Below are 57,671 nucleotides of genomic sequence, written 5' to 3' on the forward strand. Positions count from 1 at the left end.
CGAAAGCCTTGTAAACATTATAAATAGTCTGTTTTGAACGTTTTAGATGTTTAGCAACGACTATCACTTTTTGATGTTGATGATAATAAGATTCTATTAAAACTAGTTCCTCTGTAGTAAGATGTGTATAGATCATTTGTGATCACTCTCCTTGTTTTCTTTGGTAGGAAATACAATTTGAGTGTATCACAAATGATTTTTTAGTTGTCTAGCTTAATTTTACAATCGACGGATTAAGAAATTAACAATTTAAATACTCATTGAATTCATAATTTTGCCCTTTATTTGAACTAACAGTTATGTTATATTATAAAAGGATTTAAATACCTAGGAGGGGATTTAGATGATTTATCAAAAATTGACGAGTATAACGAATGAGTTGTGTATTGAGAATATTTCGTATAATGATAATAAATTTTTGATTGAATTAAGACCATTAGCAGATGAAAACTATGTTCAAAAAGAGAAAGCTGACAATTGTTTAACTGGGTTACTAACAATTTGTATAGAATTCGACGAAATAACAGCGATTAATGTTATCGATAGTTCTTTTTATAATTATCAACAAGATAAAGATGTAAAGCACGGTTTCAGACGTTATTCAAAATCTAATTATCTTGATTATGTATTAAAGGAAACAATGTTAAAAGAATTTATGGAGGTGACGCACGAACAAGCATATCATTACGAAATCGTCACAATAACTAATGTTATTTCAATTATAACTTCCGTAAGACCTTTGATAAAGTTTAAATATCAAGTGAATAAAAAAAATAACCGTTAATTTATGATTGACGGTTATTTTTATTCTTAATTAATTTTTTACGGTAAACGAAAGGATAAGTTTAACTTGAAGAAAAAACAAATTTATAAATGGTTTATAGTCTTTCTTTTCAGCACTTTTCTCACTGCGTGTGTAAATTTAGAGAAAACACAAAAGGCTGACACTACGGATTCAAAACCAGCAGTTTATCACAAAATTGATAATCAAGGACGTGTTCTAAAAGAATTTCCGCAGTTTTATCAAGCAAGTTATTTTGGGAATAATAAAATAAACCGGGATAGGGGGACTTATGTTGTCCCAGGGTTAATTGCAACAGAATCGTTATCATTAAATAATAGTAACCATTTGAGTGAAAGTTATCAGATGGATCCTCAAGGGGTTACAGTGGTTGAGAACTATTTAGTTATCAGCGCCTATAGTCATGATGAACGTCATGCCTCAGTTTTGTACGTACTAGATCGTCTAACTCATAATTACATAAAAACGATAGTTTTAGAAGGAAACCCTCATGTTGGCGGTATCGCCTATGATGACCAATCAAAGAATCTCTGGGTTTGCGCTAAAACAGATACTTCAGAAGCGGCAATTGTATCAATTCCATTGGTAAGGATCAGAGACTATCAGATTGATATTAATAAAGCGCCAATCAAATATGATCAAGTAGTAGTGTTAGACGATATCAAACGAGCATCATTTATCGCATATAAAAACGGCAGTCTGTTTGTTGGGTATTTCTCAATTAATCATGAAGGAATACTAGACGAATATGCCTTGAATAAACACGGGAATTTAAAACGAACGGTAAAAAATCGTGTTGTACTGACAACAAAAACAGATCAATTATCGGCTGAAACAACGTTTAAGGTAGAACATGGCATTCAAGGGATTACTTTTTATAAAGATTTTGTATTGCTTTCCCAATCATATGGTCCCGAGGATTCTGCAATTTTGGTATACAGACATAAACAAGGGCGCGAGAAGGTACGTTATCTTGACGAGGAGGTTCTTATGAAAATAGAAGCACCACCTTATCTGGAACAAATCAGCGTTAAAGATAATATATTGTACACAATTTTTGAATCAGGAACACAGCGTTTTAGAACTAATCCATCAGTAACTGTGGTTGATCGGATAATCGAACTGGATCTGCCGATATTATTAAAAGATTTAGATAAATAGAGGTTATTTTCTTTTTTAAAATAACCTTTCTTCTTTATTGACATATATAAACAATCTATGCGATAATATAAATCGTAACAATTACTATTTAAGCCCAGGAGTGATTAGATGGCAGTTCCAGCAAGAAGAAGTTCTAAAACAAAGAGGTTAAAAAGACAGTCAGGCAAAGGCTTAACCGCACCAAAGCTGTCCTTCAGCAATAAATTTAACGAATATCATAGAAGTCATCATATGACTGAACAAGAATATCTAGAAAGAAAAGGTAAAAAATAATGAGAGTGAATATTATTTTAGAATGTAAAGAAACAGGGGAGAGGTTATATATAACAACTAAAAACAAAAGAAATACCCCAGAACGATTAGAATTAAAGAAGTATTCACCAAAATTGCGTCGTCGTGCAACATTTATTGAAGTAAAATAATAGATAGGGGTTGGAAATGTTGAATATTATTTACCCGCCAATTGTTGAAGATACCTACCGATCCCTAAAAACATTTGATCGCGATATAACAATTCAACAGGTATATCATATCTTATTAAAGAGTAAAATTATTGATGAGTGCGGTCAACCTACTTCCTACGCATTAAATCGAGGATTAGTCTATGAATACACCGAAACTGCAGATATGATGTTTGAGGATTTTCTAAAAGTTTATCCTGTATTTAATAAACTCTCTGCTGAAAAATTTAAATTAATCGATGGTTTTTGGGAAATGCCAGTATCGGAAAAGGTAAAATTGCAGACATCTATTGATAATTTTCAATTGACTTATGATGAACTGGCACAATTAGATGCATTTTTTGAGAATAGATAAAAAAGGCTGAGGCTTTTTTTATTGACTAATCTTAATACTTTTTTTAATTTTATGAAAAAAGTATAGGGTGATGGAAAAGGTGAAATTTTTAATTTCAGGATAGGTGTTAAGGAAACGTTACCGACTATATCTGTATACATAAAAATCGGGATAGCTTTTGGTATTGTTGCAAATCTGTTGGCTTTAATATTTGGTTGATATTATTAATGTCTTGCGTTTGTATATGCAGGATTAGCACAGTTTATTACGGTGAGCCTTCTAGCGACTCAAAGTTCCATCTTAAGTATTATTTTTTCAACATTTCTAGTTAAACGAGAATTAAATGATGGGTCTGAGGTTAGCATCGTATTTTAAGCAAGAAAATAAGTTGGATCCTATTATTATTGTATCCCTGTTGACAGATGAAAGCTATGTGTCAGGCGTAAATCAATTAAATTATACCGGAAACCGGCTAAATTTTTCATGGTTTAATACTGCTAATATCCTTTCTTACGTTATTTGGGTTACTTCATCTATTTGAGCTGCAATGGGAGGGTCTTTTATTGCAGAACCAGAAAAATTAAGTCTCGACTTTATTATTGTTGCGATGTTTATCGGTCTAATATATTTACAATTAGTTTCAGACAAAAATCTGTATCTCAATCCGCAGCTGATTATGATTGAGACTACCTTAATCATTGTGTTTGTTGGTTTGTTTTTTATATCAAACAGTATTCTGGTATTAGCAGCAACACTAATCGGCTGTATTGTGGAAATGGTGATTAAACATGTTTTTTTCTGATTGTAATTTATTAACAATTTCGGGGGTGTGGGGTCGTAACTTGGTTATCGCGAATAATTCCTTTTGTTTTGTTAAAACGCATCGACTTGCCAAAACCTTTAGAAAAAATTTTAGATTTTGTCCTGATTGTAATTATGTCTTCACTGTGGTTCTCTAGTTTCTTTGAACAAAACCTAGGTATTTGCCTACAAAATTCATATGGGTAACTTCATTGCTTCTATTCTGACGGTTCTTTCAGCAATTTTGTCACGTAATTTATTGGTTTTCGTTATTATTGATATGGTATCTTGGCACTATTAAGATTATTGTGATGAAAAAGCGTGTCCACTTATCTATTATTAAAGATAGGAGGACACGCCTTTTATTTATATGTCGCTTTTTGTGCGCCAGATTCCAGAATTCCATCTTCGTATCATAAAAACGGCACGCAGGCCTTCATCAATTGTATAAGCAAGCCAAACACCGACTAATCCAAGACCCACAGGAATCGCCAAAGCATATGAGAAAGGTAGACTGATGACCCACAATACTAAAAGACTACAAAATAACGGAAATTTAACATCGCCAGCAGCATTTAATGATCCGACCATTACCATATTTACTGCCCGGCCTGACTCTAAAAAGATATCGATTAAAAAGATAATTTTAGCAATTTGAATAATTTCATCATTGGTAGTAAATACCGTCATAATTGGTTCAATTGCTAACCATGTCACTAGCGAAATGATTCCTGAACAAAGAATTGCAATGACAATTGTTCGTTTGCCACGCATAAAGGCACGATCAAATTCTTTTGCTCCAACATTGCGTCCAATCATAATTTGATTTCCTTGACTTAATGATGCTGCAATCAAGTATACAAATTGGGTAATCGCGGTGACATAAGATTTTGCAATCAGCATGTTCTGACCTAATGAAGCGACAATCATTGTTACGACAACCTGAGATGCCGTATAAGACAGGTTTTCTCCAGATGAAGGCAGACCTAAAGTTAAAATCCGCTTCAGCATATCTAGAGACAGATTCTTTATCTTTATTTTCAAGATGTTAAAACCTATTACTTTGTAAAGAATAATAAAAGCAAAAATTAGTGCGATAAAATTACTGACAACCGCGGAGATGGCTAGTCCTTCTACACCTAAATGAGGCAGACCGAAGGGACCGTATAAGGCAGCGTAATTACCGATAAGCGCAAAACAAATAGCGATTGTTGGAATTATTAGTGCTGCTTTAGTTTGTCCGTGGCTTCTTAAAGCCGCTATGATTGTAGCGATAATGGAACTGATAAATAAGCTGGCACCATAGATTCGCAAATAATTGACACCTAGAGCAATAATTTGTAGTGGTAAATTCATAACGTGAAGCAATTGCTCCGGAAATAGCATAAAAACAGCGCTGATTAATAAGCCGAGTATTAGAGAACCCATCAGTGCGGTAGTGATAACGCGATCTATCTGATGATGTTTTTTTGCACCAATAAGTTGTGCAATAATAATCTGTGAACCAACAGTAATAAATCCATAGATAAAAACAGATAAGTTAAGTAATTGATTAGCTGAACCGACAGCTGCAACAGCAGGTTCAGAATACTGAGAAATCATCCATACGTTAACATTTCCAATAAACACACGTAAAAACAATTCAACAAAAATCGGCCAACTTAAAAATATAAGTTCTTTATCAGAAATTGTGTGATTGGTAAAAAAATGCTTAGCCTTATAAAACATGTGTCACCTTCCCCTAAAAATGTACTTGCTCATTGTATTTTAGCGATTTTCAGTCATAAGTCAATTGATTTTTCAGTAAAATTTAAAACAAAAAGATAGACAATTAAATTACCGGGTTGTAAAGTAAGGACAGTAATGAATTGGAGGAAAAACTATGTACGATGTAATTATAATCGGTTCAGGTCCGGCAGGTATGACTGCAGCACTTTATGCATCACGTTCTGGATTATCTGTTCTTGTCATTGAAAGAGGAGCTCCTGGAGGCCAAATGATGAATACCAGTGAAGTGGAAAACTATCCCGGATTTGATATGATTCAAGGTCCTGATTTAGCAATAAAAATGTATGACAATGCTATTAAGTTTGGCACTGAAAATGCTTATGGCAACGTTCAGCGAATTGAAGATAAAGGTGATTACAAAGTAGTTGTTTGTGAAGATGCTTCTTATGAAGCAAAAACAGTTATTATTGCCACAGGAAGTGAACATCGTAAAATCGGGATTCCAGGTGAGGAAGGATTCTCTGGTCGAGGTGTGTCCTACTGTGCGGTTTGTGACGGCGCATTTTTTAGAGACAAACACCTAGTCGTTGTCGGAGGCGGAGATTCAGCCGTTGAAGAAGGCTTGTATCTAACCCAGTTTGCGAGTAAAGTAACTATTGTTCATCGTCGAGACCAGCTACGTGCACAAAATATTTTGCAAGATAGAGCATTTAAAAACGAAAGAGTCGATTTTATTTGGAATCACGTTCCGATTGAGATTAAAGGTGATGATACGAAAGTTACATCGATTCGTTTAGAAAATGTCGTGACAAAGGAACAAGCTGATTTTGAAGCTGACGGTGTCTTTATTTATATTGGACTTGATCCACTGACAGAACCATTTAAAAATATGGGTATTACTGATTCAGAAGGTTGGATTCTGACAAATGAACGTATGGAAACAGCCATCCCAGGGGTTTTTGCTGTTGGTGACGTAAGAAAGACAGTTTTACGCCAGATTGCGACGGCAGTTGGTGACGGCAGTATTGCGGGACAAGAGGTCTATAACTATCTACAAAATTTATAATATGAATCGAGCAGTCAAGTTGATTTGTCATTCGGCGGACTGCTTGTTTTTTATTCAATTTAGTACAATAAAATGATATACTTGATATGAATTTTTTAGATTTTAATAATGAGGTGACAATATGGCTTGGAAGGCTGTTTATGAACAATGGAGACAAACAGATAATTTAGGTGAACTGGTTTTAAACGATTTAAAAATTATAGAAAATAATGAAGATCTCATCAAAGATGCTTTTTATGCGCCATTAGAATTTGGAACTGCGGGAATGCGTGGAATTATCGGTGCGGGTATCAATCGAATGAACATTTACACAGTAAGACAAGCAGCTGAAGGTTTGGCATTATTTATTGACTCTCAGAATGAAACCGCTAAGAAACGCGGTGTTGCAATTGCTTATGATTGTCGTCATCAATCACCTGAATTTGCAATGGCGGCAGCAGAAACTTTGGCGGCGCATGGCATACGTTCCTTTGTTTTTGAGAGTTTGCGTCCAACACCTGAGTTGTCTTTCGCAGTGAGGGAATTGAATTGTGCAGCAGGTATTATGATTACCGCAAGTCACAATCCATCAGATTATAATGGCTTCAAAGTGTATGGAGAAGATGGCGGACAAATGCCACCTGAAGCAGCAGATGCTGTTACAGCTTATGTTCGCAGTATTGAAAATCCTTTAGAAATTGAAGTGGTTTCACAAGAAAAAGCACCTGATTATATTACAATAATCGGTGAAGATTTGGATAAAAAGTATTTAGAGCAGATTAAGACAGTGACAATTAATAAACGTTTAATAAGTGATTACGGGAAAAATTTAAAATTAATTTTTACACCGCTTCATGGAACAGGCAAAATGCTTGGAGAGAGAGCTCTAAGGCAGGCAGGTTTTGATAGTTTTGAATTCGTTGAAGCCCAGGCTATCGCTGATCCGAATTTTTCTACAGTTGTTTCACCGAATCCGGAGGAACATGCGGCTTTTGAGTATGCAATAAAGCAGGGAAAAGAAACAGGTGCAGATGTTTTGATTGCAACTGATCCTGACGCAGATCGACTTGGTGCAGCCGTTAGATTACCCAATGGTGAATATCAAGTGTTAACTGGTAATCAATTGGGAAGCATAATGCTTCATTATATTTTATCTGCTAAAAATGAATCCGGTCAATTAGCACAAAATACAGTTGCACTTAAATCAATTGTTTCGAGTGAGTTGCCTGCTAAAATCTGTCAGAAATTTGATGTTGATATGATTGACGTTCTAACAGGTTTTAAATTTATTGCTGAAAAAATTAAGGAATATGAACAAACTGGTGAAAAAGAATTTGTTTTTGGTTTTGAAGAAAGTTATGGCTATTTAATTAAGCCCTTTGCTCGTGATAAAGATGCGATTCAAGCGTTGGTCTTATTAGCAGAAATTGCAACTTTTTATAAATCAAAGGGTCAGAGCTTATTTGACGGATTGCAAGAAATCTATAAAGAGTTTGGTTTTTACATCGAAAAGACAATTTCTAAAACATTTAAGGGAATTGAGGGAATTCAAAAAATTAAAGATCTGATGTCAGCTGTTAGAGAAAATAAACCGGTTGAATTTGGTGGTATACCGGTAGCTGCAGTTGAAGATTATTCACTAGATCAAGTGACGTATAGTAGTGGTCATGTGAATAATATTGGTTTACCTAAAGCAAATGTTTTAAAATTCAAGCTAACGAATGGCAGTTGGATTGCAATTAGACCGTCTGGAACAGAACCCAAAATAAAATTTTACATTGGTGTTAATGCAGATTCTGAAATACGAGCTCAAGAAATTTTCGACGCTATTTTATTGAGTGTAAATGAATTAAGCGATTAGTCGAACATGCTTTGAAGGGAAGATGATGTAATGGTATTTGAAAGAGTGTCTGCGGAAGAAATTAATAAAATAAGCCGATTCTATAAAACGCTGAGTGATGCGACGAGATTAAAGATATTGTTGGCATTAGATAATCAAGAGATGAATGTGTCAACTTTAGTCGTACACCTTGATATGGAGCAATCAGCTGTTTCGCACCAGCTGCGTCTTTTGAGAGAAAACCGTTTAGTTAAAACCAGACGAGAAGGGAAGACAGTTTTTTATTCAATTGATGATCAGCACGTAATCGACATTCTTAAAGAGACAATGGATCATTTATCACATGTATAAGTTGAGCCGAACAGTCAGTGTTCGGTTTTTTTATATATTTTTTAAAATTTATGATAATATGAACTATTGAAATAGCATAAAAACTACGGGAGGTTTTTATTTATGGAAAAAAAGATCAAGGTAGGAATGTTCGGTCTTGGAACTGTTGGAATGGGAGTTGCTGAACTGTTCCAGTCGGAAAAAAATAAAGTCAAAGAAATGACTGCTGTTGAAGCAGAATTGGTAAAAGTATATGTGAGAAATGTTTCAGTGAAACAAGATTCAGCTGACAAGTATCATTTGTCGTTAGTAACAACACCAGAAGATATTATTAATGATCCGGATATTCAAATAGTGATTGAAGTTATCGGAGGAATTGAAACTGCCAAAATGCTGGTTGAAAGTTCATTGAATACTGGCAAGCATGTGATTACTGCAAATAAAGATTTGATGGCTCAATATGGCGATGAATTGACACAATTAGCAGAACATAATGGTGTTAGTTTATTTTATGAAGCAAGTGTTGCTGGTGGTATTCCAATTTTGCGTACTGTTGCTAATAGTTTTTCTGCTGAAAAAATCAACAGTATATACGGTATAGTAAATGGAACGACTAATTTTATGTTAAATAAAATGTCAGAGGAAAATAAAACGTATGCAGAAGTATTAAAAGAAGCTCAAACATTGGGATTTGCAGAACAAAATCCAAAGAACGATGTTGAAGGAATCGATGCCGCATTTAAGATGGCTATTTTGACCAAATTTGCTTATGGGATGACTATACCGATGACTGATATTCAGCGCCAAGGTATTACCGATGTCACACCTGAGGATATTCAATCTGCTCAAGGATTAGGATATGTGCTGAAATTAATCGGTTCGGCTAAAAAAATGACAACGGGGATTTATGTTGATGTAGCTCCGGTAATGGTTCCCCATGATCACCCATTAGCAAATGTCAAAGGTGCAATGAATGCGGTTTTCATCAATAGTACAGGAATCGGAGAATCAATGTTCTACGGCCCTGGTGCAGGATCGCTGCCAACAGCTGCAAGCATTTTGAGCGATGTTGCTACGGTTATTCGGAATATTAAAATAAATGAGGCTGGTTTAGCATTTAATACATATGCAACTGAATTAAAGATTGCTGCTGCTGATGATGTGTCTGATAAATACTATTTTTCGATGACTGTTCCAGATACTGCCGGCGTTTTTAAAGAATTGGCTGATTTAATGGCGAAAAATGGTATTAGTTTTAAACAGATTCAGCAAAAACCTATCAGCCACTGTAAAGCACAAGTAATTTTAACAACTCATGATATAACTATGACACAGCGTGATACGATTTTAGCTGTTTTTAAATCGACTCCTAGTATCGAATTACAATCAGTCTATAAAGTTCTTTAGTAAAGGAGAAAATAATGAAAATAAGAGTACCTGCAACAACAGCAAATTTAGGATCAGGTTTTGACTCCTTTGGTTTAGCACTGTCTATGTATTTAGAAGTTGAGGTTTGCGCAAAAGTTGAAAATTGGCATGTGGAGCATCAAATTGCAGGCTTGCCGAGTGACGAAAATAATCTTATCGTTAAGAGTTTATTATACACAGCACCTGAAACACCACCGCATCACCTTAAAGTAATAACTGATATTCCGACAGCTAGAGGATTAGGTAGCAGTTCTTCAGCAATTGTTGCCGGAATAGAATTAGCAGATAAATTGAATCATTTGGAATTATCAGATTCTGAAAAGTTAGAATTGGCTAATTCAATCGAGGGTCATCCGGATAATGTGGCCCCAGCAATTCTTGGTGGGTTTGTTGTTTCTGGAATAACATCTGAGAAAGTTTTTGCAGTATCGCATCAATTTATTGACGCTGATATTGTTGTAATCATACCTAACTATACTTTGTTAACTTCGTCAAGCCGTCAGGTTTTACCTCAAGAGATGTCTTATAGACAAGCTGTTGCTGCGAGTTCAACGGCCAATGGTTTATTGGCAGGATTTTTGACAAATAATCTTAAGTTAGTTGAGTTATTATTAGAAAAAGACCGTTGGCATGAACCATTTCGTGAGCATTTAGTACCTGAATTAACTCATGTCAGAGCGTTAAAGCAAGAATTGAACTTACCGATTATTGGCTCTGTCCTCAGTGGGGCTGGACCGACTGTTTTAGTTTTGGCTCAGCAAGGAAGTGGACAAACTGTATGCCGTGAATTAAGTAAGCATATAAAAGATTGTCGTATTACAGTGTTAACTGTGGACATGAATGGGATAATGATTATTTAGATTATGTTATTTCAGTTTAAATTCATGTTGATTTATAGTAGACTGTAGATGATTTACATTGTTCAAAGAAGAGAGGGACCGCGTCCGATGGAAAAGGAAAATAAAATTATCGATATCTTTTGGCATTGGGTTAAAATGACAATTTTAGCATTTATGATAGTCATGTTTATTCGCGGATTTATTCTAGTTCCTTTAGAAATTACAGGGAATTCAATGGAACCGACACTGCAACAGAATGATTTTGTCGTTACTGAACAATTTTCTAAAATTAAACGTTTTGACATTGTTGTTTTTGATGCACCGGACGGTAGTACTTATGTTAAGCGTGTCATTGGTTTACCGGGAGATCATCTGGTCTATGATAATGATCAATTATATGTAAATGGTAAAAAAGTTCCTGAAAAATTTTTAAAGAATGTTAAGAAACGGAAAAATGAAATGGTTTATACAACCGATTTAGATACTTCAGAGCTTTTGGGTTTTAAAAAGATACCTAAAAATCGTTATTTTGTTTTAGGTGATAATCGTCGGTTAAGTAAAGACAGCCGTTCTTTTGGTACTATTTCATCCGAGGATATTATCGGTAAAGTTAGATTTGTTTATTATCCGATAACACATGTAAAAATTTTTTATTAAAAATGTACAACAATTTCACAAAAAAGCGGAATAGCATAGTTCGGCTTTTTTGTTGTGCTGAAGGAAAATAGAACCTAGCACTAAAGTTGCGAAAAATATGGTATAGTTTAAAATTGTTAGAAGTTGTTGAAAAAAATAATGATAATTTATAAAGTGATTGTAAACAAATAATCATTTATAAATTTTTAGGGGGAATAAATATGACAATCCAATGGTTTCCTGGTCATATGGCCAAGGCACGAAGAGAAGTTTCAGAAAAATTAAAGCTAGTCGATATTGTATACGAAATAGTTGATGCACGTTTGCCAATTTCTAGTCGGAACCCAATGATGGATAATGTTATTCAGCAAAAACCATGTTTAGTTTTATTAAATAAAGAAGATTTAGCGGATCCTATTCAATCAAAAGAATGGCAGGTGTATTTTGAATCAAGAGGACTATACTGTCTTTCAATCAATGCGAATCAAGGAAAAGGTATAAAAAAAATTATCGCTAAATCAAAAGAAATTTTAAGTGAAAAAATTGAAAGACAACGTCAACGCGGAATGAAACCTCGTCCAATACGAGCAATGTGTATCGGCATTCCAAACGTAGGTAAATCAACATTGTTAAATAGATTAGCGAAAAAAAATATGGCAAAGACAGGTAATATGCCAGGCGTTACTAAAGGACAACAGTGGCTTAAATCTGGGAATGACTTGGAGTTGCTGGATACGCCTGGTATTTTATGGCCGAAGTTTGACGATCAGTTGATTGGAAAAAAATTGGCTTTAACCGGAGCAATCAAGGATACATTACTGCATATGGATGATTTGGCAATTTTTGGAATTGATTTTTTTAAAGAGTTTTATCCCAAACAGTTATCAGAAAGGTACCAACTTTCTTCAGAGGATATAAAATTAACTTCTCCTGAATTATTGATGTTAATTACTGAAAAGCGTGGTTTTCAGGAGGACTATGAAAGAGGTAGTAAAATGGTAGTGAATGAAATTCGAGATGGACGATTAGGTCGTTTTACACTAGACAGAATTAGTGAATTTGAGGACTAAGTGATGACAAAAGAAACAATTAAGTCGATAAAAAATAAGCTTCAAAGCATTACTCAACTTGATGATGATCTTTTAGTTTTTTTTCAAAAAGATGAGAGAAGAGGAGTGCAGGCGGCAGTCACTCAACGTATGAAACAAATTGAAAAACAGGAAAAATTAAAAAGTCATTTTTATGATATGATGATTTTTGAAAATCAAGCAGCAGCAGACGGCTTTAAATATATTGCTGGAATTGATGAAGTGGGTCGTGGTCCTTTAGCCGGTCCAGTCGTAGCGTCGGCTGTTATTTTACCTAGAAATTTTAAATTATTTGATGTAAACGACTCAAAAAAATTATCAGAAAAAACTCGCGATAGATTATTCGAGGAGATAATGAGGTCAGCAATATCAGTGGGTGTTGGTGTAGTTAGTGAGACAATCATAGATGATGTTAATATTTATGAAGCAACAAAGATTGCTATGCTTGAGGCAGTTAATAATCTTGAAATTTCACCAGATAAGCTGCTGATCGATGCGATGAACTTAGATTATCCTGTAAGTCAGGAAAAAATTATTAAAGGTGATGCTCGCAGCGTTTCAATTGCTTGTGCCAGTATTATTGCAAAAGTAACTCGAGATCGAATGATGATTGACTATGACAGACAATTTCCAGGATATGGGTTTGCAAAAAATATGGGCTATGGCACAAAAGAGCATCTTCTTGGATTAGATCGGCAAGGTTATTGTATGATACATAGAAAAAGTTTTGCCCCTATTAAAGATATGGTGTAATAATGCTTAACTCCTTTATTTGCGTATATTGTTTGTATAATATACTTATGAAGGAGTTTTTTTATGTATGATCCAGATTTCTTTGTTTTTCGATTAAAGCATTTAAAAGGTATCGGCAATATCGGCTTATTAAAAATACTTCAATATTATTTAAATCATCCGCACGGCCCTTTTTATTGTAAAGACTTTATAAAAATTTCCGGGGTAAAAAAGCAGTATATTCAGTTATTTAAAACTTCTTATTTTTTGGCATTTGAAGAGTTAACTTATGATAATTATTTATTGTTTCAGAAAAAATACAAATTAATTTCTATTTTATCTGACGATTATCCAGTAGCCTTATCTAATATTTATAATCCGCCGATTGCTTTATTTTGTGCAGGAAATTCATCTATTTTAAATTCACAGAAATTAGCTGTTATTGGTACACGTAAAAATACCGAATATGGTAGAGATGTGATTGATAATTTACTGCCGGAATTAATAGAGAAACAGATTACTATTGTTAGTGGTCTAGCAAGAGGTAATGATACCTATGCACATAAGGCAGCAATTCGTTTTAAAGGAAAAACAATAGGTGTTATCGGTTGTGGACTAGATACCTATTATCCAAAAGAAAATCAGCGATTGCAGGATTATATGATGAAAAATCATCTAGTCATTTCAGAGTATATGCCCGGTACAGCACCATTACCTTACCATTTTCCTCAAAGAAATCGGATTATTGCAGGTTTATCACGAGGGATTTGTGTCATTGAGGCTAAAAAGAATAGTGGCACTTGGATTACTGCTAAATTAGGATTAGATGAAGGGAGAGATATTTTTGCTGTACCAGGTCCGTTATTCTTTGATAATTCAGAAGGTTGCCTAAGACTCATACAGGAAGGGGCTAAATGTGTTATAAAAGCATCCGATATTTTGGATGAATGGCAAGATATTAAATAACTTTCTTGACAAACGCCTATTTTATAGACTAAGATTGTTTACGATTGTTGAACAAAAAGAATTTAACTATTAAATAGCAGAAAAGAAAGGGATTATCCTATGAGTTATAAATACTTAGTTATTGTTGAATCCCCTGCCAAAGCTAAAACTATTGAAAAATATTTAGGAAGAAATTATAAAGTAGTGGCTAGTGTAGGTCATATCCGCGACTTGCCTAAAAGTAAAATGGGTATTGATTTTGAGAATAATTATGATCCGCAATATATTAATATCCGCGGAAAAGGTCCAGTAATTAAAGAATTAAAGAAATACGCTAAAAAAGCTGATAAAGTTTACCTTGCAGCCGATCCGGATAGGGAAGGGGAAGCTATTGCTTGGCATCTTGCCCATATTTTAGATTTAGATTTAAATGATAAAAATCGTGTGGTGTTTAATGAAATAACAAAAGATGCTGTGAAACAAGCATTTAAAGAACCACGTACGATTAATGTTGATTTAGTTGATGCTCAACAAGCCCGGCGGATACTAGATCGGTTGGTCGGGTATTCAATTAGTCCATTATTATGGAAGAAAGTAAAAAAAGGGTTGAGTGCTGGACGCGTTCAATCGGTTGCTTTAAAAATAATCATCGATAGAGAAAATGAAATACGTGAGTTTAAACCAGAAGAGTATTGGAGTATCGCAGGTAATTTTGTTAAAGGACGCAAAAAATTTAAAGCTAATTTTTACGGCCTTGATGGTAAAAAGATGAAGTTGCAAACAGCTGCGGATGTTAAAGTAGTTACGGATCGAATCAATGACCGTGACTATGATGTGACTAAAATCACAAAAAAAGAACGTAAACGGAACCCTTCCGTACCATTTACGACAAGCAGTATGCAACAAGAAGCTGCTAGAAAATTAAATTTTCGAACACGAAAAACAATGATGGTCGCCCAACAGTTATACGAAGGTATAAAATTAGGCAAGGGTCAGGGAACTGTCGGTTTAATTACATACATGCGTACAGATTCAACTCGTCTCTCGGAAACAGCTACAACAGAGGCGCATGATTTTATTATTGATACTTATGGATCTGAATATGCAGCTGGAAAACCAAAAAAAGGAAAGAATGCTAAGGGGGCGCAAGACGCTCATGAGGCGATTCGACCATCTAGTATTTTAAGAACTCCTGAATCAGTGAAAGAATTCTTAGATAAAGATCAGATGAAATTATACACGTTAATTTGGTCACGTACGGTTGCTAGTCAGATGTCACCAGCTGTCCTGGATACAATGCGAGTAGATTTAGAACAAAGTGGTGTGAAATTCATCGCTAATGGATCAAAAATTAAATTTCCTGGGTTCATGAAAGTTTATACTGAAGGCAATGATGACGGAAAAGATGAAAAAGAGAATATCTTGCCTGATTTAGCTGAAGGAGAAATAGTTAAGTCTGCTGATATTGAACCTAAACAGCATTTTACTCAACCGCCAGCAAGATTTAGCGAAGCGACGTTAATTAAGACATTAGAAGAAAATGGCGTAGGACGCCCGTCTACTTATGCACCCACACTTGAAACGATTCAAAGACGGTACTATGTCAAATTGAATGCCCGTCGTTTTGAGCCGACAGAACTTGGTGAAATTGTTAATAATTTAATGTGTGAATTTTTCCCCCAAATTGTTGATGTGAACTTTACAGCCGATATGGAAAAAGATCTCGATCATATTGCAGAAGCAAAAGAAGATTGGGTCGATGTGATTGATCGCTTCTACAAACCGTTTGAAAAGGTAATGTCCGACGCAGAAGTGAATATGGAAAAAATCCAAATAAAAGATGAACCAGCTGGTTTTGATTGCGAATTATGCGGTCACCCGATGGTTATTAAATTGGGACGGTACGGAAAATTCTATGCATGCAGTAATTTCCCAGAATGTCGCAATACAAAGGCAATTGTTAAAAAAATCGGAGTAACATGTCCTGAATGTAAAAAAGGTGATGTTATCGAGAAAAAAACCAAGAAAAACCGTATCTTCTATGGGTGTGATCGCTATCCTGAGTGCGAGTTTACATCGTGGGATAAACCAATTGGCCGAGACTGTCCTAAGTGCCATCATTATCTTGTTGAGAAGAAAGCAAAAGGTAGTATTCAAATTCAATGTAGCAATTGCGACTACAAAGAAACTGCTCAAAAATAAATATGTAGCAATTCTTTAGAAATTCTGTATAATCAATATTTGTTAAGGACTTAAATTAAAAGTATTTAAGTCCTTTTTCATTCATATCATAAATTGAGAAAGAGGTTTATAATTAATGACTGAACAAAAAGTTACTGTTATTGGTGCTGGGCTAGCAGGGAGCGAAGCTGCTTGGCAAGCTGCTGAACAAGGAGTAAAAGTTGATTTGTATGAAATGCGCGCAATAAAAAAAACGCCAGCACACCATACAGATAAATTTGCAGAGTTAGTTTGTACTAATTCTCTACGAGCAAACGGCATTACGAATGCCGCAGGTTTATTAAAAGAAGAAATGCGTCAATATAAGTCAATAATTATTGAAGCTGCTGATGCCACACAAGTACCGGCTGGAGGAGCACTAGCTGTTGACCGTGAAACATTTTCTCAGTATGTCACGGATAGGGTCAGTCAACATCCTAATATTACTGTTCATCATGAAGAAATCACAGAGATACCTGAAGAGGGAATTACAGTAATTGCAACTGGTCCACTGACAAGTGAACCTTTAGCTGAAAGTATCAGAGAATTTACTGAGTCAGAAGGGTTATATTTTTATGATGCTGCAGCACCCATAATTGAAAAATCGTCAATTGATATGGATATAGTATATTTAAAATCACGATATGATAAAGGTGAAGCAGCATATTTGAATTGCCCAATGACTAAGGATGAATTTTATGCTTTTCGTGAAGAATTAGTTAATGCAGAAGTGGCACCATTAAAATCGTTTGAAAAAGAAAAGTTTTTTGAAGGTTGTATGCCGATTGAAGTTATGGCTGGTCGGGGTGAAAAGACGATGACGTTTGGTCCGCTAAAACCTGTCGGGTTGGAAGATCCGAAAACTGGTAAGCGTCCATATGCAGTTGTTCAGTTACGCCAAGACAATGCGGCAGCTTCTTTATACAATATCGTCGGCTTTCAAACACATCTGAAGTGGGGCGAACAAAAACGGATTATTCGAATGATACCTGGACTGGAAAATGCAGATATTGTGCGCTATGGTGTTATGCATCGCAATACATTTATGAATTCACCTGAATTACTCAATGCTACTTATCAATCTCGTAAAAATGACCACTTGTTTTTTGCAGGACAAATGACTGGTGTCGAAGGATATATTGAGAGCGCAGCAAGCGGTTTGCTGGCTGGAACGAACGCTGCACTTTTAGCAAAAGGCAAAGAACCGGTTGTTTTACCAGTTGAAACGGCGATTGGCGGCATGGCTAATTATATTACGCATACATCGGGTAAACATTTTCAACCGATGAATGTTAACTTTGGCTTATTTCCAGATTTACCGGAACGAATTCGTGATAAAAAGGAACGGTATACAGCGATTGCTGAACGGGCCTTGGCAGCAGCAAAGATTTCAGCAAAAAAAATTAATGCCTAATACAAACGGCAAACTTTCCCATAAAGGAAAAGTTTGCCGTTTTTTAAGTGTTTTCTTCTAAGACTATTGCGCGCGTTGGACAATGTTTGTAAGCTTCTAGTAAGTCATGCGACAAGTTATCTTTGGTGGTGGAAATTATATGGATTTTTTCATCAGTATCTTTGAATTTAACGATACCGTTATCGTAATAATCAAAAACTGCAGGGGCTTTAATTTGGCATAAACCACAAGCAATACATTTTTCTGGTATAATTTTACATATCATCATGAAAACTCCTTTAAAGAGGTGATTATTTAATGGATTTATTTATTTTATCTTGTTTTAAACATCAACGCCTATCAAGATATTCTACATTGTACCATTTACTGGTTGGAAAAAAAACGGCTTCTGTCTTGATTTACGGCTATTTCAACAATATTTTGCCCTTTTTCAAACTTTTTCCAGATTTAAACGAAAATGACTTTAAACGAATAATCAGCAAATTAATTAAGGAAAAATTGCTAGTCAGCAGTGACAACAATTTAATAAAAATCAGTCCAAAAGGTTTGGATGCATTGCACCAAGCTTATTTACCAACCGTTAGTTCACTTTCAGGTCTTACCTATGGCAAAATTGATCAGACGTTTTGGACAAGTTTATTATTAGCTGTTCAAGTTTTTTCTGAAAAACGCTATGATCAATCAAACTATCTTCCGATAGAAACAAATGCATTCAAATTATATTCTTTTAAAAAGTGGTATAGGAAACAACCGGCTAACAGCGCAATTTTATTTGGGAAAGAATGGTTAAAATTATCTGAACACATGGAAGCATCAGAATTAACCATTTTGGTCAACCAATTAAGCGGTCATCAGCATATTGGCTATACCCTTGAACAAATTGCCTATAAACAACAAACATCAGTATTATTTATGTATATCGAATTTAAGAACAGTCTCCATAAATTGATTGAAATTATCCAAATGCATCCTCAGAAATTCTTAATATTTAATAGCTTATTGTCTAATGAGTTAATATATCGTCGCTCAGATACAGCTAGTTCCACGTATCAAACCTTTCTAAAGAATGCATCGATAGCTGAAACAGCAAAAGAACGTCGTTTGAAGGTAAGTACGGTGACGGACCATTTACTAGAATCTGTGTTGCAAAACCATGATAAACAATTTTTCTTAAATACCGTTTATCAGTGGGATTGTTTAAAAAAATTAAATTTATTTAGAGAATCACAGAATACTAGCTTTTATTCATGGAGATATAGCGATGTAAAAGAAGCTATACCTGAGCTTTCTTTTTTTGAATTTAGATTATTCCAGATTAAGCTGAAAGAGGATGAGATAAATGGAAACTGAGCTTTCGCTAACTACAATATTAAAAGAAAATTATGGGTTTGATGAATTTCGTCCTGGACAGGAAGAAGTCATCAGTAACTCATTGAGTGGATTGGATACTTTAGCGGTTCTACCGACTGGATCTGGGAAATCCTTAATTTATCAATTTGTTTCAGATGAATCCACCGGGCAGACATTAATTATCTCGCCCTTAATTTCCTTGATGGCTGATCAGGTCGCTCAATTAAGAGGAAAAGGCGAAAAGTCGATTGTCGCATTGAATTCACAACTTTCGTTTAATGAAAAAAAATTTGTCATAGGTCGGTTAAGTGAATTTAAATATATTTTTATGAGCCCTGAAATGCTTAATAAACCGGAAGTCTTAAAAAAATTAATATCATGTCAGATCTCACTCTTTGTTGTGGATGAGGCTCATTGTATCTCACAATGGGGTAACGATTTTCGACCAGATTATTTGCAATTAAAACATATTTTGCAGGAATTAGGCTATCCAAAAGTAATGGCATTAACAGCAACAGCAGCAGAGGATGTGATTGAGGACATAAAACAACAGATTTTTTCTTTTCGAGATGTTGCAAGCACAATATTATCAGTAGATCGTCCTAATATTTATTATTCAGTTAGAAACGTCGAGAGTAAAATTGATTACCTGATTGATTTTATCAGGGATTATCAAACAACAGGTATAATTTATTTTTCCAGTAAGAAAGAAGCTGATCGAATAGCCGAAATTTTAAACCAGCATACAGAGCAACAAGTAGCTGCTTATCATGGAGGAATGACAAATGAAGAACGTTTTGTGATCCAACAGCAGTTTATCCGAGGTGATATTGCAATCCTGTGTGCAACCAATGCCTTTGGTATGGGGGTAAATAAAACAGATATCCGTTTCGTCATTCACTATCATTTACCTGATAGTTTAGAAAATTATGCACAAGAAGTCGGAAGAGCTGGCCGCGATGGACAGCAAAGTATTGCTGTTTTACTTTATGATGAAGGAGATGAGCGAATCCATCAATTTCTTCAAGAAGATTCGTATCAGCAAAAGGCTGATTTATTGTTTTTGAAAGATAAAAAGTCAGCAGAATTAAAAAAATTACTGCCAATTTTGACAGATTTTCAATTGAAATGGTATCAATTATTAATAAAAAGTGATTGGGATTGGGAGAAATTTTCGAATCAAATAGAGGTTAGAAGACAGCAACAACAGTTCAGGTTGTTTGATATTAAAGACTTTGTTAAATCAACCCATTGTCGTAGAGGTGAGTTACTCCACTACTTTAACCAAGACCCACCTGAGAATCTCAATCAAACGACATGCTGTGATAACTGTTATCATACTTTTCCAAAAATCAGAAAAAATGAGAATGTAACATATAACCACCGATTAGTTAGTTATAAGGACATTGTAAAAAAACTATTTTTATTATAAAAAAAATGAGGAATTTATTTTAAAAATATGATAGAATAACTAAAGATGTGTCAAGGAGGTAAAACAGTGGATAAAAATAATAAAGATACAGAAAAGAAAAATGAAACAAATAATGAGCAAGAACCTTGGGAACAACCAATTTATGATGACAATGGAGATGAGTCTTCTCGTACAAATCGTCGTGGTAACGGTGAGGGTCGCAATTGGTATATGATTACGTTAATCACATTGTTATTCTTAGTTGTTATTGTGACGACATTTGCCATTTTATATTGGAATGTTAGTGCAAAAATGAATCCTAAGAAACCGGCAGAGAGTACTATTGCATTACAGTCTTCTTCTAGTACAGTTGAAGAAACTTCAACAAGCATCAGTGAAACATCAACAAACACTGAAGCATCGACATCATCGACAGCATCTTCGACTATGCCAACTTCAACAGTAACCTCTGTACCACAACAAACTACTGCTAGCACTTTTGCAGATGTAGAAAAACCCGTTGATCAAGGCGATGCGCAGGTCAATAATAATGTACAAGATCAACAGCGTCCGGCAACAGGAAATGATGCGATAGTTGGTCAGGGTGGTAATGTCAACTTGTACCGAATTGCAAAAAATAATGGTCTAACAGTAGATGAGTTATTACAAATGAATCCTGGTGTGGATCCTCAAAATTTACAAAATGGACAAGCAATTCGAGTGAAATAGATAAAAGTCGTCTTCCAGGCGACTTTTTAATTTAAAAAAAAGGTGTTAAACAATGACAAATAGAAAACAAATTGCGATTGATGGTCCTGCATCTGCGGGAAAGAGTACAGTTGCCAAAATATTAGCTGAAAAATTAGGTTTCGTATACTGTGATACAGGAGCTATGTATCGATCTTTAACTTTGGTTGCATTAAATAACAAGGTAGAAACAAATCAGGAAGAAGCTTTGTTAGATCTACTAAATGGCATATCGATTACATTTAAACAAATGGCTGATGGTCAACACGTCTTTATAGATGATCAAGATGTGACTACTCAGATACGGGGTGAAAGAGTAACAAGTTATGTATCTGAAGTATCGTCTTTTAAATCAGTTAGAGAAGAAATGGTTAGACGCCAACAAAAATTGGCTGATAAAGAGAGTATTATTATGGATGGTCGCGATGTGGGTACGGTTATTTTACCGGATGCCGACTTAAAAGTGTTCTTAGTTGCTAGTGTTGATGAACGAGCTGAACGCCGATTTAAGGAAAATAAATCAAAAGGAATGACAGTTGATTTTTCTGGAATTAAAGCAGATATTATAAGACGGGACGAGTATGATATGACGCGGAAAAACTCTCCGTTAACCCAGGCTAATGACGCAATATTAGTTGATACAACAGGTTTATCAATTGCTGAAGTTGTCTTAGAAATCGAGAAATTAGCTAAGCGTAATTTCTAAAATGTATGAACTAGTAGTTTTTGCTAGTAAAGTGTGTATATTTTCGGTAAAATAAATATAGAAGTACAAGTAACTGTTGTCTAGGAGGATGGAAAATGACTGAACAAATGAATGATATGTTAAACGCAATGGAAAGTGTACAAGATGTTGAAATAGGTAATCTTGTACAGGGCGAAGTTCTAACAATTGATGATAATAAACAAGTAGTCGTTGGAATTATTGGTGCTGGCGTAGAGGGTGTTGTACCAATGAAGGAACTTTCAACAGTACCGATTGATGACATTACTGAATTAGTCAATATTGGTGATGTGATGGATTTAGTTGTTATTTCTAAAATTGGTAAGGACAAAGAGAATGGTAGCTATTTACTATCAAAACGTCGCGTTGATGCAAGAAAAGTTTGGGAAGAAATTGAACAAGCGTATAAAAACGGTGAACTAATCAAAGGAACTGTTACCGACATTGTTAAAGGTGGTTTAGTAGTTGATACCGGTGTGCGAGGATTTATTCCAGCATCGATGGTGTCTGATCATTTTATTTCAGATTTTTCTGAATATAAGGGTCAAGAGATTGTCTGTAAAATAATTGAAATAGAGCCTTCTGAAAATCGTTTGATTTTATCAAGACGTGCAGTATTGGAAGAAGAAAACAAACGAGCTAAAGAGGAATTATTCTCTAAAATCGCAGCTGGTGACATTATTGAAGGTAAAGTAGCAAGATTAACTAATTTTGGTGCATTTGTCGATTTAGGTGGGGTTGACGGTTTAGTTCATGTTTCAGAAATTGCTCATCAACATATCTCTAAACCAGAAGATATCCTTACTGTAGGAGAAGATGTGAGCGTAAAAGTTTTATCTGTGGATCCAGAAGCTGGACGTGTGTCACTATCAATTAAGGATACACAACCTGGACCTTGGGATAATATTGCATCAAAAATAGCAGTGGGTGAAGTCTTAACTGGAATTGTTAAGCGACTAACAACATTCGGTGCGTTTGTTGAAGTGTTACCTGGTGTAGAAGGCTTAGTGCATATTTCACAAATTTCACATAAACATATTGCAACGCCTCATGAAGCATTGGATGAAGGGCAAACTGTCGAAGTAAAAGTACTGGATATTGACGAAGACAGCAGACGTATCGGCTTAAGCATCAAAGCTTTAGAAGAAAAAGAAGAACCAGAAATTACAGAAAACGAGTATGTTATTCCTGAAGAATCAACAGGTTTTACTTTAGGTGATGTGATTGGTGATGAATTAAATCAATAATAAAAAAATCTTTAGAAGAGACACTTATTTTGAATAGGTGTCTCTTTTTTTATTTCACCTTTAAAGAGACTTGAATTATTTTTGTGAATAATTTATAGTGAATAAATGAGCGACAATGAAAAGAGGAATTGAAAATGAAACCATCTATATATAATCTAACACAACAAGAATTGCAAGAGTGGTTAAAACAAATTGGAGAAAAAAAATTTAGAGCAATTCAAATTTGGGACTGGCTATATATTAAGCGAGTGACAAAATTTGACGAAATGACAAATTTATCTAAAGCGACAATTCAAGCACTGCAAGATGAATTTGTCATCAATCCATTAAATGAGATGGTTGTACAGGAATCAGCCGATGGGACTGTTAAATATTTATTTGAATTAGAAGATAAACATATGATAGAGACGGTTTTGATGCGTCAGAAATATGGATTGTCAGTGTGTGTGACAACTCAAATTGGCTGTAATATAGGTTGTACTTTTTGTGCTAGCGGTTTATTGAAGAAACAGCGAAACTTGACTACAGGTGAGATTGTTGCACAAATTATGCAAGTACAGCATTATTTTGATGCGAAACAAAAGGGTGAACGTGTTAGTCATATTGTTGTAATGGGTATCGGTGAGCCATTTGATAATTATAAAAATGTGATGAGCTTTCTGCGAATTGTTAATGATCCAAAGGGACTAGCGATTGGATCTCGCCATATGACGGTTTCAACTAGTGGAATTATTCCCAAAATACGCGAATTTGCTTTAAATGATATGCAGGTTAATCTAGCTATTTCATTACATGCACCTAATAATTTAGTCAGAACTCAAATTATGCAAATTAACAAGGCCTATCCAATTGAAAAATTAATGGATGCTGTCGATTTTTATTTATCCAAGACAAACCGGCGAATTACTTTTGAATATATCATGTTATCTAAAGTAAATGATTTACCAGAACATGCAAAAGAACTAGCTGATTTATTAAAAGACAAAAAGAAATTAGCGTATGTGAATTTAATCCCATATAATCCTGTTGATGAACACGATAACTATCAACGAAGTACCAAGGAGGACATTTTGGTTTTTTATGATATTTTACAAAAATATGGTATAAATTGTGTGATTCGACAAGAACATGGCACAGATATCGATGCAGCATGCGGTCAGTTGCGTAGTAAACAAATGAAAAAAAGAAGTAGTAGGTAAAATAAATTGACTCAGGGAAGTCTCTTTGATAGAATTCTGTAATTACTATCTTTGAGGAGTTTTAAATTAATGAAAAAAATAAAAATAGGTATCGCCATTAATGAAATTCAAGATGCTGGTGATATCTTACATAATTTACCAATTAGTTATATACCTTCTGGTTATGTGAAAGCAGTTCAAAATGCAGGAGGATTACCAATCTTGTTACCAATAAGTTCTCCGCAGGATGCCACAGACTATGTGTCGTCTATTGATAAGTTAATTCTTGCCGGCGGACAAAATGTTAACCCTGAATATTATAATGAACAACCAATTTTTGATAAGTCATTAATGCATAATCAGCGGGATTCATTTGAGTTGGCTTTAATTGATGAAGCTTTTAAGCAAAAGAAACCGATTTTAGCTATTTGTCGAGGAATGCAGTTACTGAATGTCAAACTCGGTGGAACACTCTTTCAAGATATTAGTCAAGATGAGGTAATTAAGCATATGCAAGCTCCGCTTTCACGTGAACTATTAACACATGATGTGATAACTGAATATGAAAGCGTGTTGAATGATTTATATGGTGATACAACTAAAGTGAATTCATTTCATTTTCAATCAATAAAATTACTTGGTAAAAATGTTCGAGTGACAGCGAAAAGTCAAGATGAAATTATAGAAGGTATTGAGTCAGAAGATAATAGTAAAAGATTTATCGGTGTTCAATGGCATCCTGATTTTGTTTACAATACAGAAGAAAAAGAACAAAAATTATTTAATTATTTCGTCGCATCATTTTGAAAGAATTTAGGTAAGAATTAATTTTATTATTGACTTTTTGAAAGAGATTTCATAAAATGAGGTATGTAATTCGTACAGATAGCACTTAAGGGTGCCGAGATAGAGGCGAAATTTATCGTAAAGATAGATTTCGTTTTTTTATTTTTGAGGAGGAGAATAAATTTATGGATCAAAAGAAGTTTCATGTTAATTTAGCGGTATTAGCTACGGGAATGATGGCTTTTTCCGGAGTGCTGATAGAAACCGCGATGAACGTGACCTTTCCAACTTTAATGAAGCAATTTAATATTTCAACATCGCAAGTTCAATGGGTAACTACTATTTATTTATTGATGATATCTATTGTCGTACCTTTGTCATCATATTTGATTAAAAACTATAGTAAGCGACATTTATTTATTGTTTCTAGTCTATTTTTTGTATTGGGTGTAATTGTTAATGCTTTTTCTATTACTTTTACTTTATTATTAATTGGTCGAATATTACAAGGGATAGCAACAGGTATTGCTTTACCTTTAATGTTTAATATCATCTTGACGAAGGTTCCTGTAGAAAAACGAGGAATGATGATTGGTATTGGTAATTTGACAACTTCAATTGCTCCGGCAATGGGACCAACCTATGGCGGTATTTTAACAACTCAACTTGATTGGACTTATATTTACAAATTTTTGGTGCCCATTTTAATTGTGTCATCTACTATAGGGTTGTTTGCAATACCCAAGGAACCTGTGTCTAAAATGGATACGATTAATAGTAAGGCAGTTATATACTTATCGATAATGTTTACCGGTTTACTATTCTTTTTCAGTTATGCCACAGAATTTAAAGGTTGGGCAGCATTAATTATAGGTATTGTGGGCGGTTTCTTCTTCTTTAAATCAAATGCGAAAAAAGTTCTGCTAAATTTAGCTGTTTTTAAAAATAAATTATTTTCGATTTATTTATTATCATTCTTAGTGTATCAATCTCTTTTATTAGGTGTCTCATTTATTTTGCCTAATTTTATTCAGATAGTGGGTCATGTACCTGCATCAAAAGCTGGAATGATGATGTTTCCTGGAGCATTAGTTGGTGCTTTGTTTGCACCGATCTCAGGAAAAATTCTTGACAAGATCGGATATAAAAAACCCATTGGATTAGGCTGTACTTTAGCGGCTGCCGGCTGGTTGATGTTAGTTTTATTCATACACACAGCTAGTGTGCCATTGATTATTTTATCGCATGTTATTTTTATGATTGGTGTTGGTCTTTCATATAGCAATGTAATGACTGTTGGTCTATCTTCGATTGGTAAAGATCTTCAAGACGATGGAAATGCAGTATTTAGTACACTGCAGCAATTTATGGGTGCAGTAGCGACTTCATTTGTTGCGATTATTGTGGGAATTTTTCAAAATATGGCACCAAATAAAATTATCGGTACAACTCAAGGATCGACTGTTGCTTTAATTTGTTTACTAGTATTGCTTGTTATCAGCTCGTTACTGGTTTTTAAAACATTTAAGAAAAAATAAAAGAATCCGTTTAGGGTTCTTTTTTTCTAATGGAAATAACCAATCTAAGATTTTACTCATAATGAGTTTAAGAATGGCTCACTTAAAAGTATTAGTGTAGAATAAAATAGTTAGAAATTAGAAAAGGGGGAGCAATATGGAAAACAAAAAATCAATGTTGTATCTAGCTATTATGAATTTATTCCTTGTATTTCTCGGAGTTGGTTTGATTATCCCAGTCATGCCGATGCTACAAAAGATAATGGGACTTTCTGGCACAACAATGGGCACGATGGTATCCGTATTAGCATTGTCTCAATTAATAAGCTCACCATTGGCTGGTTATTTATCTGATAAATTAGGCAGAAAAAAAATAATTGTGACAGGTATGTTTGTATTTGCTATTTCTGAAATAATTTTTGGTCTAGGTCATACTGTTAGTTGGCTATACTTTTCACGAGCATTGGGTGGCATCGCGGCTGCGCTGATCATGCCTTCTGTTACAGCCTATGTTGCGGATGTAACGACACTAGAGGAACGTCCCAAAGCTATGGGGCTTGTTTCAGCTGCTATTAGCGGAGGTTTCATTATTGGCCCAGGATTAGGAGGTTTTATTGCACACTTTGGTATTCGTGTCCCGTTTTTTGTAGCAGGAGCGTTAGCAATTATTGGTGGACTGTTATCTATTTTTGTTTTAATAGAACCGGAAAAACAAATTGTTAGAGACCATACAAACCAAGAATCTTTTGTGGAGACGTTAAAAAACCCAATATTTATGTTTCCATTTGTTATTATATTAATTTCAAGTTTTGGTCTACAAGCTTTTGAGTCTATTTACAGCATCATGGCGGCTATAAATTTCGGTTTTAATACTACCGAGATAGCTTTGTTAGTTACGGTCAGTGGATTATTAGCATTAGTCTTTCAAATTGTGTTTTTTGAACCAATTGTGCGAAAAATAGGTGAAATTGGACTTATTCGTATTTCATTTTTAGCTAGTGCTGTTTTTATTGGTGTTATCGCATTTAACCACACTCGATGGGTAGTTGCTGTCAGTACTTTTGTGGTATTCTTGGCATTTGATATGCTGCGTCCAGCAATAACAACTTTTTTATCAAGACATGCTGGAGAAAAGCAGGGGACTATAAATGGGTTGAATTCTACATTTACCAGTATTGGGAATATAATTGGTCCACTGATGTCAGGTGTGCTGTTTGATATCAATCATTTCTATCCGTACTATGTGTCAGCGTTAATTTTATTATTTACAACTTTTTTAGCTATGTTTTGGAAAAAACCAAAAACAAATTAAGAATTAAGGGTGTCCACCTTTAATTCTTTTATTTTATAAAAAGGAGACTATCCAGATGTATCGACAAATTGATTTTAATGAATTTAAGAAATTGTATCAAGAACACATGATTTATGATTTTCCTGCTGATGAATTAAAAACATTAGCAATGTATGAAAGATTATTTATGGAAGATGTTTATACGTGTTATGTGTATGAAAAAGAACAAAAATTATTGGGTTACGCTTGTTTTGTTTGGAAAAACCAACAATACCAATTACTTGATTATTTTGCAGTTAATAGAAATTTTCGCGGTTCAGGTGTAGGATCTGAAATGTTGTCATGGATACAGTCAAAACCAATCGCTGATGTTATTATTTTGGAATGTGAAGATCCAGATTTTGCGGACTCGGAACAAGAAAAGAAAGTCCGCGAAGACCGGATTCGCTTTTATTTAAAAAACGGTGCGGTGAACACCGGATTTAAACTGTGTGTTCATCATGTTGAATTTGTTGTTTTGATTTTACCAATTAAAGTGACTTCGGAGTTTAATTTAGAAGATTATTTGTTTTCGATTTATCATATGATAAACCCGAAATTATTAGACGATTTATGATATACTAATCTATCGAGAGGATGATGGTAATGGAACAGTTGTTAGGTAATATGTGGACCGGTTTAATTATTAATGAAAATGAGACACATTATTTTGTTCAAAAAAACGGTATGACTTTTAGTATGGATAAGACCGAAGAAAAACCGATGAATATCGGTGATATGGTGGAGGGCTTTGCTTACCGTAATCAAAAAGATGAATTAAGATTTACACAAGATATTCCAAAAGTACGACAAGGTAAATATGCATTTGGAACTGTGAAAAAAACGCGTAAGGATTTAGGGGCTTTTGTAGATATAGGACTCGCTGATAAAGATATTGTTTTATCTGTTGACGAGCTACCAGCAATGAAGGAACTATGGCCGAAAAAGGGTGACCATGTGTTGGTTTCGCTTAAAGTTGATGACAAGGGGTTGTTATGGGTAACTTTGGCTGATGATACTCAGTTCTCGGCTATGTCTCGTCCTGCCAAGGAAGAGACAATGCACAATAAAGATGTTAAAGGGATCGTTTATCGTGTCAAATTAGTCGGAACTTATTTTATTACGAGTGATTATTATTTAGGTTTTATTCATCCTGACGAACGCTATCAAGAGCCAAGGTTGGGTGAGCAAGTATCTGGGCGAGTTATCGGAGTTAGACCGGATGGCATTTTGAATGTTTCGTTAAAACCACGTGCGTATGAAGTTATTTCATCTGATGCAGATATGATTTTAACTTTCTTGAAACGTTCACCGGAGCAAAAAATTCCATACACAGACAAGTCGAATCCAGAAGAAATAAAAAAAATATTTGCAATCAGTAAGGGCCAATTCAAACGTGCATTGGGAAATTTAATGAAACAGCATTTAATTGAGCAGAAAGACGGATATACTTATTTAGTGAAAACTACTGATAACGAGATTGAAGCACCTGAAGATTAGTTGATTTTAAGTCAGTTATAAATTATAATTGATACAAATCAAATGGGTCTTAGTATCCTTTTATTTATAATAAATATAAAAAGGAGAGCGTTACGCAGTGAGCCAAACAATAACTGCTTTAAATAAAGTGAAAAAACAATTGCATGAAGCCAATTATAAATTAACTCCTCAAAGAGAAGCCACAGTTTGTGTGCTGCTTGAAAACGAAAAAGACCATTTATCTGCTGAAGAAATCTACATGCTTGTCAAACTAAAAACACCGGAAATAGGTTTAGCAACAGTCTATCGGACGTTAGAAATGCTGACAGAATTAAATATATTAAATAAAGTCAATTTTGATGACGGTTTGGCCAGATATGATATGCGTAAAGAAGGAGCTAAGCATTTTCATCATCATTTACTATGTATTGAGTGTGGTGCTATTGAAGAAATTGAGGAAGATTTATTAGATGATGTGGAGAAAATTGTCGAGAATAATTATCACTTTAAAGTGACTGATCACCGTTTAACATTTCACGGTATTTGTTATAGTTGTCAAAAAAAAGGTAAGTGAGGGGCCGCTGATTTTTAGCGGTTTTTTTTATTAAAAAAACCTAAAAAACGAATTAATGATTTAATCGTTTTTTAGGAAAAAATTGAAGAAATCCTTTGGAGTGATTGTCAATTCTTTGGACATAAATCTCTCTGAAATGATACTGATCAATAAGAATTTTAGGATTCACAATATAACCATCTTTTTGCAAGTATGTAATTTGTTCGCTGACCAGTCCGTTTACTAATTCAAATTCTAATGGTATGGTTGCTTGAAGTCTAAACTTTTTCTCAGAGTCTAACAAAAGAATTGTCGCCAGAACTATCGGCTTCAGAGGTTGCTGCTCATAAAAACAGGTTTTAGTCTTTACAATATTTGCAAGATTTGATAAATGGTAGTAATTAATAGTTTGACTTGAAATTTTTTGATTCTCATTGATAATGTTAATATCACTTTTTTTTACAGGTTGAAGTTTGATAAGTTGAAATTCTGAATTCAACAATCTTTTTGCACGCGCATTCTTTGAAAAAAAGTCTTGATTTGCTAGTTCAGTCAAATGTGTATCAATTTCCTTTTTAATAGTTTGTTCTTTTTGACGAAGCTCGGTGGTTAAAAAGCGGTAAATAGGATACGCAACCGCTAAAAAGCTTGTAAATATAAACAAAAAAAGTAATGCGATGGTCAATAGAAATGATGGGTGAAAATGGAAGTAAAAGAAAAAAGTGAGTACTATGATAATAGGCATAGTTAAAATTAACGACGCTTTGAACAAGAGTATTTTTTCTTGGTATATCGTGTTAAACTCGTCATGATATGTTTCCGAATTCACGCCGATGATTGGGAATAGCGCTAAATTATGGTAGTTACATTTTTTTGGAAACACGTACTTGCCCCCTATATTATTACAATAATTTTATTGTATAATGTGAACGAAAAAAAGTCTATTATAATTTTCATTATAAAAAAATAGTTAACATAATAATAGTATTTATAACTATAAACTGTTACAATGATTAGCGATAAGAGAGGGATTCGAATGCATGAATTTGAAGAGTATGTCCATTATTTAAAAATTGAACGTGGATTATCAGCTAATACAATAGAAAGTTATAGTCGTGATTTAAAACAATACTTAGATTTTTTAGCCAAACGAAATCAATTGAACTGGCAGACTGTTGACCGTTATATTGTTTTAGATTTTTTGGAAGAATTAAGGGTACAAAATAAATCTTCCGCTACAATTATTCGCATGGTTTCTAGTTTAAGAAAATTCCACCAATTTTTAAGACAAGAACGGTTTACGGAAATCGATCCAATGCAGCATATTGATACACCAAAAAAAAGACAGGCTTTACCCAAGACGCTTTCCATTGAGGAAGTTGAAAAAATTATTGAAGCTCCAGATACGTCTGATATTTTGGGTATTCGTGATCGGGCTATTCTCGAAGTAATGTATGCAACAGGATTACGTGTGACAGAACTTATTTCGCTAAAATTGGACGACTTACATTTATCGCTAGGATTGATACAAACGATTGGTAAGGGTGATAAAGAGCGTATTTTACCGCTTGGCGATCAAGCAATTTTTTGGATAAATAAATATCTTGAAGAATCACGACAATCATTATTAATAAAAAATAAACAAGGTGATACACAGATTTTATTCCTAAATTATCAAGGAAAACCTTTCTCACGTCAGGGAATTTGGAAAAATTTAAAACAGTACGTGTTATTTACCGGTATTAATAAAGATGTCACACCGCATACCTTGAGACATAGTTTCGCCACTCATTTATTAGAAAATGGAGCAGATTTAAGGGTTGTGCAAGAGTTGTTGGGACATGCTGATATATCTACGACCCAAATTTATACCCATATAAGCAAAAAAAGGATGGCAGATGTCTATAAAGAGTACTTTCCAAGAGCTTAAACCAATGTAAAAGGGTGGAAATAACGGAACATGGAAGAATTAAAAATAAAATTAGATGTATTTGAAGGACCATTGGATTTATTATTGCATCTGATTAAAACGTTAGAAATTGATATTTATGATATTCCAATAGCTCAGATCACGGATCAGTATATGTCGTATATACATTCGATGAAGGTGTTGGATTTAGAAATTGCTGGTGATTATATTGTTATGGCTGCGACTCTGATGTCTATAAAAAGTAAAATGCTTATACCTCAAGTAGCAGAATCAATAGCGGAGGAAAGCGATTATCATGAAGAAGAAGATCCACGTGAACAGTTAGTTAATCAGTTATTGGAATATCGGAAGTATAAGTACGCAGCATCGGTATTAAGAGATCGAGAAGTGGAAAGAGAACAGTTTTTTACTAGAGAACCTGCTGATTTAGCGGAAGTTGCAATTGGATTTAAACCGTTGGATGAACATGAATTAACAATCATTGACTTATTTTTAGCTGCGCATGATATTATTCAACGAAAGAGCGAAGAGACTAGTTTTGGTGAAGCTAACATTTATATGGAATCCTATACAATAGAAGATAAATTATTAGAGATTTCAGAAAAAATAGTTAATTTAAGCAAAGGCGAGGGACTTAATTTTTCAGTGTTGATAAAGGCATCAAACCGAACTGAGATTGTGACCACCTTTATGGCTATCCTCGAATTAATCAAGTCAGGTCAAGTGCTCGTTGAACAGAATACAATAAATGCGCCAATCATTTTATTTAACAAACATAGTGATGTATAGGAGTTACATATGAAAGATATATCAAAGTTAGAGGCGCTGCTGTTTGTCTCCGGAAATGAGGGTCTCAGTTTAAATGAACTCTCATTTTTCTTAAAAGAAAATACGGCAGCTAGTTATCACTTAATCACACAATTAAAAAAACAATACGAACATGATGATAATTCAGCCTTGCATATTTTAGAAATAAACAACCGCTTTGTTTTAGCTACCAAATCTAAGTATGCTGATTTATTAAAGGAATATGCACAATCGTCTGTTCAGCAATCGATATCACAAGCGGCAATTGAATGTCTAGCTATAGTCGCATACAAACAACCGATAACGCGTTCGGAGATAGATCAGATTCGCGGTGTCAAATCATCAGGTCCGCTGCACAGGTTACTGTCCCGACGACTAATAGAAGAAATAGGACGTATGGATGGACCAGGTCGCCCCATTCTGTTCGGGGTAACGAATTATTTCATGGATTATTTTGGTTTAAAAACATTGGAGGATTTACCGTCAATTTCTGAGTTAGAAGCAGAAGCAGAAATGGTAGAATCAACTGATTTATTTTTTGATCGTTTTAAAGAGAAATTTGAAGAACTAGAAATAAGTGAAGAAAACAAGGAGGCATTTTAATGGAGAGATTACAAAAGGTATTGGCCCATAGGGGGGTTGCGTCAAGACGCAAATCTGAAACATTAATTAGTGAGGGTAGAGTAACTGTTAATGGAAAAGTGATTAAGGAATTAGGTGTGAAAGTCAGTGCAACAGATCATATTGAGGTTGATGGAGTTCCAGTATATCAAGAACAGCCAGTTTATTTTTTGTTTTATAAACCTAGAGGAGTTATTTCTGCCGTTTCAGATGATAAGAAACGTCGTGTAGTGACTGACTATTTTCCACATGTTATGGAAAGAATTTTCCCAGTGGGACGATTAGATTATGATACATCAGGAGCTCTGTTAATGACGAATGATGGTGAGTTTGCTAATTTATTAATGCATCCAAAACATGAGATGACCAAAACATATGTCGCTAAAATTAAAGGGACACCCCATGCCAATGATTTGAAAAAACTAAGAACCGGAATTGTTATTGAACATCGAAAAACGGCTCCAGCGAGTTATAAGATTTTGTCAGTGGATCGTAAGAAAGGAACTTCGATTGTGGAACTGGTGATTAAAGAAGGTCGTAATCATCAAGTGAAAAAAATGTTTGAAGCAGTCGGATATCCTGTCATTAAACTGAAAAGAGAAAAAGTCGGTGAATTAACGCTTCAAGGATTAACTTCTGGCGATTATCGAGAATTGACGAAAAAAGAAGTCAGTCAGTTATATGTTGCTGCAAAAAAAGATTAAATAGAATCGTTTGCTTAACGGTAAATATTATGTATAATAAAAGTGTAAAATAAAATAAAAAAGGTCGTCTTCACGGGCAGGGTGTAATTCCCGACCGGTGGTTATAGTCCACGAACTGTTTAAGTAATTAAACAGCCGATTTGGTGAAATTCCAAAACCGACAGTTAGAGTCTGGAGTAAAGAAGATAGAGCTTATTTGAGATATCTTAAATTAAGCGCTGTTCTTTGTCATGCTCAGAAGTGACGAAGGATTGGCGTTTTTTATTTTCATTCTCAGGTAGTCTCGGAAGGTGATCCTTAACAGGAGGATTTTTCATGAGAAAAAGCAAGACAGAAAAGATGGTAGTTATTGCGGTATTATCTGCGATGGCGTATGTGTTAATGTTAATTAGTTTTCCAGTTATTCCAGTTTTTAGTTGGTTGAAAGTCGACTTTAGTGATATTCCGGTACTAATAGGTACTTTTATCTATGGTCCATTGGGAGGAATCGCCACAGCGTTTATTCGTTCGGGACTTCACTTTATCACGACAGGCGGCGACTTGCCAAATTTAATTGGTGATACTACTGCATTTGTTGCATCAGTTGTTTTCTTATTGCCAATCTACAAGAGTGCTCAGGTAGGAAAGACAGGTAAAAATTTGATTATCGGCATGATTTCTTCTACCTTATTATTAACAGTATTTATGGCTGTTGCTAATTATTTTGTCATTACACCATTATACCTTAATTTGTTAGGTATGGATTTTGGTATGCCGATTGCTACAATGGTTTTATACGGGATAATTCCTTTTAACTTAATAAAAGGTGTCATGGTCAGTGTTGTATTTGCTGTTGTTTATAAAAAAGTATTACCTATTTTAGAAAGACGCGTGCATAAATTAGCAAAATAAATAAAAAAAGTATCGATTTAGCTTCCATTTTTTGGAAGCTTTTTTTATAGATTTTATTTGTTATCTATACAGATTGTGTAAAAATGATATAATCAAATTATAAAGAGTGAAGGGGAAGAAGTGTTATATGGATTACCAACATTTATCAAAAAGATTAGAGAAGGTTGCTGATTATATTAAATCGACTGATTTTGTTGCCGACATCGGCTCTGATCATGCCTATTTGCCAGCGTTTCTCGTTATTAATAGAAAAATACCTGGAGCGATAGCAGGAGAGGTTGTTCAAGGTCCTTATGAATCAGCACAATCTTTAGTTAAGGAGGTGGGTCTGTCAGAAAAAATTTTTGTTAGATTAGGTGATGGATTGGATGTTATTAACCCAACTGATACAATTGATGCTATTACTATTTGCGGTATGGGCGGAGTTTTAATCAGAGATATTTTAGCTAGAGGACTATCTGCTGGTACATTGATGGGACATGAGCGATTGGTGCTCCAGCCGAATGTAGGTGAAGCTGCATTAAGATTATGGCTGATGAATAATCATTATGCGATAACAGATGAAGAAATTATTGGTGAGAACCAAAAGTTTTATGAGATTATAGTTGCTGAAAAAACAACAGATCATATTGAATTAACAAAAAGTGATATAACTTTTGGACCTTTTTTACGAAAAGAACAGTCTCTTGTTTTTAAAGAAAAATGGCAGCAGGAATTAAATGAATTGATGCGTATCAGAGAACAGCTGCAGTTATCATCAAAACAGCATAAAGGAAAGGTCGCACTAATTGAAGCAAAAATTAAAGAAATCAAGGAGGTTCTGCAGATTGGTTAATGGTTATGAGTTTATTCGCAGATTTGAATCGTTTTGTCCAACATGGCTTGCTGAAGAAGGAGATCCGGTTGGCCTTCAAATTGGAACACTTGATAAACCCTTAAAAAAAATAATGATGACATTGGACGTTCGACCGGATGTGGTTGCTGAAGCGATTGAGCAGAAGGTGGATTTAATCGTCGCCAAACATCCTCCGATATTTCGACCGGTTACTAGTTTAGCAACCGATAATTTTCAAATAAACATGTATGCTGATTTATTAAAACATAATATTAGTGTGTATACTGCACACACTAATATGGATATTGTTGAGGGCGGATTAAATGACTATTTCTGTGAACTTTTAGGCATAAAATCTGATGATTTCTTACATCAGACTCATACTATTCATTACAAAAAGCTGGCAGTCATGGTTCCTAGAGAAAGTGCTGAAAAAGTTAGACAAGCCTTATTTAAAATAGGTGTCGGAGAGTATTCTGCTGACTATGATCACTGTAGTTTTAGTATAACTGGTACGGGGGGGTTCCGACCGAAATCGGGGGCAGTACCTTACATTGGTCACAAGAATGAAGAAACCGAAGTATCAGAAGTTAAATTAGAATTTATTCTGCCTGAGACATTAGTCGGACAGGCAGAACAAGCTATTAAGGTAAACCATCCCTATGAAGAGCCTGCTTATGACATCTATACAATTGATAATATGACTGACGACTATGGTCTAGGCAGAATAGGTTATCTACCTCAATCGATGCCATTGACAAGTTTTATTGAAAAAGTCAAAGAAACGTTTAATTTGGAAGGTTTAAGAGTTGTTTCAGATAAAACGGATAAACTTATTTCTCGTGTTGCGATTTGCGGCGGTAGCGGAGAAAAGTTTTATCACGATGCACTAAAGAAGAAAGCAGATGTCTATATAACCGGTGATGTATACTATCATACAGCCCATGATATGATAGAGGAAAAATTGACAGTCATCGATCCGGGTCACTATATTGAAGAAGTCTGCAAACGCCAATTTATTGATTTATTTAATCAATGGAAGCTCGAAGAACAATGGGGTGATATCGAGTTTATTGAGAGCAGTGTGAATACTAATCCATTTAAATTTTATTAAAAGATAGGAGAATGCTGAATGTATCCGAAATTATTAGAGAGATTTTTGAAATATGTTAAAACTGAAACGAGGTCTGATGCTGCGAGTAGCACAACACCGTCAACACCAACACAAATTGCTTTTGCACATGTATTGGAAGAAGAGCTGAAAGAGCTTGGCATGTCTGATGTTTTTTACAATGAGGCTAATGGCTTTGTTATTGCTACATTGCCAAGTAATATAGATAAAGAAGTTCGCAGTATTGGTTTTATTGCGCATATGGATACAGCCGATTTTAATGCAGTTAATGTAAATCCACAGATTATTGAGGATTACGATGGTCAGTCAACAATCCCGTTAGGAAAAGACGGAAAATATGAATTATCAGTGGCAGAATTCCCTAACCTAGCCAATTATACTGGGCAAACGTTAATTACTACAGATGGAACAACTTTGCTTGGTGCTGATGACAAATCAGGTATCACAGAAATTATGACTGCCATGGATTATTTGATTGCTCATCCAGAAATTAAACATGGTAAATTGATGGTTGCTTTCGGACCTGATGAAGAAATCGGTGTAGGTGCTGATAAGTTTGATGTTAGTCAATTTGACGTCGATTTTGCTTATACAATGGATGGCGGTCCAGTTGGGGAACTCCAATTTGAAACCTTTAATGCTGCACAAGCAGAAATAGAGATTGAAGGGAAAAATGTTCATCCTGGTACAGCAAAAAATACAATGGTTAATGCATTGCAAGTAGGTATCGATTTTCATGACCGATTGCCAAAAAATGAAGTGCCGGAAAAAACTGATGGTCGAGATGGTTTTTATCATCTTTTACACTTTGCGGGTGTACCAGACGAGGCGAAAATGACATATATTATTCGTGATCATAACCACGATATCTTTGATAAACGTAAACAAAATATGTTGACAATTGCTGAAAATATGAATAAGGATTTTGGCCAAGAACGTATCAGTATTAAAATCACTGACCAATATTTCAATATGCGTGAAGTGATTGAAAAAGATATGTCCATTATCGATTTAGTTGAAGAAGCAATGGGAAATGTCAAAATTACACCAATTGTCGAACCTGTTCGAGGAGGAACGGATGGTTCAAAAATTTCATTTATGGGCTTACCAACTCCAAATATTTTTGCTGGTGGTGAAAATATGCACGGTCGATTTGAATTTGTGGCAGTTGAGAGTATGGAAAAGGCAACATCTTTAATTATTGAAATTGCTAAATTAAATGCCGAAAAATAAAATGTTTTTTGAAAAATACTTCTTACATTTTAATGTGTAAGGAGTATTTTTGTGTTAGGGTTTCTACTACCAATTACCTAATATTTAAAAAAGTTAATTTTTATTGCTGAAATTTAGTAAGTATTATTATAAAAATATGGAAAGCTTAATTTTAATAGTCTGTTAAGTAAATGTTATGAGATGATTATCGAAAAATGTTATTTGAAAAAAATAAGAGAATCCTAATTTTTTATTTTTAGCGTGATGTAAAAATTTTAAAGGTATTAATAATTAAGCTGATATGAAATGCTGTCTGAACAGTAATTATGAAATTTTAATTAAAAGACAGAATAATCTAATTAAAAATATAACAAACTCATATAATAAACTTTATTTATATAGTAAACTTATAGTGTTAATTAAATAAAACGCTTTACACAGCAGAACAAAAAGGAGGAACAATTATGTCAAAAGATAGTAAAACAAGTAAATTGACCTTGGGAGCACTTATTTTAATGATTTTTACTTCTGTATTTGGATTTAACAATATCCCCCGAGCTTTTTACTTGATGGGCTATGCATCAATTTTTTGGTATATTTTAGCCGCTATTACATTTTTCATACCATATGCGTTTATGCTTGGTGAAATGGGAGCTGCTTTTGGTGAGTCTAAAGGCGGAATTTATTCATGGATGGAACGTGCGGTTAATCCCAAATTCGCCTTTGTCGGTACATTTATGTGGTTCGCTTCATATATTATATGGATGGTAAATGTCGGTAGTTCGATTTGGGTTCCGTTTTCAAATGCAATTTTTGGTGTTGATAAAACACAAGGTTGGTCAATCTTCGGTATGACTACTGGTGTCCAAACTTTAGGTATTTTAGGTATTTTATGGATTATCCTTGTGACATTTGTCACATCTAAAGGCCTTGATAAAATAAAAAAAGTAACAAGTATCGGCGGTACAGCGATTATGTGTATCAACGTTTTACTATTCGTCGGTGGTTTAGTTATTTTAATTTTAAATAAAGGCGAAATGGCACAGCCGGTTAGTTTTGAAGCGTTCTTCAAATCACCGAATGAGAATTTCACATCAATGATTCAAGTCTTTAGCTTTATTGTGTTTGCGATTTTTGCTTTTGGGGGACTAGAGGTAGTCGGAAGTTTGGTCGATGAAACGGAAAATGCTAAAGTAAATTTTCCTAAGGGATTAGCTATTTCAGCTATTGTTATCTCTGTAGGATATGCAATTGGTATTTTTATGATCGGTACATTTACTAATTGGGATTTTGTATTCAGTAGTGAGAATAATGGATTCGCGTTAGCAACTGGTAGTACAGCTGAGGTAACGCTTGGAAACGTTTCATACATTGCAATGAATAATATGGGGTATCAATTGGGTCATGCCTTGAACTTATCAGAACCTCATTCAATGCAAGTCGGTGTTTGGTTGAGTAGATTTATGGGATTATCAATGTTCTTATCTCTAACAGGTGCCTTCTTCACATTGATATTTTCTCCTTTGAAAACAATTATCGAAGGTACACCAAAAGGGCTATGGCCTAAAACTTTTTCTAAAAAGAATGAAAATGGTATGTGTGTGAATGCAATGATTGTACAAGCTATTATTGTTTGTGTTATGATGGCTTTCATTGCATTTGGCGGACAAAGTGCAACTAAATTCTTTGAAATTTTGACAAATATGACGAATGTTTCTATGACCATTCCGTATATGTTTGTAGCTTATGCTTTCTTTGGCTTTAAGCGAGATGAAACAATACAAAAACCATTTACAATTTATAAAGGTCCAAACTTTTATAAATTATGTGTTGCATTAGTTATCTTTACGGTTGGTTTTGCAAATGTCTTTACGATTATCGAGCCGGCCATTAATGGTGATTTGGCTAAAACTTTATGGTCAATTGCAGGACCAGTGTTCTTTACAATTATTGCACTGGTCATGTTCACTAGATATGAAAAAAAAAGTGGCAGCACAAAATAATTAATAAAAATAAAACTTTCAGCAGTCAAGAAAATGATTGTTGAAAGTTTTTTTGCACTGTAGAATATATTATGTTAATTACAAATATTTTATAGAAGTAAGACATACTTTAAAGACTAATAAGTGTTTTCTTTGACTTATTTTGACCAAAGTAATATAATTACTTTGTAATCGATGTTAATAGGGAGGTATTTGTATGAACATTGAAAAAATGACGACAACAATGCAGCAGACATTGGGCGATGCTCAGCAGATTGCTGTGACAAGACATCAACAAGAAATAGACATAGCGCACTTGTGGAAAATCTTTTTACAGCCTAATCATTTTGCCAGAAATCTCTATGCAGATGCTGGTTTAGATATGGCTGCATTTGAGACAGCAATTGACAGTGCCATTGATAAATTACCACAGGTCAGCGGTGGCAGCGTTCAATATGGACAGAGTATTAGTCAGAATTTGTTTAACTTATTTCAAGAGGCGGATAAAATCAGAGATCTTTTTCAAGATGAGTTTTTATCAACAGAAATTGTTGTTTTAGCTTTATTTAAATTAAAAAATTATGACTTAACTAAATATTTAGTAGAACACGGAGTTACTGAGAAAATTTTAACTGAAAAAATCAAGGAGATGAGAGGTGGAGAGAGAGTGACGAGTCAAAATCAAGAAGAACAATATGAAGCTCTAGAAAAATACGGTATAGATCTAGTAGAATCCGTACGGCAAGGAAAACAAGATCCGGTTATCGGTCGTGATGAGGAAATTCGAGATGTTATTCGGATTCTGTCACGAAAAACAAAGAATAATCCGGTGTTAATTGGTGAACCTGGTGTTGGTAAAACCGCAATTGTTGAAGGTTTGGCACAACGAATCGTTAAGCGAGATGTCCCAGAAAATTTGAAAGATAAGACAATTTTTTCATTAGATATGGGAGCTTTAATAGCCGGTGCTAAGTTCAGAGGTGAATTTGAAGAAAGATTAAAGGCTGTATTGAAAGAGGTAACTAAAAGCGAAGGCCGTATTATTTTATTCATTGATGAAATCCATACAATTATAGGGGCAGGTAAAACGGAAGGCAGTATGGACGCTGGAAATTTACTAAAACCAATGTTGGCACGTGGCGAACTGCATTGTATAGGTGCAACAACTTTAGACGAATACCGTGAATATATGGAAAAGGACAAGGCTTTGGAACGTCGTTTTCAAAAAGTGCTGGTGAAAGAACCTACTGTGGAAGACACAATAAGTATATTGCGCGGTTTGAAAGAAAGATTTGAGATTCACCATGGCGTAAACATCCATGATAATGCGTTAGTTTCAGCTGCAACACTGTCTAACCGTTACATTACAGATCGATATCTTCCAGATAAAGCTATTGATTTAGTTGATGAGGCTTGCGCGACAATTCGGGTTGAAATGAATTCTATGCCGACAGAATTAGATCAAGTAACACGTCGACTTATGCAGCTTGAGATTGAAGAAGCTGCATTAAAAAAAGAAGAGGATGAGGCTAGTAAGAAGCGATTAAGCATCTTGCAAGAAGAGCTGTCAGAATTGCGCGAAGAAGCAAATACTTTAAAAATGCAGTGGGAAACTGAAAAAGAAGGTTTCAATAAGCTAAATGAGAAGCGAGCCGAAATTGATCACGTCAAAACACAGTTAGAAAATGCTGAAAGCAATTACGATTTGGAAGAAGCAGCTGTATTAAGACATGGAACTCTGCCTAAGCTTCAAAAAGAGTTAGAGGAACTTGAAAATTCTATTGATACCTCCAACGATGGAAAAATGGTTCAAGAATCAGTTACAGAAAGTGAAATAGCAACAGTTGTTGGACGTTTGACTGGTATTCCAGTTAAAAAACTGGAAGAAGGAGAACGTGAAAAAATCTTACGCCTAAATGCAACTCTTCATGGGCGAGTTATTGGACAAGATCAGGCAGTTGATGCAGTTGCTGATGCCGTCATTCGTTCGCGAGCCGGTTTACAAGACCCAAATCGTCCGTTAGGCTCATTTCTATTTTTAGGGCCGACAGGTGTTGGTAAAACTGAGTTGGCAAAAGCATTGGCCGAAGAGCTATTTGATTCTGAGGAACATATGGTTCGAATTGACATGAGTGAATATATGGAAAAACATAGTGTATCTCGTTTAGTAGGAGCACCTCCCGGCTATGTTGGTTTTGAAGAGGGTGGTCAATTGACAGAGGCCGTTCGTCGCAGTCCTTATACGATTGTACTTCTGGATGAAATTGAAAAAGCACATCCGGATGTTTTTAACATTTTACTTCAAGTCTTAGATGATGGTAGGTTGACTGACTCAAAAGGACGTGTGGTTGACTTTAAAAATACAGTATTAATAATGACGAGTAACATCGGCTCTCAGTATTTATTAGATGGGGTTACAGAAGATGGAATAGTTTCGGAAGAAGCAGAAAATACAGTTCTAGAATTATTAAAGGGACATTTTAAGCCTGAGTTTTTGAATCGTATCGATGATACCATCATATTTACACCGCTAAGTCTAAATGATGTAAAAGAAATCATCATGAAGATGACGAAGCAATTGGAAAAACGTTTAGAACACCAAGAAATTTATTTAGAAATTTCCGAAGAGGCCAAAAGTTGGATAGCTGAACAAGCATACGATCCGATATATGGAGCACGTCCATTAAAACGTTATTTAACTAAGAATGTTGAAACACCTCTAGCTAAGGAAATTGTGGCAGGAAAAATAATGCCTAACTCTAAAGTAGTTATTTCTATTTTAAATAATGAATTGACCTTTAAAACTGAATCGATAGCATAAAAAAAAGACAGGTAGTTCTGATTCATGAATTACTTGTCTTTTTGTAATGAAAAAGTAACATATAAAACAAATTAATTTGTTAAATAAATCATAAATTGTTTAGTAAAGTTTAAAAAAAGTCATAAAAACTTCATGAATATATAGTTTAATACAATAGTGACAAATAAAATATTAAAATCTTATTGAAATATTTGTTAAATTATTTTAATATATGTTATATAGTGTCAGCAGTTTGGAGTGAAGATGACATGTTACCAGTGAAAAAAAGACGATACATCACCGGTATTGATGGTATTCGAGCAATAGCTGTTATTAGTGTTATTCTATATCATCTGTTACCTGATGTACTGCCGGGTGGATATTTGGGTGTGTCGTTATTTTTTGTTATATCAGGTTACTTAATGACGGATATCCTTTTAAGTCAATGGCATGACCGTGGAAAAATATCGTTATCGAATTTTTACAGAAAAAGAATAAAACGTATTTATCCGTCTTTGCTTATTGTTTTGTTTAGCTTTGGAACAATTGCGCTTTTTTTAAAGGGAAATTATTTACTAAATTATAAACAGATAACGTTGACCAGTTTATTGAATGTTAATAATTGGTGGCAGATTATTAACGGGTCATCATATTTTGATCGCTTCGCAAATCAGTCCGCGTTTACTCATTTATGGTCTTTATCAATTGAGGGACAATTTTATATTATTTGGCCGATTGTGCTGGCTTTTTTAATGTATAAAAAAGAAAGTCATAAATTACTATGGACAGTACTGATTACTGGTACCGTCATATCTGCTGTATTAATGGGTTTATTTTATAATCCTGAATCGATAAATCGTATTTATTATGGTACGGATACACGTTTGTTTTCTATCTTGATGGGCGGTATTTTAGCAGTTTGTTTACGAGATTTTAGTGAGAAATTAGTGACGATCAGTTCAAAATGGGGAATAATTGCGTCTGTTCTTAGTAGTGTTTTAATTATTTTAAGTTTTATTTTTATGAAGGACACGTCTCCGCTAACTTATAAAGGTGGAATGGTTTTATTTAGTCTAATTAGTACATGCTTGTTATTTACAGTTATTCAGTTTCAGGTAGTTAATCAGGGATTAACTAACCCCGTATTCAAATGGATAGGATTAAGAAGTTATGAAATATATTTATGGCAATTTCCAGTCATGATTGTTTATGAAAATATATTTAAGCTCGATGGAACAAATAGATGGATACATTTTGGAGTTCAAATCATAATTATTTTGCTGCTATCTGAAGTAACTTACCGGTTATCTAAATTTTTAGTTGCCGATGTTAAGTGGAATAAAACATTTCTTCAGTTTAATTTAAATGATTTTAAACAAAACAGCATAATCAGTTTTTTAGGTATTTTGGTTATCGGGTTTTTATGTGCTTTTATTTTGGCTCCTTCTGGACGTGATGCAAATAGCCTTGCGCTTCAAAAAAAATTGGCACAAAACCAAAAATTAGTTGCTGAGAAAAATGCTCAGAAACAAAAAAGTACAGCAGCATCACAAACAATAGGGTCAACTGTTGAAAAAAAAGAACAAAAGACAGCAGAACAAAGCACTGACGCACTGACGAATAGTATTGTTTTGAGTGAAGCAGATCGAAAAAGAGCAGCTGAAATGAAAATCACTGCTGTTGGAGACTCTGTCTTGTTAAGTGCTGCGCCAAGTTTTCAAGAAATATTCAAAAATTCTCAAGTTGATGCTAAAATTGGGCGACAATTAATTGATAGTAAAGATATTTTCGCTAGACTCTCTAAAGATAAGCAATTAGGTGATATTATAGTAGTGGCACTAGGAACTAATGGGTCTTTTTCAGAAAAGGATATAAATGAAGTAATGTCTTATGCAGGCGATAGGTCCGTTTATTTTGTAAATACTATGGTGGAAAGATCGTGGCAGAAGGCAGTAAATGATGAACTAGATAAAACATCAAAAAGATATAAAAATGCTTATGTCGTTGATTGGAAATCATATTCAACTGGTCATCGTGATTGGTTTGATGTGGATGATGTTCATTTAGTTGATAAAGGGGCGCAAGAATATTCAACTTTAATTGCTCGAAAAGTACTCGATACTAATAGTTAATTTCATAAAAAAGACTTCTAAAAAGTGGAGTCTTTTTTAATTATGAAGAAATTGTGTCATTTGTTTGGAAAAAAGATAAAATTCTGACAATTCATTTGTTAAACAAATGAAATTATGTTACATTATTCGTGTAAATTAACACAAATGGAGGCCTGTAAATGGAGCCGGTATCTGAGTTTTTGCGCTATTTAAATGTAGAGAGACAGTATTCAAAGTTAACTAGTTTAGCATATGAAGATGATATCTCGCATTTTATAAGATTCCTTGGTGAAACGGGAGATGATGATTACAAAAAAGCAGAATTACAAGATGTTCGTGTTTATCTGGCTTATCTGCACGACAATCATTATAGTCGGAATTCTGTCAGTCGAAAGATTTCAAGCTTAAGATCTTTTTATAATTTTTTATTAAAACATGGATTGGTCAATGAAAATCCATTTTCGTATGTCCAAATGAAGCGTCAATCACAAAGATTACCTAGATTTTTTTATACAAAAGAAATTCAGGCGCTATTTGATGCTATTGATGATTCGACAGTAATAGGAAAAAGAAATCGTGCGCTATTAGAAGTTTTATATGGAACAGGCATCCGTGTATCAGAGCTTACTAATTTAGAAATTAATGATATCGATTTCAATGCACACGTATTTTTGGTTCATGGAAAAGGTAATAAAGAGCGTTATGTCCCTTTTGGTTCGTATGCGATGGATGCTATCAATGATTATTTAAATGCTGCGCGACCAGAATTAATCAGTAAGGGTCGGCAAGAACATCATTATTTACTAGTTAATCATCGTGGAGGACAATTAACAACACCTGGAGTTAAATATATACTGCAGGAAGTAGTTAAAAGCAGTTCCCTAACAAGTGATATACATCCGCATATGCTGCGACACACGTTTGCGACGCATTTGCTTAATAACGGTGCTGATATGCGTACGGTACAGGAGCTTCTGGGACATGCAAGTTTGTCGACAACACAAATTTATACACATGTGACAACAGAAAGCTTACAAAAAAGTTATCGGTCGTTTCATCCAAGGGCATCAAAATAAAAACATATTAGGAGAGATAGATATGGGATTTACAACATTTCATTCAACAACAATTTGTGCAGTAGAAAAAGATGGAAAATTTGCTATGGCTGGGGATGGTCAAGTAACAATGGGAGAATCTGTCGTTATGAAGGGGACCGCTCGAAAAGTTCGTCGCATATATAATGATGAAGTGGTTGTTGGATTTGCAGGGAGCGTAGCAGATGCTTTTAACCTTGAGGAAAAGTTCGAAGCAAAATTAAACCAATACAAAGGCAACTTAATGCGAGCAGCGGTTGAACTAGCTATGGAATGGCGCAGTGATAAAATGATGCAGAAATTAGAAGCTATGCTGATTGTCATGAATGATAAGGAAATGCTTGTGGTATCGGGTACTGGTGAAGTAATCGCCCCAGACGATGGTATCTTAGCGATTGGTTCTGGCGGCAATTATGCATTGGCTGCAGCAAGAGCTATGAAGCGTGACGGACGTGAAGAATTAACGGCTGGTGATATTGCAAAGGCAGCATTGAATGTAGCCGCAGACATCTGTGTGTATACAAATCACAATATAATTTTAGAAGAAATATAAGGAGATTAGCATAATGAATTCAATCCATAAAACACCAAAAGAAATAGTAACTGAGTTAGATCAGTACATTGTAGGACAAGGAACAGCAAAAAAATCGGTTGCAGTTGCGTTGAGAAATCGTTACCGTCGTATGCAGTTAGATGAAAACATGCAACAGGAAATTACTCCTAAGAATTTACTGATGATTGGACCTACAGGGGTTGGTAAAACAGAAATTGCTCGCCGTTTAGCCAAAATCGTTAAAGCTCCTTTTGTAAAAGTAGAAGCAACGAAATTTACGGAAGTTGGATATGTCGGCCGTGATGTTGAATCAATGGTTCGTGATTTAGTTGAGGCAAGTATTTTGATTGTTAAGAAGGAAAAGTATAGTCAAGTTTATGCACAAGCCAAAAAGAAAGCCGATGAACGCTTGGTTAAATTATTAGTTCCCGGTATTAAGAAAGAGAAAAAACAATCTGGAAATCAATTTGATATGATGATGCAAATGATGAACGGTTTCCAGAATAGCGGTCAAGAAGAAGAGAAAGAAGAAGTAAATGATTCAATTCGTGTGAGCCGTGAAACAGTTCAATCTCAATTAGAAAAAGGACAACTAGAAGATAGAGAAATAACTATTGAAGTTGAAGAAAAAAAACAGACTCCTGCAATGAATAATGGGTTGGAACAAATGGGGATTGATTTAGGTGACACACTTAATGCTTTGACACCAAAGAAAAAGGTAAAACGGACGATTGCCGTTGCTGAGGCAAGAGAAATTTTAATTAATGAAGAATCAGAAAAATTAGTAAACGATGCTGATATTCATAGTGATGCTATTAAACTTGCAAAAAATAGCGGTATTATTTTTATTGATGAATTTGATAAAATTACATCAAAATCTGATAATCAAGGTCAAGTATCAAGAGAAGGCGTTCAGCGTGATATTTTACCAATTGTAGAAGGTTCATTAGTGAATACTAAATATGGACCGATTTCAACGGATCATATTTTATTTATCGCATCAGGTGCTTTCCACTTGAGTAAACCAAGTGATTTAATTCCTGAGTTACAGGGCCGTTTTCCAATTCGTGTAGAATTAAGCGATTTAACAGCAGAAGATTTTGTACGTATTTTAACAGAGCCAAATAATGCTTTAATTAAACAATACGTTGCATTACTAGGTACTGAGAATATTAATATTACATTTACCAAAGAAGCTATTGAAAGAATTGCAGAAATTGCTTATCAAGTAAATAATGAAACAGATAATATCGGCGCACGGCGTCTGCATACAATTCTTGAAAAATTACTTGAAGATTTATTGTTTGAAGCGTCAGATATGCAAATGGCTGATATTACAATTACCGAAAGCTATGTAAATGAAAAATTAGATAAAATTGCTCAAGATGATGACTTGAGCCGCTATATCCTATAGTTTATCGTCGAATAGGGGGAGACTGTGTTATGGAGTCATTACTTAGTAAAACAAGAATGATAAATGAGTTATTGCAACGAGAAAATGCGTTAACGCTTAATTCTGATTTACCATATTCCCAAATTGCTGCTACTTTAGGTGATATTTTAGACTGTAATGTTTACATTGTTGATCGTCTGGGTAGTATGAAAGGAATTATGATTGTACATAACATTAATAATGAACGTGTGCAGGACATGCTGCGTGAACAACGTTTACCGCACGACTATATTCAATTGATTAGTCAGTTGACGATGACAAAAGAAAATATCGGAATAAATAGTGATAGTACTGTTTTTCCAATTGAATTACGCTCAGAACTTAATGATGCGTATACAACAATCATACCAATCTACGGTGCAGGCGAACGTTTAGGAACAATAGCACTAGGACGTATAGGCAGAAAGTTTAGTGCAGATGATTTAGTCTTAGCCGAATATAGTGCGACAGTCGTTGGTATGCAGATCTTATATCAGCAATCACGAGATCTTGAAGGAGAGTTGCGCGAAAAAACAGCAGTACAAATGGCAATTAAAACACTTTCATTTAGTGAACTTAAAGCCGTAAAAGCAATATTTGATGAACTAGTGGGAACTGAAGGACGTATCACAGCATCTACAATTGCTGATAAAATAGGTATCACTCGGTCAGTGATTGTTAATGCGTTAAGAAAGCTTGAATCTGCTGGTGTAATTGAGTCGCGTTCATTAGGGATGAAAGGGACATATATAAAGATAGTCAATCGCTTTTTTAAAGGCGAACTGGAGGAGACCACGTTAATTTAAGATGATGAGAGGGTGATCAGCAGTGTCGAATGTGTTGCTGAAGAATGAATTCTGTCAAGCAGAATTTAAAGTTGATGGTGCAGAATTAATCAGTTTTAAAATGAAAAAAACAGACATAGAGTACATTTGGCAAGGAGATCCGAGATTTTGGCGTCGCCATGCTCCTGTATTATTCCCAATTGTTGGTCGTTTAAAAAATGATTCATATACCTTTAATGAAAAAGAATATCAATTAGAACAACACGGATTTGCTAGAGATATGACGTTTGAAGTTATTGAAAAAACAGCGTCATCTGTTGTATTTGTTTTGCAAAGCAATAAGACAACGTTAAGCAAATACCCATTTTCTTTTGAATTAATGATTCGTTATCAATTAAATGAAACAATGCTATCAGTTGAGTATCAAGTTAATAGTTTAGATAACGAAATATTCTTTGGAATCGGCGGACATCCAGCATTCAATGTTCCATTAGTATCTGGCACAACTTTTGAAGATTACTATTTAGATTTTTATCCTTCAAAAAGCCGTACAGTACTGCCTTTAAAGGATTCTTTTATTAATTTAGATCGTGCAACGTTAGCTCAAACTAACACGAATATTGTTGTGACGAGAGATTTATTTAAAAATGATGCGATTATACTAAGAACAATTGAGGAAAATCAATTTTCGATTAAATCTGATTTAACACATCATGGTGTAAAATTAGTTACACACAATGCACCGTTTGTCGGCTTTTGGTCACCATATGAGAAAGATGCACCATTTCTATGTATTGAACCATGGTGGGGGATTGCTGATACACTGGATGCTAATGGTTATTTAACGGACAAGTTTGGAATTAATCACTTGCCTCCTGATGAATTATTTACTGCAAGATATGATATAGAAATTTTTTAAAAAAATACCGCTCAGTATTTACTGGGCGGTATTTTAGCTATAATAATTATGGTTTTCTAAACCGAGCTCACTTAAGATAATTGCAGCAGTTTCTTCAATCGACTTTTGTGCGACATTTATAACTAAACAATCAAGTTTTGCATATAAATCATTAGCAAATTTTAATTCTTGATGAATTGTTTCCATCGCAGAGTAAGCAGTATCAGGGTTTAAACCGTAAGATCGCATGCGTTCTTTTCTGATGTTATTTAGAATTACCGGATCATTGGTTAGACCAACAATTTTCTTTGGATCAACTTCCCAAAGTTGTTTTGGAATATGTGCGGAAGGAATCAAGGGTAAGTTAGCCACTTTAAAGTTTTTATTTGCTAAAAACAGGCTCAGTGGTGTTTTAGACGTGCGAGATACTCCGAGTAAGATAATGTCAGCTTCTAAAAAACCTTTAGCGTCTTTACCGTCATCATACTTCACGGCAAACTCCATTGCGCTCATTCGGTTGAAATAGTCTGGGGTTAGAAAGTGGGTGGCGCCTGGGATTCGTGCCGGTTTTTCTAAAGAGCGGACTGCTAATTCATTAATTAGTGGTGATAATGGATCTAAACGAAATATTTCATTTTTATAACAAAATTCATTTGCGAATTTAACTAATTCTTCTGATATCAGAGTTTGGATGACCATTGCATTTAGTTCTTTTGCTTCGTCTAACGCATTTTCTAACGCATCTAGGGTTTCAACAAACGTACTTCGGTATAATTCAAATTTAATCGGATAAGTCTCGTATTGTGCAATTGCAGCTTTTGCCAACTTTGTTGCTGTTTCGCCGGCAGAATCGGAAATAATGTAAATATTAATTAATTTGTCTGTCATTCTGGTCGACCTTCCTTGTCATATTTTTACTTTCGTCATATTATAGCATATAATAAAAATAAAATATTCAAGAGTTGGAAGTGTAATTATGGATCAAAGAATAAAGACAGCAATGGATGTTTTGAAGCAGAGTGGGTTTAAGTATACGAGACGACGAGAAGATATTGTCACATTTTTAGCTGCCGAAGATCGCTATGTTGGACCGATTGAAGTATTTGTTTGGATGAATGAACGATATAAAGGAATGAGTTATGATACGGTTTACCGAAATTTACGCGATTTTACTGAAATTGGTATATTAGAAGAAACGGAGTTAAACGGTGAAAAAAAATATCGTTTTCACTGTGATACTTGTGCAGATCACCACCATCATCATTTTATATGCACTAGTTGTGGAGCAACGAGAGAAATTCATTTATGTCCGATGGATTATTTTAAGGAGCAGTTGCCAGGATGCGTGATTGAGTCACATCGTTTTGAAATATTTGGTAAATGTGATAAATGTGCAAAAAAACAAAAGACTTGTTGACGGAGTTTAGTGAATTACGTTATAATATGTAACGAACAGTTTTTTGTTTAATCTTATTTTTTTTGTATTATATAAAAAACGGTTACCACATTGTTTGGAGGGAGGGATTTTACATGTCAAAAACTGTTGTTCGTAAAAACGAATCATTAGATGACGCTCTTCGTCGCTTCAAACGTTCCGTTTCAAAAACTGGTACTTTACAAGAGTACCGCAAACGCGAATTCTACGAAAAACCAAGCGTTAAGCGTAAGAAAAAGTCTGAAGCTGCAAGAAAACGTAAAAAATACTAGTTTGAATGAATGGATCTGATATTATGACACTGTTAACTGAGTTAAATAGTGATATAAAAGTAGCGATGAAAAACAAAGACAGAGAGGTTCTCTCTGTTTTACGAATGATGAAATCTTCTTTACAAAATGAAGAGATTAAAAAAGGCGAGCCGTTAATCGTTGATGAGGAGTTAACGGTGTTGTCACGAGAAGTGAAACAACGAAAAGACTCAATTGAAGAATTTTCAAAGGCAGGTCGTGATGACTTGGTAGAAAAAACTGAAGCTGAATTAGCTGTTGTTTCACGTTATTTACCTGAACAATTAACAGATGATGAATTAAGAAGAATTATAACACAAGTTATATCAGAAACTGGTGCTTCATCAATGAAAGAATTTGGGAAAGTTATGAGTGCTGTAATGCCAAAGGTCAGAGGTAAAGCGGATGGGCAACATGTCAATGTTTTAGTGAAAGAATTAATATCATAATCCGATAAGACAACGAGTTTACTCGTTGTCTTTTTTGTTCATTTCTTGGTGATATCCAAGTTATGTGGTATTATTTACAAGTGAAGAGTAGAAAAGGAGTTGTAGTTTTTGAGTAATCCTGATAATACAAGTATAGATATTATTATTAATGATACAGTTGATTTAAATGAACTGTTTGGTTCGCAAGATGCACATCTTAATCTTTTAGAAGATTACTTGGACATTATTGTTTCAAGTCGAGGTGAGGTCATCCATCTTGAAGGGAAACAGCAACATGTAAAACAAGCACACAGTATTTTAAAAGCCTTAATGGAATTAATTAAAAGAGGTCATAAAATCAACCAGCAAGACTTAGTTACCGCAATTAAGATGAGTCAAGCTGATAATTTAACGTCTTTTTTGAATTTATATGAAGTCACATTGATCAAAGATGCAAAAGGGCAGCCGATACGCATAAAAAATGCAAATCAAAAGCTATATATCGACAGCATTAAGAAAAACGATGTTGTTTTCGGTATAGGTCCAGCCGGAACTGGAAAAACCTTTTTAGCAGTAGTTATGGCAGTAGCTGCACTAAAAAATGGACAAGTCGATAAGATTATTCTAACACGTCCGGCAGTAGAAGCTGGTGAAAGTCTAGGTTTCCTGCCCGGTGATCTTCAAGAAAAAGTAAATCCTTATTTAAGACCGATTTACGATGCCTTGTATCAGATATTGGGTATGGAGCACACGGCTCGTTTAATGGAACGTGGCGTTATTGAGATTGCACCATTAGCATACATGAGAGGTCGTACTTTAGATAAATCTTTTGTTATTTTGGACGAAGCACAAAACACCACGAATGCCCAAATGAAGATGTTTTTAACGAGACTAGGTTATGGATCTAAGATGATTATTAATGGTGATAAAACACAAATTGATTTACCAAAAATCAGCGATAGTGGGTTAATAAAAGCTGAACGAATTTTGAAAAATTTAAAAAAATTAAAATTTATCGAATTTTCAGCTGAAGATGTTGTAAGACATCCGGTTGTAGCGGAAATCATTAAAGCATATGAGGAAGAAAAGTAGTTAGAAATTAGGAGGCCTCAAAAATGTCTGCAAAGCTTAGACAAATACCTGAAAGATTAGGAAAGCATTACATACCGATTGTGTTAATTATTTTAACTGCGGCGATTTTTCTTATTATTTTAGGTAGTGTGCGACATAAAGTCGTTACATTTAAAGTAGGACAGTTAGCTGAAGAAACTATTCGTGCAAATAAAACAGTTGAAAACAGAACAGAGACAGAAGAAAAGCAGAGATTAGCAATGGAAAGTGTATCACCAGAGTACACGTATGATCCTAACAAAGCTGATCAGCAAGAGTCTTTATTGGATAAAATGTTTCAAATGGTGACTCAGGTTAACGATGAATCAGAGAGTGAGTATAAAGCTGAATTAGATAAAGCAAAAGATAAAAAGACTGTTAATCGTTTAACAGTTGAAGAGAAATTGCCTAAAATGAAATCTAAATTCGAGAAATTAAGTCAGAATGATATTGCTTATTTTCAAACATTCCCGGATAGTTTTTATGAACAGCTTTTGAATCTTTCTGAAGATGATTTAAAAAGCGTAGCAACTGAGAGTAAACAAATTATTAAGGATACAATGTCAAAGAAGATTAGAAATTCAACGTTACAGATGGAAAAAAATTCAGCAACGGGCAAGATACAGTATTTAAATGTATCTAACTCACTTCAAGACATTATCAAGAGTATTGTTGATAGGACAGTAGTTGTTAATGAAGTTGCAAATGATAAAGCGACAGAAAAGATGCGAGAAAGTGCCAAAAATAATGTTCAGCCGGTAATGATCTATCAAGGTGAAATTATCGTACGAGAAGGCGAACAAATTGATACAAAAGCAATGGATAAAATTAAACTGCTCGGTTTAAATACTCAATCAACATCACTTTATCCCATTATTTCAGTGGCTGTAACGTTGCTTGTACAATTGATTATTATTTCATATTTATTATATCGTGAAAAAGAAAGTGATCGAGTTAAAGTTTTGACAATGTATGCAGCTGCTACATTAATTTCAATTTTAATTATGAAAACAATTTTTTTCTTTCAAAAGAACAGTATGAGTTCGGTAGCTTTAATTTTCCCTGCAGCTTTTGTTCCGTTGATGGTTAACCTTTTTGTAAATCGACAGTGGAGTCTAACATTAACAATTTTTCAATCCGTATTTTCAATATTTATTTTTTATCGTTTTGCTGGAACAACTTCTTTGTTGGCAATCTGCCTATTCTATGCTTTTTGTGGAGGTATTGCAGGTTTTTTAAATAAAAATCGAATAAACACTCAATTAAAATCAGCTTCATTTTTACTTATTTTTGTACCGACATTGTTCATGTTGGGATTAACATCTTATCAAGGGATGGGGATTACGGATGGCAAGACTATCACAACATTATTCTTAGCAGTTGCTAGTGGTATATTTTCCTTCGTCTTATCAATTGGTTTATATCCTTATATTGAAGTGTTGGTCAATGACGACAGTGTGATTGTGTTAAATGAATTAAGTAATCCAAACCACCCTCTTTTAAAACAATTATTAGAGGAAGCTCCGGGAACATACCACCACAGTATGATGGTGGCGAGTCTTAGTGCAAATGCTGTGGCAGAAATCGGTGGAAGATCCCTACTGACACGTGTTGCTTGCTACTATCATGATATTGGTAAAATAAAACATGCTAACTTTTTCGTTGAAAATTTACCAGATGGTGCAGAAAATCCGCATAATTTTTTATTACCGTCTGATAGTAAAGAAATCATCTTTGGTCATGTTACGGATGGAGTCAAAACGTTAAAGGAGGCCAATATGCCTCAGTTTGTAATTGATGTTTGTCAACAACATCATGGAACGACTTTAATGAAATATTTTTATATTAAAGAACAAGAAAGAAAACCAGATACACAAGAAGCATCTTTCCGTTATCCTGGTCCGATACCGCAAAGCCGTGAAGCAGCAATTGTTAATATTGCGGATAGCTCTGAGGCTGCTGTTAGAGCTATGGGTCACCCGACCAATGATAAGATTCGTGAGTTTGTTCATGAGTTAATTCGTTCTCGAATTGAAGATGGTCAATTGCTGGATTCTGGACTTACTTTGAAAGAATTGCAAATAGTCGAGGACAGTATTGTTAATGGTTTATGTAGTACGTTCCACTCAAGAATTAAATATCCAAAAATGAAATCTGAAGCTGAAAAAATGAAACAAGAACAAGAGGAGCGTAAAGATTAAATGAATATAACGCTAATAGATGAATCAAATTATTTATCCAAGCCACGCAAGGAATTAATTGTTAATATTTTAAATTTTGCTGGTAAAAGCAGTGAGCTACAATTATCTGATAATACAGAAATGTCTGTAACTATTGTTAATAACCAGCAAATTCAAGAAATTAATAAAGAATATCGCGGTAAGGATATGCCAACAGATGTGATAAGCTTTGCCATTGAAGATAATGGGGATGAGGAGCTTATGTTTGATTTGTCAGAATTTGACATACCGAGAGATATTGGTGATATCGTTGTTTCTTTTCCAAAAGTGGATGAACAGGCGAAAGAATATAATCATTCGTTTGAACGTGAATTAGGGTTTTTAGTAGTTCATGGATTCTTACATTTAAATGGCTATGACCACATGACAGCTGAAGAAGAAAAAGTCATGTTTGACTTACAAAGAAAGATACTAGATGAATATGGACTTGAACGATAATAATCATTTTAAAAACCGATTTTTTTTTCAGTCAGTGAAACATGCTCTAGCTGGAATTGTTACGGTCATAAAGGCCGAAAGAAATATGAGATATCATCTATTTATTTCCCTTATTGTCATAGTCCTTTGTACTTTTTTAAGAATATCATTGGTTGAGTGGTGCATAATTATCGGATGTTTATCAGCAGTCTTAACGTCAGAGATGTTGAATACGGCTATTGAGACAACTGTTGATTTAGCCACAAATGGTCAGCATCATATACTTGCAAAGCGAGCAAAAGATATTGCTGCTGGTGGAGTGTTGGTTACTTCAATTGGAGCATTGATTATCGGTTTAATTATTTTAGTACCTAAACTTTTAAATAGATTGTTTTATTAGGAGGAAATATATTTTGACAGAAAATTTTAAGTCAGGATTTGTAGCAATTGTTGGTCGTCCTAATGTTGGTAAATCAACATTGTTAAATAGAATTGTCGCTCAAAAAATTGCAATAATGAGTGATAAAGCACAAACAACACGAAATAAGATTCAGGGTGTATATACGACTGATAATGCTCAATTAGTTTTTATTGATACACCGGGTATTCATAAACCTAAAAGTAAATTAGGAGACTTCATGGTAGAAACTGCATATAGTGCATTACGTGAAGTTGATGTTGTCTTATTTATGGTTAGTGCGGACCAACCGCGTGGTGGCGGAGATGATTTTATCATTGAGCGCTTAAAGAAAGTTGATGCACCGGTTTACCTTGTAATTAATAAAATTGATACTGTTCATCCTGACAAACTTTTACCAATCATTGACGATTATCGCCAACAATTTGATTTTACAGAAATTATTCCAATTTCTGCAACAGAGGGGAATAACGTACCAAACTTGCTAAATGTTTTGGTTGATCATATGCCTGAAGGGCCTCAATATTATCCAGCTGATATGGTGACGGATCATCCCGAATACTTTATTGTTTCTGAATTAATTCGTGAGAAAGTATTGCAGTTAACAGAGCAAGAAATTCCTCATTCTGTTGCAGTCGTTACGGAGAGTATGCAACGTGATCCATACGATAAGGTCCATATTCAAGCGACAATTATTGTCGAAAGAGACAGCCAAAAGGGAATTATCATTGGAAAAGGTGGTAAAATGCTTAAAGAAATAGGTACTCGTTCGCGTAAAGATATCGAAAATCTTTTAGGAAACAAAGTATTTTTAGAGTTGTGGGTTAAAGTACAGAAAAACTGGCGTGATAAGCGTAAAGACTTGCAAAACTTTGGGTATCGCGAAATGGACTATTAAAAACATGGGGGATATCCCCGTGTTTTTATTTTTAGAATAAGAGGTGATCAGATGGGACGGCAGATAGAATCAAAAGCAATAGTTTTGTTTGCAAAAGATTATCGCGAGAAGGATAAACTAGTTAAGTTGTTCACTGAAACACATGGTAAACGTATGTTTTTTGTGAGACGTGCTCATCAAAAAAATAATCCATTAACTGCGGCAATTCAACCGTTTACGGAAGCAGAATTTATCATGGATTTAAAAGATGAAGGACTTTCGTTTTTGAATGGAGTTAAAGAGGTGACGCCATATCGGACTATTCAAAGTGATATCTTTATATCAGCATATGCTACTTATATACTAAATCTAGTTGATGCGGCAGTTGATGATAATCAAAATGATGCGGCGCTCTATGGCTTTGCAAAGCAATCGCTTGATTTATTAAATAATGGTTATGATCCCGAAGTGATATCTTTTATTTTTGAAATACAATTGCTGCAGCGATTCGGTATTCAAATTAATTGGAATTGTTGCGCTGTC

57 protein-coding genes, 3 pseudogenes and 1 riboswitch (1 of these 61 running past the window's edge) are annotated in these 57,671 nt (G+C 34.5%); of the genes and pseudogenes, 55 read left to right on the forward strand and 5 right to left on the reverse strand.

Going from position 1 to position 57,671, the window contains the following annotated elements; all coding sequences use genetic code 11:
• Nucleotides 1-136, reverse strand: a pseudogene (locus CBF37_RS11730) (IS30 family transposase); the annotation flags it as partial.
• Nucleotides 137-343: 207 nt separating this feature from the next.
• Here CBF37_RS11730 and CBF37_RS00010 point away from each other — a divergent pair.
• From CBF37_RS00010 to CBF37_RS00040, 7 genes and pseudogenes are all read left to right on the forward strand, one after another.
• Nucleotides 344-784 carry a hypothetical protein gene (locus CBF37_RS00010; RefSeq protein ID WP_125982760.1) on the forward strand — a complete coding sequence of 147 codons (441 nt, stop codon included), beginning with the start codon at nt 344-346 and terminating at the stop codon, nt 782-784.
• A gap of 66 nt (nt 785-850) precedes the next feature.
• Nucleotides 851-1,963 (forward strand): YncE family protein, encoded by a 1,113-nt coding sequence (locus CBF37_RS00015; protein WP_125982761.1) that lies wholly within the window; start codon nt 851-853, stop codon nt 1,961-1,963.
• A gap of 108 nt (nt 1,964-2,071) precedes the next feature.
• Entirely contained in the window at nt 2,072-2,236 is a 165-nt protein-coding gene (gene rpmF, locus CBF37_RS00020) for a 50S ribosomal protein L32 (RefSeq protein ID WP_125982762.1), read from the forward strand.
• Nucleotides 2,236-2,385: a 50S ribosomal protein L33 gene (rpmG, locus tag CBF37_RS00025; RefSeq protein ID WP_125982763.1), complete on the forward strand. Its 150-nt coding sequence runs from the start codon at nt 2,236-2,238 to the stop codon at nt 2,383-2,385. The genes rpmF and rpmG overlap by 1 nt, the downstream gene beginning before the upstream one ends.
• Nucleotides 2,386-2,401: 16 nt before the next feature.
• Nucleotides 2,402-2,779 (forward strand): hypothetical protein, encoded by a 378-nt coding sequence (locus CBF37_RS00030; protein WP_125982764.1) that lies wholly within the window; start codon nt 2,402-2,404, stop codon nt 2,777-2,779.
• Nucleotides 2,780-2,863: 84 nt separating this feature from the next.
• Nucleotides 2,864-3,560 (forward strand): annotated as a pseudogene (locus CBF37_RS11895) (AzlC family ABC transporter permease).
• Between the two features lie 23 nt (nt 3,561-3,583).
• Nucleotides 3,584-3,860: pseudogene (locus tag CBF37_RS00040) on the forward strand (AzlD domain-containing protein); the annotation flags it as partial.
• 65 nt (nt 3,861-3,925) lie between these two features.
• Here CBF37_RS00040 and CBF37_RS00045 read toward each other — a convergent pair.
• Complete coding sequence (locus CBF37_RS00045) at nt 3,926-5,287, reverse strand: MATE family efflux transporter (RefSeq protein WP_125982765.1); 1,362 nt, start codon at nt 5,285-5,287, stop codon at nt 3,926-3,928.
• 154 nt (nt 5,288-5,441) lie between these two features.
• On the opposite strand from CBF37_RS00045, the gene trxB reads away from it, so the two are divergent.
• The 11 genes from trxB (at nt 5,442) to trmFO (ending at nt 17,804) form a co-directional block, all read left to right on the forward strand.
• Nucleotides 5,442-6,353, forward strand: coding sequence for a thioredoxin-disulfide reductase (gene trxB / locus CBF37_RS00050; RefSeq protein WP_125982766.1), 912 nt, complete (start codon nt 5,442-5,444; stop codon nt 6,351-6,353).
• Nucleotides 6,354-6,474: 121 nt separating this feature from the next.
• Complete coding sequence (locus CBF37_RS00055; protein ID WP_125982767.1) at nt 6,475-8,193, forward strand: phospho-sugar mutase; 1,719 nt, start codon at nt 6,475-6,477, stop codon at nt 8,191-8,193.
• A gap of 30 nt (nt 8,194-8,223) precedes the next feature.
• Nucleotides 8,224-8,523, forward strand: a complete 300-nt coding sequence (locus tag CBF37_RS00060; RefSeq protein ID WP_125982768.1) for an ArsR/SmtB family transcription factor — start codon at nt 8,224-8,226, stop codon at nt 8,521-8,523.
• 102 nt (nt 8,524-8,625) lie between these two features.
• On the forward strand, nt 8,626-9,909 hold the full coding sequence (locus tag CBF37_RS00065) for a homoserine dehydrogenase (protein ID WP_125982769.1): 1,284 nt from the start codon (nt 8,626-8,628) through the stop codon (nt 9,907-9,909).
• A gap of 14 nt (nt 9,910-9,923) precedes the next feature.
• On the forward strand, nt 9,924-10,790 hold the full coding sequence (gene thrB / locus CBF37_RS00070; protein WP_125982770.1) for a homoserine kinase: 867 nt from the start codon (nt 9,924-9,926) through the stop codon (nt 10,788-10,790).
• 87 nt (nt 10,791-10,877) lie between these two features.
• Complete coding sequence (gene lepB / locus CBF37_RS00075) at nt 10,878-11,426, forward strand: signal peptidase I (RefSeq protein ID WP_125982956.1); 549 nt, start codon at nt 10,878-10,880, stop codon at nt 11,424-11,426.
• A gap of 200 nt (nt 11,427-11,626) precedes the next feature.
• Nucleotides 11,627-12,475 carry a ribosome biogenesis GTPase YlqF gene (gene ylqF / locus CBF37_RS00080; protein WP_125982771.1) on the forward strand — a complete coding sequence of 283 codons (849 nt, stop codon included), beginning with the start codon at nt 11,627-11,629 and terminating at the stop codon, nt 12,473-12,475.
• Between the two features lie 3 nt (nt 12,476-12,478).
• Nucleotides 12,479-13,246, forward strand: a complete 768-nt coding sequence (locus tag CBF37_RS00085; protein WP_125982772.1) for a ribonuclease HII — start codon at nt 12,479-12,481, stop codon at nt 13,244-13,246.
• Between the two features lie 63 nt (nt 13,247-13,309).
• A complete protein-coding gene (gene dprA, locus CBF37_RS00090) occupies nt 13,310-14,191 on the forward strand; it encodes a DNA-processing protein DprA (RefSeq protein WP_125982773.1) in 882 nt (293 codons plus the stop codon).
• 99 nt (nt 14,192-14,290) lie between these two features.
• Entirely contained in the window at nt 14,291-16,372 is a 2,082-nt protein-coding gene (topA, locus tag CBF37_RS00095) for a type I DNA topoisomerase (protein ID WP_125982774.1), read from the forward strand.
• Nucleotides 16,373-16,487: 115 nt separating this feature from the next.
• Nucleotides 16,488-17,804 carry a methylenetetrahydrofolate--tRNA-(uracil(54)-C(5))-methyltransferase (FADH(2)-oxidizing) TrmFO gene (trmFO, locus tag CBF37_RS00100; RefSeq protein WP_125982775.1) on the forward strand — a complete coding sequence of 439 codons (1,317 nt, stop codon included), beginning with the start codon at nt 16,488-16,490 and terminating at the stop codon, nt 17,802-17,804.
• Nucleotides 17,805-17,847: 43 nt separating this feature from the next.
• Here trmFO and CBF37_RS00105 read toward each other — a convergent pair whose 3' ends face one another.
• Nucleotides 17,848-18,069 (reverse strand): ferredoxin, encoded by a 222-nt coding sequence (locus CBF37_RS00105; protein ID WP_125982776.1) that lies wholly within the window; start codon nt 18,067-18,069, stop codon nt 17,848-17,850.
• Between the two features lie 32 nt (nt 18,070-18,101).
• On the opposite strand from CBF37_RS00105, the gene CBF37_RS00110 reads away from it, so the two are divergent.
• From CBF37_RS00110 to fur, 12 genes are all read left to right on the forward strand, one after another.
• On the forward strand, nt 18,102-19,154 hold the full coding sequence (locus CBF37_RS00110) for a YpbB family protein (protein ID WP_125982777.1): 1,053 nt from the start codon (nt 18,102-18,104) through the stop codon (nt 19,152-19,154).
• A complete protein-coding gene (locus CBF37_RS00115; protein ID WP_125982778.1) occupies nt 19,144-20,586 on the forward strand; it encodes a RecQ family ATP-dependent DNA helicase in 1,443 nt (480 codons plus the stop codon). Before CBF37_RS00110 ends, CBF37_RS00115 begins: the two co-directional genes overlap by 11 nt.
• A 66-nt stretch (nt 20,587-20,652) precedes the next feature.
• Entirely contained in the window at nt 20,653-21,294 is a 642-nt protein-coding gene (locus CBF37_RS00120; RefSeq protein WP_165866583.1) for a LysM peptidoglycan-binding domain-containing protein, read from the forward strand.
• Nucleotides 21,295-21,346: 52 nt separating this feature from the next.
• Entirely contained in the window at nt 21,347-22,018 is a 672-nt protein-coding gene (gene cmk, locus CBF37_RS00125) for a (d)CMP kinase (protein ID WP_125982780.1), read from the forward strand.
• A gap of 95 nt (nt 22,019-22,113) precedes the next feature.
• Complete coding sequence (gene rpsA, locus CBF37_RS00130; protein ID WP_125982781.1) at nt 22,114-23,283, forward strand: 30S ribosomal protein S1; 1,170 nt, start codon at nt 22,114-22,116, stop codon at nt 23,281-23,283.
• A gap of 134 nt (nt 23,284-23,417) precedes the next feature.
• Nucleotides 23,418-24,482, forward strand: a complete 1,065-nt coding sequence (gene rlmN, locus CBF37_RS00135; RefSeq protein ID WP_125982782.1) for a dual-specificity RNA methyltransferase RlmN — start codon at nt 23,418-23,420, stop codon at nt 24,480-24,482.
• Between the two features lie 69 nt (nt 24,483-24,551).
• A complete protein-coding gene (locus CBF37_RS00140; protein ID WP_125982783.1) occupies nt 24,552-25,268 on the forward strand; it encodes a gamma-glutamyl-gamma-aminobutyrate hydrolase family protein in 717 nt (238 codons plus the stop codon).
• Between the two features lie 164 nt (nt 25,269-25,432).
• Nucleotides 25,433-26,785, forward strand: a complete 1,353-nt coding sequence (locus CBF37_RS00145; RefSeq protein ID WP_125982784.1) for an MFS transporter — start codon at nt 25,433-25,435, stop codon at nt 26,783-26,785.
• Between the two features lie 136 nt (nt 26,786-26,921).
• On the forward strand, nt 26,922-28,076 hold the full coding sequence (locus CBF37_RS00150) for an MFS transporter (protein ID WP_125982785.1): 1,155 nt from the start codon (nt 26,922-26,924) through the stop codon (nt 28,074-28,076).
• 55 nt (nt 28,077-28,131) lie between these two features.
• Entirely contained in the window at nt 28,132-28,671 is a 540-nt protein-coding gene (locus tag CBF37_RS00155; protein ID WP_125982786.1) for a GNAT family N-acetyltransferase, read from the forward strand.
• Nucleotides 28,672-28,700: 29 nt separating this feature from the next.
• A complete protein-coding gene (locus tag CBF37_RS00160) occupies nt 28,701-29,594 on the forward strand; it encodes a CvfB family protein (RefSeq protein ID WP_125982787.1) in 894 nt (297 codons plus the stop codon).
• 97 nt (nt 29,595-29,691) lie between these two features.
• A complete protein-coding gene (fur, locus tag CBF37_RS00165) occupies nt 29,692-30,147 on the forward strand; it encodes a ferric iron uptake transcriptional regulator (protein WP_125982788.1) in 456 nt (151 codons plus the stop codon).
• Between the two features lie 52 nt (nt 30,148-30,199).
• On the opposite strand, the gene CBF37_RS00170 is transcribed toward fur, so the two are convergent.
• Nucleotides 30,200-31,009 (reverse strand): hypothetical protein, encoded by an 810-nt coding sequence (locus CBF37_RS00170; protein ID WP_125982789.1) that lies wholly within the window; start codon nt 31,007-31,009, stop codon nt 30,200-30,202.
• 153 nt (nt 31,010-31,162) lie between these two features.
• Between CBF37_RS00170 and xerD the strand changes: the two genes are divergently transcribed.
• The 16 genes from xerD to CBF37_RS00250 all read left to right on the forward strand — a co-directional run bounded on the left by xerD (nt 31,163) and on the right by CBF37_RS00250 (nt 49,934).
• Complete coding sequence (gene xerD, locus CBF37_RS00175; RefSeq protein WP_125982790.1) at nt 31,163-32,056, forward strand: site-specific tyrosine recombinase XerD; 894 nt, start codon at nt 31,163-31,165, stop codon at nt 32,054-32,056.
• 30 nt (nt 32,057-32,086) lie between these two features.
• A complete protein-coding gene (locus CBF37_RS00180; protein WP_125982791.1) occupies nt 32,087-32,845 on the forward strand; it encodes a segregation and condensation protein A in 759 nt (252 codons plus the stop codon).
• Nucleotides 32,846-32,854: 9 nt separating this feature from the next.
• Nucleotides 32,855-33,466 (forward strand): SMC-Scp complex subunit ScpB, encoded by a 612-nt coding sequence (gene scpB, locus CBF37_RS00185; RefSeq protein WP_125982792.1) that lies wholly within the window; start codon nt 32,855-32,857, stop codon nt 33,464-33,466.
• A complete protein-coding gene (locus tag CBF37_RS00190) occupies nt 33,466-34,188 on the forward strand; it encodes a pseudouridine synthase (RefSeq protein WP_125982793.1) in 723 nt (240 codons plus the stop codon). Before scpB ends, CBF37_RS00190 begins: the two co-directional genes overlap by 1 nt.
• A 62-nt stretch (nt 34,189-34,250) precedes the next feature.
• Nucleotides 34,251-34,379, forward strand: a riboswitch (FMN riboswitch).
• A gap of 124 nt (nt 34,380-34,503) precedes the next feature.
• Nucleotides 34,504-35,079, forward strand: a complete 576-nt coding sequence (locus CBF37_RS00195; protein ID WP_125982794.1) for an ECF transporter S component — start codon at nt 34,504-34,506, stop codon at nt 35,077-35,079.
• Nucleotides 35,080-35,206: 127 nt separating this feature from the next.
• A complete protein-coding gene (locus CBF37_RS00200; protein WP_125982795.1) occupies nt 35,207-35,914 on the forward strand; it encodes a tRNA (adenine(22)-N(1))-methyltransferase in 708 nt (235 codons plus the stop codon).
• The gene (locus CBF37_RS00205; RefSeq protein WP_125982796.1) at nt 35,907-37,028 is read left to right on the forward strand and encodes a Nif3-like dinuclear metal center hexameric protein; all 1,122 of its coding nucleotides are present in this window, start codon (nt 35,907-35,909) and stop codon (nt 37,026-37,028) included. Before CBF37_RS00200 ends, CBF37_RS00205 begins: the two co-directional genes overlap by 8 nt.
• Before the next feature lie 18 nt (nt 37,029-37,046).
• Nucleotides 37,047-38,279 (forward strand): peptidase T, encoded by a 1,233-nt coding sequence (gene pepT / locus CBF37_RS00210; RefSeq protein ID WP_125982797.1) that lies wholly within the window; start codon nt 37,047-37,049, stop codon nt 38,277-38,279.
• A 443-nt stretch (nt 38,280-38,722) separates the two neighbouring features.
• Nucleotides 38,723-40,261, forward strand: a complete 1,539-nt coding sequence (yjeM, locus tag CBF37_RS00215) for a glutamate/gamma-aminobutyrate family transporter YjeM (protein WP_125982798.1) — start codon at nt 38,723-38,725, stop codon at nt 40,259-40,261.
• A 196-nt stretch (nt 40,262-40,457) separates the two neighbouring features.
• Nucleotides 40,458-43,061: an ATP-dependent chaperone ClpB gene (clpB, locus tag CBF37_RS00220; RefSeq protein ID WP_125982799.1), complete on the forward strand. Its 2,604-nt coding sequence runs from the start codon at nt 40,458-40,460 to the stop codon at nt 43,059-43,061.
• A 221-nt stretch (nt 43,062-43,282) separates the two neighbouring features.
• On the forward strand, nt 43,283-45,172 hold the full coding sequence (locus CBF37_RS00225) for an acyltransferase family protein (protein ID WP_165866584.1): 1,890 nt from the start codon (nt 43,283-43,285) through the stop codon (nt 45,170-45,172).
• 158 nt (nt 45,173-45,330) lie between these two features.
• Entirely contained in the window at nt 45,331-46,227 is an 897-nt protein-coding gene (xerC, locus tag CBF37_RS00230) for a tyrosine recombinase XerC (protein ID WP_125982801.1), read from the forward strand.
• Between the two features lie 22 nt (nt 46,228-46,249).
• The gene (gene hslV / locus CBF37_RS00235) at nt 46,250-46,798 is read left to right on the forward strand and encodes an ATP-dependent protease subunit HslV (protein WP_125982802.1); all 549 of its coding nucleotides are present in this window, start codon (nt 46,250-46,252) and stop codon (nt 46,796-46,798) included.
• A gap of 13 nt (nt 46,799-46,811) precedes the next feature.
• Nucleotides 46,812-48,212, forward strand: a complete 1,401-nt coding sequence (hslU, locus tag CBF37_RS00240) for an ATP-dependent protease ATPase subunit HslU (protein WP_125982803.1) — start codon at nt 46,812-46,814, stop codon at nt 48,210-48,212.
• 29 nt (nt 48,213-48,241) lie between these two features.
• Entirely contained in the window at nt 48,242-49,036 is a 795-nt protein-coding gene (gene codY / locus CBF37_RS00245) for a GTP-sensing pleiotropic transcriptional regulator CodY (RefSeq protein ID WP_125982804.1), read from the forward strand.
• 22 nt (nt 49,037-49,058) lie between these two features.
• Nucleotides 49,059-49,934, forward strand: coding sequence for an aldose 1-epimerase family protein (locus CBF37_RS00250; protein WP_240626633.1), 876 nt, complete (start codon nt 49,059-49,061; stop codon nt 49,932-49,934).
• A 33-nt stretch (nt 49,935-49,967) separates the two neighbouring features.
• On the opposite strand, the gene CBF37_RS00255 is transcribed toward CBF37_RS00250, so the two are convergent.
• Nucleotides 49,968-50,801, reverse strand: coding sequence for a pyruvate, water dikinase regulatory protein (locus tag CBF37_RS00255; protein ID WP_125982805.1), 834 nt, complete (start codon nt 50,799-50,801; stop codon nt 49,968-49,970).
• A gap of 88 nt (nt 50,802-50,889) precedes the next feature.
• Between CBF37_RS00255 and CBF37_RS00260 the strand changes: the two genes are divergently transcribed.
• From CBF37_RS00260 to recO, 9 genes are all read left to right on the forward strand, one after another.
• Nucleotides 50,890-51,330, forward strand: coding sequence for a Fur family transcriptional regulator (locus tag CBF37_RS00260; RefSeq protein ID WP_125982806.1), 441 nt, complete (start codon nt 50,890-50,892; stop codon nt 51,328-51,330).
• 113 nt (nt 51,331-51,443) lie between these two features.
• Nucleotides 51,444-51,620 carry a 30S ribosomal protein S21 gene (gene rpsU / locus CBF37_RS00265; RefSeq protein WP_009490206.1) on the forward strand — a complete coding sequence of 59 codons (177 nt, stop codon included), beginning with the start codon at nt 51,444-51,446 and terminating at the stop codon, nt 51,618-51,620.
• A 23-nt stretch (nt 51,621-51,643) separates the two neighbouring features.
• Complete coding sequence (locus CBF37_RS00270) at nt 51,644-52,087, forward strand: GatB/YqeY domain-containing protein (protein WP_125982807.1); 444 nt, start codon at nt 51,644-51,646, stop codon at nt 52,085-52,087.
• Between the two features lie 108 nt (nt 52,088-52,195).
• A complete protein-coding gene (locus tag CBF37_RS00275) occupies nt 52,196-53,158 on the forward strand; it encodes a PhoH family protein (protein ID WP_125982808.1) in 963 nt (320 codons plus the stop codon).
• A gap of 23 nt (nt 53,159-53,181) precedes the next feature.
• Complete coding sequence (locus tag CBF37_RS00280) at nt 53,182-55,377, forward strand: HD family phosphohydrolase (protein ID WP_125982809.1); 2,196 nt, start codon at nt 53,182-53,184, stop codon at nt 55,375-55,377.
• The gene (gene ybeY / locus CBF37_RS00285; protein ID WP_125982810.1) at nt 55,378-55,854 is read left to right on the forward strand and encodes an rRNA maturation RNase YbeY; all 477 of its coding nucleotides are present in this window, start codon (nt 55,378-55,380) and stop codon (nt 55,852-55,854) included.
• Nucleotides 55,838-56,233, forward strand: a complete 396-nt coding sequence (locus CBF37_RS00290; protein WP_276309123.1) for a diacylglycerol kinase family protein — start codon at nt 55,838-55,840, stop codon at nt 56,231-56,233. The genes ybeY and CBF37_RS00290 overlap by 17 nt, the downstream gene beginning before the upstream one ends.
• Before the next feature lie 13 nt (nt 56,234-56,246).
• Nucleotides 56,247-57,149, forward strand: coding sequence for a GTPase Era (gene era, locus CBF37_RS00295; RefSeq protein ID WP_125982812.1), 903 nt, complete (start codon nt 56,247-56,249; stop codon nt 57,147-57,149).
• Nucleotides 57,150-57,200: 51 nt separating this feature from the next.
• Nucleotides 57,201-57,671 carry the 5' portion of a DNA repair protein RecO gene (recO, locus tag CBF37_RS00300; protein ID WP_125982813.1) on the forward strand. Its footprint extends 330 nt past the window's final position, so 471 of the gene's 801 nt are visible here — the first part of the coding sequence; it begins with the start codon at nt 57,201-57,203; its stop codon lies off the right edge, out of view.

It is taken from the genome of Vagococcus vulneris (genome assembly GCF_003950515.1).
GTDB lineage: Bacteria > Bacillota > Bacilli > Lactobacillales > Vagococcaceae > Vagococcus > Vagococcus vulneris.

Bases quoted from the DNA above. Each gene is read 5' to 3' on its own strand.
- CBF37_RS00010 (WP_125982760.1), top strand. From the start codon at position 344: ATGATTTATCAAAAATTGACGAGTATAACGAATGAGTTGTGTATTGAG.
- rpmF (WP_125982762.1), top strand. From the start codon at position 2,072: ATGGCAGTTCCAGCAAGAAGAAGTTCTAAAACAAAGAGGTTAAAAAGA.
- rpmG (WP_125982763.1), top strand. From the start codon at position 2,236: ATGAGAGTGAATATTATTTTAGAATGTAAAGAAACAGGGGAGAGGTTA.
- CBF37_RS00030 (WP_125982764.1), top strand. From the start codon at position 2,402: ATGTTGAATATTATTTACCCGCCAATTGTTGAAGATACCTACCGATCC.
- CBF37_RS00045 (WP_125982765.1), bottom strand. From the start codon at position 5,287: ATGTTTTATAAGGCTAAGCATTTTTTTACCAATCACACAATTTCTGAT.
- trxB (WP_125982766.1), top strand. From the start codon at position 5,442: ATGTACGATGTAATTATAATCGGTTCAGGTCCGGCAGGTATGACTGCA.
- CBF37_RS00055 (WP_125982767.1), top strand. From the start codon at position 6,475: ATGGCTTGGAAGGCTGTTTATGAACAATGGAGACAAACAGATAATTTA.
- CBF37_RS00060 (WP_125982768.1), top strand. From the start codon at position 8,224: ATGGTATTTGAAAGAGTGTCTGCGGAAGAAATTAATAAAATAAGCCGA.
- CBF37_RS00065 (WP_125982769.1), top strand. From the start codon at position 8,626: ATGGAAAAAAAGATCAAGGTAGGAATGTTCGGTCTTGGAACTGTTGGA.
- thrB (WP_125982770.1), top strand. From the start codon at position 9,924: ATGAAAATAAGAGTACCTGCAACAACAGCAAATTTAGGATCAGGTTTT.
- lepB (WP_125982956.1), top strand. From the start codon at position 10,878: ATGGAAAAGGAAAATAAAATTATCGATATCTTTTGGCATTGGGTTAAA.
- ylqF (WP_125982771.1), top strand. From the start codon at position 11,627: ATGACAATCCAATGGTTTCCTGGTCATATGGCCAAGGCACGAAGAGAA.
- CBF37_RS00085 (WP_125982772.1), top strand. From the start codon at position 12,479: ATGACAAAAGAAACAATTAAGTCGATAAAAAATAAGCTTCAAAGCATT.
- dprA (WP_125982773.1), top strand. From the start codon at position 13,310: ATGTATGATCCAGATTTCTTTGTTTTTCGATTAAAGCATTTAAAAGGT.
- topA (WP_125982774.1), top strand. From the start codon at position 14,291: ATGAGTTATAAATACTTAGTTATTGTTGAATCCCCTGCCAAAGCTAAA.
- trmFO (WP_125982775.1), top strand. From the start codon at position 16,488: ATGACTGAACAAAAAGTTACTGTTATTGGTGCTGGGCTAGCAGGGAGC.
- CBF37_RS00105 (WP_125982776.1), bottom strand. From the start codon at position 18,069: ATGATATGTAAAATTATACCAGAAAAATGTATTGCTTGTGGTTTATGC.
- CBF37_RS00110 (WP_125982777.1), top strand. From the start codon at position 18,102: ATGGATTTATTTATTTTATCTTGTTTTAAACATCAACGCCTATCAAGA.
- CBF37_RS00115 (WP_125982778.1), top strand. From the start codon at position 19,144: ATGGAAACTGAGCTTTCGCTAACTACAATATTAAAAGAAAATTATGGG.
- cmk (WP_125982780.1), top strand. From the start codon at position 21,347: ATGACAAATAGAAAACAAATTGCGATTGATGGTCCTGCATCTGCGGGA.
- rpsA (WP_125982781.1), top strand. From the start codon at position 22,114: ATGACTGAACAAATGAATGATATGTTAAACGCAATGGAAAGTGTACAA.
- rlmN (WP_125982782.1), top strand. From the start codon at position 23,418: ATGAAACCATCTATATATAATCTAACACAACAAGAATTGCAAGAGTGG.
- CBF37_RS00140 (WP_125982783.1), top strand. From the start codon at position 24,552: ATGAAAAAAATAAAAATAGGTATCGCCATTAATGAAATTCAAGATGCT.
- CBF37_RS00145 (WP_125982784.1), top strand. From the start codon at position 25,433: ATGGATCAAAAGAAGTTTCATGTTAATTTAGCGGTATTAGCTACGGGA.
- CBF37_RS00150 (WP_125982785.1), top strand. From the start codon at position 26,922: ATGGAAAACAAAAAATCAATGTTGTATCTAGCTATTATGAATTTATTC.
- CBF37_RS00155 (WP_125982786.1), top strand. From the start codon at position 28,132: ATGTATCGACAAATTGATTTTAATGAATTTAAGAAATTGTATCAAGAA.
- CBF37_RS00160 (WP_125982787.1), top strand. From the start codon at position 28,701: ATGGAACAGTTGTTAGGTAATATGTGGACCGGTTTAATTATTAATGAA.
- xerD (WP_125982790.1), top strand. From the start codon at position 31,163: ATGCATGAATTTGAAGAGTATGTCCATTATTTAAAAATTGAACGTGGA.
- CBF37_RS00180 (WP_125982791.1), top strand. From the start codon at position 32,087: ATGGAAGAATTAAAAATAAAATTAGATGTATTTGAAGGACCATTGGAT.
- scpB (WP_125982792.1), top strand. From the start codon at position 32,855: ATGAAAGATATATCAAAGTTAGAGGCGCTGCTGTTTGTCTCCGGAAAT.
- CBF37_RS00190 (WP_125982793.1), top strand. From the start codon at position 33,466: ATGGAGAGATTACAAAAGGTATTGGCCCATAGGGGGGTTGCGTCAAGA.
- CBF37_RS00195 (WP_125982794.1), top strand. From the start codon at position 34,504: ATGAGAAAAAGCAAGACAGAAAAGATGGTAGTTATTGCGGTATTATCT.
- CBF37_RS00200 (WP_125982795.1), top strand. From the start codon at position 35,207: ATGGATTACCAACATTTATCAAAAAGATTAGAGAAGGTTGCTGATTAT.
- pepT (WP_125982797.1), top strand. From the start codon at position 37,047: ATGTATCCGAAATTATTAGAGAGATTTTTGAAATATGTTAAAACTGAA.
- yjeM (WP_125982798.1), top strand. From the start codon at position 38,723: ATGTCAAAAGATAGTAAAACAAGTAAATTGACCTTGGGAGCACTTATT.
- clpB (WP_125982799.1), top strand. From the start codon at position 40,458: ATGAACATTGAAAAAATGACGACAACAATGCAGCAGACATTGGGCGAT.
- xerC (WP_125982801.1), top strand. From the start codon at position 45,331: ATGGAGCCGGTATCTGAGTTTTTGCGCTATTTAAATGTAGAGAGACAG.
- hslV (WP_125982802.1), top strand. From the start codon at position 46,250: ATGGGATTTACAACATTTCATTCAACAACAATTTGTGCAGTAGAAAAA.
- hslU (WP_125982803.1), top strand. From the start codon at position 46,812: ATGAATTCAATCCATAAAACACCAAAAGAAATAGTAACTGAGTTAGAT.
- codY (WP_125982804.1), top strand. From the start codon at position 48,242: ATGGAGTCATTACTTAGTAAAACAAGAATGATAAATGAGTTATTGCAA.
- CBF37_RS00255 (WP_125982805.1), bottom strand. From the start codon at position 50,801: ATGACAGACAAATTAATTAATATTTACATTATTTCCGATTCTGCCGGC.
- CBF37_RS00260 (WP_125982806.1), top strand. From the start codon at position 50,890: ATGGATCAAAGAATAAAGACAGCAATGGATGTTTTGAAGCAGAGTGGG.
- rpsU (WP_009490206.1), top strand. From the start codon at position 51,444: ATGTCAAAAACTGTTGTTCGTAAAAACGAATCATTAGATGACGCTCTT.
- CBF37_RS00270 (WP_125982807.1), top strand. From the start codon at position 51,644: ATGACACTGTTAACTGAGTTAAATAGTGATATAAAAGTAGCGATGAAA.
- CBF37_RS00280 (WP_125982809.1), top strand. From the start codon at position 53,182: ATGTCTGCAAAGCTTAGACAAATACCTGAAAGATTAGGAAAGCATTAC.
- ybeY (WP_125982810.1), top strand. From the start codon at position 55,378: ATGAATATAACGCTAATAGATGAATCAAATTATTTATCCAAGCCACGC.
- CBF37_RS00290 (WP_276309123.1), top strand. From the start codon at position 55,838: ATGGACTTGAACGATAATAATCATTTTAAAAACCGATTTTTTTTTCAG.